The sequence below is a fragment of the Bradyrhizobium sp. Ec3.3 genome (assembly GCF_000472925.1).
Lineage (GTDB): Bacteria > Pseudomonadota > Alphaproteobacteria > Rhizobiales > Xanthobacteraceae > Bradyrhizobium.
The window spans coordinates 1-54,781 of the sequence record NZ_AXAS01000048.1 but is presented as its reverse complement, the minus strand read 5'-3'; the positions used below and the strand labels follow the sequence as shown (position 1 = coordinate 54,781).

The window sequence follows — 54,781 nt, the reverse complement described above, 5'->3', positions numbered from 1 at the left end:
ATGAGAGTTGCAATGGCTGCACTTGTTGCTCTCCTCGCCCTTCATTACGTGGATGAGCAACTATTCGGCGCCCGGTATACCCGAGGCGCTACCGCGATGCTGTCTCAGATCATGAGGTCGTTCGGCTAGGGCGCGTTCAGACCGGTTGTCTAGTTCGCGACCCGCTGGTGAACCCTGCGATCTCCGATATCGGCAGTCGTCGCATCGAACCACTTCCCGGCGGGAAGCGGGGTGCCGCATCGTTGCTTGATCAGATCCGCCTTCGTGACCCGCGTCACCAGATGCAGAGTGCTATGGCAACAGGCGCACTCGTAGACCTTCAGTGCATATCCTCTGGCGACTGGAACGAGAGCTATGAGTGCTCTTGCCCTGCTGCATATGATGCAATTGGCTTCCCCGCGCATCGATCGAGCCCCCGCCTGATCAATCGAAATCGGATCGTCACGATGCTATCTCATTCTGAGTCGCTCATCGGTTGCAACGTCTCAACGGTTGAGCGGGCGCGCTCGCAAAACCTCACCGCGCAGCCCGTCCTCACTCATGAAGTGAGCGACGAAGAGCCGCATCGCGTTGCAGATGCAATCAGATGGCGCTTCACGTTCTGAACGTGCGATGAGTTGACGCGCGCAAAATGTGAGATGGACGACAGTCGCGCAGCGCAGACTGGGACTAAGCTAGGGCCGTTCGCAAATCAGTGGCGCGGAGAGAGCGATGAACTACTGCTCATCCATAGCGGAACGCGCAATTGAGGCCATCAATCGTTTACTGATCGTGGCGATGACGTCCGCCTGGACATCGACCTTGGATCATCAGCACGCATTGCCGTCCTCTGAGGAAGACGACAGTGACGGTGACGTTTGTTCCCGGCAGCAGAGCTCCTCGGCGCCGGATTGGATCGGCAGGCCACATTGAAGGAGCCTCGCGGCATAGCCGCAGGTTGCGCTTAACACGCGACGTTGTGAGGCGTTGAACGATGCAGTGCCCGGCCTGATTGGGTCAGCGATTTCCGATCCGGGCGCGCCAACGTGCTTCGAAAGTGTCGTAGTCCACGGCCCACGCTTGCGAGTTCAAGGGATTGGCCGGGCTTGCTGCCGCCGCGCCTCTCACGTCCGCTTCCAAAACTGGTCGTGCCGAATTCTGCTTCGACCACTCCAGCTCCGATTTGGGGAGCATAGGCTTACCCTCGTACCAGCATTTCCTTCCATCGATGATGCGATAGGACCACCAGCGGCCCTGCGTCGACGAGGGCATCGCGCTGCTGCATTGTTGCTTCGCCACTGCATCGGGTATCCCGGCTGGCAAAAGCCAGGCCGCGCACGCGGCAAGGGCGATCGATCGGAGCCGGTTCCTCATTGGTCCGCAAAGGAACTGCTTCGCTGCTGTAAACGACTTACAGCGACGACCAGCTCGGGACGTTCGAGAACTTCGATCAGCTTGTCGAGAACACGCTCTGTGCTCTGAGGTCGCGGCTGGAGGTATTCTTCGAGGATCGATTGCGCTTCGCTAATCGCATCAAGTGCCAATTGTTGATCGGTCATCACTTCTTACCCATCCACAAATTCGCCAAGAATAGAGGTGAAAAAGATCAAGTCACTTTTGGGGAATATTCACGTTTTCCTTAGGCCTATGATCAAATTTTGTTTCGATCGGAACCTGAGCCATAGAGCCTACCGGTCGAAATTCTTCACACCATCAGCTCGTGGTGGAAGGCGGTCTGAGCGCTTGCCTCATGAACGGCCGGATTCAGCAGGTCAGCGGAGTCGTGCACGGGTGCAAGCGGTTCAACTGCTTGCACTCTGAGAAGTCCCGTGGGTGCGGTGTTTGCATCGACCGACGAAGGGGTAGGGAGCAGCTCCGTGAGCGCAACAGCGCCCGAGCCTTTGGCATCGGCAATTTCGTCCCTGAAGCGAAAGACCACTTCGGCGCTGAGCGCCGTGAGAAGATGTGAGTCCACGAGCGAGGGGGCAGGATCGGACAATTCGGAATGATCCGCGGCGGACTGAATGGGTGCGATGCCTTGCTCGCTTCTTGCGCCGGAGACCGGATTGGCCACGAACTCAAAAACAAAATGGTCGCTGTTGGCGAGATCGTTGGCATCGAGCACGCTGATCGTCTCAGGCTTCGATTCAGCCTGACCGGTGTCGTCCGCACTCTTGGCGGCCGTCGTCGGGCTGCTGGAACCGGCCGCGACCACGTCGGTTTGGCTGGCGTCGTGCGTTGAGTCTGGACTGGCTGCCGAGTGGAGTGCCTGGCTGGCGTCGCTTGCGCTCGCCGTGCCGTCTTGTTTCGATGCGCCATCGGTTGGTGGCGGATCCGCTTGCGTTGCGGTGGCCGAGCTGTCGAGGTTCCGGAAGCCTGCGCCGTGGATGGTAATCGTCACCACCTGCGGGGTCCCGTCGATCGTGGTCACCGTGAAAGTATCGGTCAGCGTGTCGCACGCCTTGAGCGCCCGGACCGCGCAGTTGTCCTCGTCGAGCGTGTAGGTCCAAACGCCCGCCGCCGTCATCGTGAAGGTGCCATAGCCGTGCGTGGTGCACTTTGGCGCGCAAACCGCGGTGAACATGTTGGACGGATTGTCGACATCGGTGTCGGTGAGCGTGCCGGTGGCCTTCGGTGCCTCCGGCGTCTTGCAGACGGGTTCGGTTACCGAGCCCGTCGTGGTACCGGAGATGATGGCGGGGTCGTTGGCGCCCTGGATGGTGATCGTCACCACCTGCGGCGTGCCGTCGATCGTGGTCACTGTGAAGGTGTCGGTGAGCTTGTCGCAGACATTGAGCGCCTGCACCGCACTGTTGCTGTTGTCGAGCGTGTAGGTCCAGACGCCCGCTGCCGTCATTGTGAAAGTGCCGTAGCCGCCTGAGCTGGCCTTGGGTGAGCACACTGCGGTGAACGTGTTGGGCGGATTGTCGACGTCAGTATCGGTCAGCGTGCCGGTCGCAGTCGGCATACCCGGCTTGCAGCCGGCGGCCTCGACCACGCATCCGGTTGTCTTGCCGCAGATGATGGCGGGATCGTTGGCGCCATGGATGGTGACCGTCACCACCTGTGGCGTGCCGTCGATCGTGGTCACGGTGAACTTGTCGGTCAAGGTGTCGCCGACATTGAGCGCCTGCACTGCGCACTTGCTGTTGTCGAGCGTGTAGGTCCAGACGCCGGCCGCCGTCATCGTGAAGGTGCCGTAGCTGCCCGCTTCGGGACAGCCGATCGCCACGAAGGTGTTGGGCGTATTGTCGACGTCGGTGTCGGTCAGCGTACCGGTCGCGGTCGGAATTCCCGGCTTGCAGCCGGCTGCCTCGGTCACTGAGCCGGTCGTGTCGCCCGAGATGATCGCGGCATCGTTGGCGCCGTGGATGGTGATCGTCACCATCTGCGGCGTACCGTCGATGGTCGTCACGGTGAAGGTGTCGGTCAATGTGTCGCCGACATTGAGCGCCTGGACCTTGCTGTTGGCGTTGTCGACTGTGTAGGTCCAGAGGCCCGCCGCGGTCACGCTAAACGTGCCGTAGCCCCCCGTGCTGGCCTTCGAACTCACGACCGTGAAGGTGTTGGGCGTATTGTCGACGTCTTTATCGGTCATCGTGCCGGTTGCGGATATGCCAGGCGCCGTATTGGCGACGCCGCCCGCTTCGGTTGACGAGCCGGTCGTGACGCCGGAAATGACGGCGGCGTCATTGACGCCATCGATGTTGATTGTGAAGGTCTGAGCAGTGGTAAGGTTGCCGTCCGACACTGTAATGACGAAATCGTCGGTCGTTGGCGCCGTCAGCGCGTTGATGGCGTCACTGTTCGGTACGAAGGTATAGGCGCCGCTGGCGCTGTTCACATAGAGCGTGCCATAGGGGCTGCCTTTCGACACATCATACGTCACTCCACCCACGACCGTATCGCCGGCGGTCCCGCCGCTGATGCCGAAAAACAGTGGCGCGTCACTGGTGCTGCTGGCGCTGAACGTTCCGCTGGTCGCAGTGAAGGTGTCAAACACAACCGTATCGAGTTCGACCGGTCCCGACTGAATATTGAACGTCGGCGGCGAATGAAGGATGATGGGATTGTCGGGAACGACGACGGTGCTGGGCAGCACGATCGGAAGCGAATGTAGCTGCGCAGGGCCATCAGACTCGATGAAATTGATTGGCTCCAGCGGCAGCGTCTCCGGGAAGGGAGTCGTGCCGGAGCCCTTTGCCTCGATCTCCTTCGAGAGATTGGCCCAAACGTCATGCTCCGCCGCCTGGAGCTCCTCCATGCGAGCCAAACTATTGACGACCTGGTTGACGCTGACCGATGACCCGATCTTGTTGAGCACGACCGTCTCGCCAGGATCCTCCACGATGATGTGTCGTGGGATCGCCTCCTTTGTCACAAGCTCGAACGCGCCGTGCTCGACGTCCTTGTACGTGATGCTGTCGTTGTCCAGGAACGTGATGTTCGCGTCTGCGGCCTCGGCGCTCTTCAACATCGAGAATATCAATGTTCCGAGCGTCAGCATTCCGAGCCCGCCCGTATGGATCCGACCGCGAATGCTCCCAACTGGGGTGTCGACCGTCAGGGCACCGTTCTTTGCCGACTGGCCGGCAACGAAAGCAAAGGTGCCCTTGGATATCGTGAGGAGGGCCGAACAGGAGGTGCCGTCGAGATCGTAGACGAATTCGCTCAGCTCCATGCGGGCTTCGCTGGAGAGGTTGAAAAAGGTGTCGTCAATGAAGCGGATGCCGATCCGACCGTCCGCGGCAGTCTCGATCACGTCACCGAGGCAGAGTGGATCGCCAACCATGACTTCGGTGGCGACACCGCTCGCGCGCCTGAGGATGCCGCAACCGATTGCCGTGTGAACGGTGCCGATTATCTTCGGAGGCGGGACCACGGAGGTCACGTCTCCGGCCTCAACGCCGGACGCAACTAACATAGCCTTCGACCTCGTCAGTCGAGGAATTCAGGCTCAGCGCGGCGCCGTTTTTCTTTCGCTCTGGTCTGCCCTCGCCACGAGGTCAACAAATCATGGCGCCGGCAGCCCGAGGCTCGCCCGCCGAAATCCTGATCGAGATGACCCAAGTCGATTCAAGAAAGAGGCGCGTTCAGCGCGAGGCCGCCGTGAACTACTTTCGTCTCGCTGAGTATCCGGCCCCTTCCATCGAAGCGATCTGCTCTTCCAAATAAGAGGTATTGCAATTTCGCGGTATTCCGGACCTGCGGAACAAAAATATGCCGCCGGGGTGGATTTAACAACAATTAAATTATACTATTTGCCGTCCTACTTGCGAATTTTGAAAGATCGTAGAGGACTGGGGCGAAGATCTTCTCGACGAAGGGGGAGGTCATGCGTGCATATTCGATATTCGGATTGGTGGCCGCCTTTGTTCTGACGCTCGCCGGTTTCTTGCCCGATGCTGCGCGCGCGCAAGTCGATTCCGCCAAGCCCGTCCTTCAAAACTTTTCATCGAAGCCAATTGGCAAGGTCGTAACCGCCGCGGGCTCGGTCACGATCGAGCACGCGAACGCGGTCGTCGTTCAGGCCAACGTGCCCCCCCAAGCCAATCAGACGAAAGCCGGCGATCTCGTCTATCTGGGGGACGTGGTACAGACGGGGGATGACGGTCGGGTTGGCATCAACTTTACCGATGGCAGCTCGTTCAATCTGTCGAGCAACGCGCATATGACCTTGGACGAGTACGTCTACGACCCGAACGGAAAGTCCAATTCGACTTTCTTCAGCCTCGCCAAAGGGACGTTCACCTTCGTTGCCGGCAAAGTCGCGAAAACTGGTGACATGAAGGTCGACACCCCGGCCGCAACAATGGGCATCCGAGGCACCACGCCGCATGTCGAGATATCCGACAACGGGTCGGTGAAATTCTCTACCCTCATCGAAGAGGGCAAGAGCAAGAGCAAGGTGACAAAGAAATCCGCCGCGTCCACCGGGCCATCCGAACAGAAAGCCGACCGCAAGCTCAACTTGAACATCTGCCGACGGTGCTAGAAGCCTTTCACCAGGGATGGAAGTTTCCTCAGTCCGTGATCGGGATTCCCGATATGAAGCCGAGTGCGACAGGAACCATCACCGGCGGCGTGGCGTCCGGTCTCATCCTGCTATTGCTCGAGCTGCCGGCGGTGGCGCAGGCGCCGAAGCAGGAAGGGGGTTATCTCAAGACGATCGAGCTGTGCAACAGCGTCGGGCGCGCCTCGCTCGAAGCGCGAATTGATGGTTGCACCGCGTTCATCGACGCGCACCCAGGCGCGACGAAGGCCTTGGCCATCGCCTACAACAATCGCGGCAACGCCTATGCTGAAACGAGAGACTATGACCGCGCCATCCACGATTTCAATCAATCGATCGAACTCAATCCGGGCTATACCAAGGCCTTCAACAACCGCGGTGTGGCCCAACTGATGAAAGGCGAATACGACCTCGCGATCGCGTCATTGGATGAGGCCATCAAGCTCAATCCCAACTACGGCGAGGCCTTCGCGAACCGTGCAGAGGCCAACCTGCGAAAGAACGCGTACGATCGTGCGGCGCAAGATTACGACGAGGCCATTCGCTTGCGACCAGATATGGCTGGCGCGTGGAGCGGACGCTGTTGGGCCCGCACAATGCAGGGCGCTCTACAGGCTGCGCTCGAAGACTGTAACAAGGCGCTGCAATCGGGCTCAGGCAATGCGGCAACGTACGATTCACGTGCTCTGGTCCTTCTGAAGATGGGCCAGCTCGCCGCCTCCATCGATGACTACAACTCGGTGCTGCGGCTCGAGCCGAAGCTTGCGAGCGCGCTTTATGGGCGCGGGCTCGCCCGGCTCAAACAAGGCGACAAGGCTGGCGGTGACGCCGATATCGTGGCGGCACAGACAATTCAGCCCAGGATCGGCGACGATTTCGTGCGCTACGGGCTGCGGTAGTTGCTGAGGCCTGCATTCGCAAACATGGACTGCGACTGTCGAGGTATCAAAATCCGGTATTCAGGCGGGTTCGGTGGTGCTTAGATTTCACCTACGTCATGACGTGACGGGCGCTGGCTTACGGACTCCGCCCGCCGCTTTGGAATAGCAATGCCCTTGAGGCCCGCCTCCAACTCTTGAAGCCTTCCGTTCTTCCCCACACTCGGGGGCGGGCCTTTGTCTTTCAGCAGGCCGTGGGTCGCGAACCATGACCCGAACATACGGAAGTCATCGTCCGGTTCAGTTCAGGCGAATGGCGGACTTCACTGGGCCTGGTCCTCACGGACCGCCCGGTTGCCGGCGGATGTCTTCCAGCAGGCGGCGCATCGCCTCGATCTGTTTGCCGAAGCCTGCCCAATCGCCGGATTTCAACCGCTCCATTGCTTGATCGTAGTGCGCGAGCGCCTCCTGCGCTCGTGCCGCCGTTGCTCCTTCACTGGGCAACTCCGCGGTCCCACCCGGCGCTGTCGTTGCGGGCCCGCCGTTCGCGAAGAGCGCCGACAAAGCTTCCTCAAGCGTTTCCTTCATGACGACGTGCTCGCCATAGGCGGCAATCACCCGTTTCAGTTCCGGCAAATGCCCTTGCTCGGCCCGCAGATAGAGTGGCGACACGTAGAGGATTGAATTCTCGATTGGGATCACGAGCAGGTTTCCCCTGATTACCCGCGATCCCATCTGGTTCCATAGCGAGATCTGCTGGGAGATCTCCGTGTTCTGATGAATGCGCGCCTCGATCTGGAACGGTCCGTAGACCAGCTTCTCCTTGGGAAATTCGTACACGATCAGCTTGCCATAGCCGGGCTCGTCGCAGCGCGCAGCCAGCCATGCGATCATGTTGTCGCGGCGGCTCGGTACCATCGGGATCATCAGAAAGAACTCGGCTTGCGCTTCGCCGGGCAGGCGCATGATGATGTAGTAGGGCGCCATCGCCGTCGTGCCGTCCATCGAAGAGATGCCGTCGCCGGCCGGCTGGCGCGGGAATTGCCAGAGGTCCTCGCGGTTGTAGAAAACATCGGCAGATTCCATGTGATAGGTTTGGAAAAGCCGAGCCTGGATGAGGAAGAGGTCCTCGGGATAGCGAATGTGCCTTTGCAGATCGGGAGGCATCGCCGTGAACGGCTTGAAGAGAGCCGGGAAAATTCGACGATAGGTCGCGGCGATCGGATCCGCCTGGTCCATCAGATAGAAGTCGACAGTGCCGTTATAGGCATCGATGATTACCTTCACTGAATTTCTGATGTAGTTGAGATTGAGGCCGGACGCGCGCTGCGCATAGGGAAAATATTCGCTGGTCGTGTAGGCGTCCTGAATCCAGAACATCCGGCCCTCGCTGACGACGAGGTAGGGATCGCGATCCAGAACCAGGAACGGGGCGATCGTGCCGACTCGCTCCTGGATCTTGCGCCGGATCATGATCCGGCTGCCGTTGCCGATGTAGTCAGAAAGAAACAGGTTCACGTCATTGAAATAGTGAGCGAAGATCAGTCGCCGCACCATGCTCGACAGCGGGACGCCGCCGGCGCCGTCATAGGACGCGTAGACGTTGTCCTTTCCCTTGGGATAATCGAACTCCGGCACGGTCGCCTTGACGATGACGTAGTCCTCGGTCTGCTGCCCGTAGTAGATGCGCGGCTCGCGAATGTCGGGACCTCCGTGAGCAACCGGAGGAACATCGTGCAGGTAGAGGAGCGGAAGCCCTTCGCTGCTCTTCTGGGTGACCGGGCTCAGCACCGCACCATTGCCATGGGTGAACAGGATGTGGCGGTTGACCCAGGTCTGCGCGTTGGGCGGCAGCAACTCGGAATTCAGCTCGCGGGCCGAGAGGATCACGCTCTGGTAGGTGCCGCCGAGCCAGTAGCGGTCGACATCGAGGTTGCGCAGCTTGTAGTAGGTGCGGATCTCCTGCAATTGCGCGTAAGTGTCGGCCAATGGTTGCCAGTCCCACAGCCTTATATTCTCGATCGTGGCCTTGTTGGCCTCGAGCGTGCTGAAGGTCAGCGTCTGTTCCGCAGGGAACGGCTTCGGTGAGATCCGATTGAGATTGTAGGCCTCCCGGGTCAGCGTGATGTTGCGTTCGATATAGGGACGCTCCCAGTCCAGCTCGTTTGGCCTGACGTAGAAGCGCTGAAAGACTGCCGGGATGATGCCCGATAGCAGGAATGCGGCGCTGAAGAGCAGCGCAATCGCGGCGGTGGGGAGGCGGTAGGTGCGCACCCACAGGTTCGCCCATGCGGCCAAGGCGGCGACGATCGACAGCGCGATCAGGATCCAAAGCACCGGCAATTCGACGTTGACGTCGGTATAGCCTGCGCCGACCACCACGCCGTTGTCGCCGAACAGCAGGTGGTAGCGGTCGAGCCCGTAGGACCACGCCTTCACGGCGAAGAAAAGCCCAAGCAGTGCCGAACCGTGGGAGATCGCCGCCGGCGACATTCGCTGAGCCCGGTCCTCGATGTCGCCATGCACCCAATAGACAAACCCGGCAAACAGCGCGCTCATGACGAGCGTCAGCATTGCCCAGTTCTTGACGGCGACAAAGGCGGGCAGGGAGAAGAGGTAGAAACCGATGTCCTTGCCGTACAAGGGATCGTTGCTGCCGTACGGCACTTGATAGATGAACCGGAGCAGCGTGCTCCAGTTGCCGACCTCGCCCCAGGCGACAAGCAAGGCGACGAGGCAGCTACTGGCGGCGATCACGCCACGCCACGGCAGTCGCTCGCGCAGGAATTCAAGCGGATCGGGCTGAGCCGCAGCGGCTCCAACTGTTGGGACAAAGGCCGCTGGCAACCGGGTTCGCCGTCCGGCGAGACCAAGAGCAATCCGCGCGTTCACCCACAATACGGTGGCAGTCGCTGCGAAAACGACGAGGAAGCCAGCAGTTTTGGCGCCGATCGTGATCCAGAAGACCTGCCTGTAGCCGATCGAGGCGAACCACATCCAGTCGACCAGGACGTCGCTTACGAGAGCGAGCAGGATCAGACCAATGACGATGGCGATGGCCGCGATAATGAACCCTGCCGCAGCACTGCGCCGCGGCGCCTTCTGGCCGGGTCCGGCGATCCCGATCGTCATGTCCGCACTATAGCAGAACGGCAGCCGGGGCGGCGCTCCGTGGACGTGCGACCGATGGCGCTACTTCCCACCGCCGGGGGCCCTCGACTGGCCGTTTCGGGAACGCTGGTGCGGCGCAGCGAGCGCCGGTCAAATCAATCCGACAGCATTAACAAGTCCTTAATTGGCGAAACCTTACAGTCGAGGGCACAGGCCGGCCCCATTGCCGGCATGAATCGTCGGACCGGATGAAATGCCGCCAATGGCGCGACAGGCTGCCGCTGGATTTTGGTCGCGAGCCCGCGCCTTGGTGTTGACCTCGGCGCCGGGCGTGCAGCGTCATGTCCGCGTGCTGTCCGTACTGGCCGCCTGCCTATTGGTGGGCCTGGCCTTGCCCGCGCGCGCCGAGCCGGTGCGGGGCGAGGCGACCTTCTCGGCCGGCGGCGGTTTTGCGCGCCTCGTCATCAAGCTCGGCGAGGACGTTTCGTCCGAGGTGACGACCGCGGGATCGATCCTGATCATCCGCTTCGAGCGACCGGTCGATGTACCGGTCGACCGCATCCCGGAGGGTGCCCCCGACTACGTCAACTCCGCTCGCCGCGATCCCGACGGCGGGGCGATCCGGCTGTCGCTCGCGCGCCGCGTCACCGTCAACACCATGAATGCCGGCGAGCGGACCTTCGTCGACCTTCTGCCCGAGGGCTGGAAGGGCGCGCCGCCGAGCCTGCCGATGGACGTGGTGAAGGAACTCTCCGATCGTGCGCGCGCCGCGGAGCGCGCGCTGCGCGCCCAGCGCGTGGCCGCCGAGACCAAGAAGCGCCCGCCGATCCGCGTCCGCGCCTCGGTGCAGCCGACCTTCGTGCGCTTCGTCTTCGAGATGCCCGACGGCGTCGGCGTCTCCTCGGTGCTCAACGAGCAGAAGCTGACGCTCGCCTTCAACGCCAATCTCAACTTCGATCTCGCCGACGCGGTCGTGGCGGCGCCCCCGAACGTGGCCTCGATCAAGCAGAAGGCGGACATCGACCAGACCAATGTCGAGATCGCGCTGATCGGCGAGGCCGACGTGCACTCTTTCCGCGACGACAAGAACTATGTCGTCGACGTCGCCTTCCAGCCGGACAAGAACAAGGCCGCGACGACGGCCGAGCAGGTCCTGGCGCCAGCAAAGCCGGCCGCGACGCAGGGACCGCACGCGGCGGTGGAGAAGAAGGAGATGCCGCGCGAGATCGCGCCGCCGACCTCCGAGACCATCGCGCGCGAGGCCAAGATCGAGGTGAAGCCTGAGGTCGCGGGCGCGGCGCCGGCTGCCGAGGCGCCGAAGCCCGCGCCGGTGCTGGCCGCGCCCGAGCCTGTCACGGCTCAAGCTGCGCATTCGGCCGAGGCGCCGAAACCTGCGCCGGCGGCTGCAGAGGCCGCAGCGCCGGCTGCTGCGCCAAAACCGTTAGCACCGATGGCCGCCGAAGCGCCGAAGGAGCCGGTCAAGGACGCGCCGAAGGACATGGCGAAAGCCGCACCAGTCGAGGCGCCGGCTCCGGCCGTCGCGCAAGACACCGCGCCGAGCGTCGATGCCCGCCGCGACAGCGACGGCCTGCGCGTGACGTTCCCGCTCTCGGTCGCAACGCCCGCCGCCGCATTCCGGCGCGGCGACACCGTCTGGCTGGTGTTCGACACCCAGAAAGCCATCGACGTCGAGCCGATCCGCGCCAAGGGCGGCGCGATGATCGGCGAGGTCAGCCGCACGCCGCTCGACAAGGGCCAGGCCATCCGCATCCGCCTCAATCGGCCGCTGGTCTATTCGCTGTCGAGTGAGGAGAACGGCAAGGAGACCAACTGGCTCCTGACGCTCGCCGACAAGATCCAGGCAACGCCGCTGCCGCTAATGATGATGCGCAACATCACTGACCCGGCGCTCGCCAATATCGCTATCCCCTTCGCCAATCCGGGCATGCTGCACAAGCTGACCGATCCCGACGCCGGCGACACGCTCTACGTCGTCACCGCGCCGCGGCCGGTCCGCGGCTTCATCAAGCGGCAGGACCTGGTCGATCTCTCGCTGCTCGAATCCGCGCACGGCATCGCCATTCGTCCGAACTCCGACGAGGTCGGCGTCGAGGTCGGCTCCGACAAGGTGATCCTGGGCAAGAAGGGCGGGCTGACGCTGTCGCCGGTCGACGTCTCCGCCGAGCGCGCGCCGACCGCGGTGCGGCCGGTCTTCAACATCGAGGAATGGCGCAAGGGACAGTCCGAGCTGTTCATGAACCGCCAGAGCGCGCTGGTCGCCGCGATCGCGGCGGTCGAGCCGGCGCAGCGCTCGATCCCGCGGCTTGACCTCGCGCATTTCTACATGTCGCGCGGCATGTATCACGAAGCCAAGGCGATGACCGACGTCATGCTGGCCGATCCCCTCAACAAGGAGGAGTCCTCGGCGCTGATCATGCACGCGATCGCGAGCATCCTCATTGGCCGGCCTGGGCAGGGGCTGAAGGATCTCGCCAATCCCGTGATCGGCAACAGTCACGACTCGCAGCTCTGGAAGGCGCTCGCCTATGCGCGGCAAGGGAAGTGGGCCGATGCGCGCGAAAAGTTCAAGAACGTCGAGTTCGCCATCGCCTCGCTGCCGCTCGACGTCCAGCGCATCGTGACGATGGATGCGATGCGGGCCTCGCTCGAGGTGAAGGATTATGCCGGCGCCTCCAAGCGGCGCAGCGAGCTCGAGGTCGTCGGCGTGCCGCCGGACATGGCGCCGTCCTTCGCGGTGCTGCGCGGCAGGCTCGCCGAAGCGCTCGGCCACGACAAGGACGCGCTCGACGACTACAAGTTCGCTGTCGGCTCGGACGACCGGCCGGCCGCCGCCGAAGCCAAGCAGCTCGAGGTCGCGCTGCGGCAGAAGCGCGACGAGATCACCAAGGATGACGCGCTGCGTGAGCTCGAGACGCTGGCGATGACCTGGCGCGGCGACGCCATCGAGGTGAAGACGCTGCAGTTGCTGGCGCGGATGTATGCCGACATGGGCCGCTACCGGGATGCGCTCGCCGCGGCCCGTACCGCGACGATACTCCAACCGAATGCGGACGCCTCGCGCCAGGCGCAGGACCTTGCGCAGGAGCTGTTCTCGCAGATCTTCTTGAGCTCCAAGGGCGACGATCTTCCGCCGATCGAGGCGCTCGGGATGTTCTACGAGTTCCGCGAGCTGACGCCGATCGGCCGGCGCGGCGACGAGCTGATCCGCAAGCTCGCCGATCGCCTGGCGTCCATCGACCTGCTCGACCAGGCCGCCGAGCTCCTGCAATACCAGGTCGACCACCGCCTCGAAGGGGCGGCGCGCGCGCAGGTCGCGGCCCGCCTCGCCATGGTCTATCTCGCCAACCGCAAGCCCGACATGGCCATCTCGGCGCTGCGGGCGAGCCGCATCAGCGATCTGTCCGGCGAATTGCGCCAGCAGCGCCTGCTGCTGGAGGCGCGCGCGCAGAGCGACGTCGGCCGCCACGACCTCGCGCTCGACATCGTCTCCAACGTCGCGGGCCGCGAGGCGATCCGCCTGCGCTCCGACATCTTCTGGGCGGCGCGGCGCTGGCGCGAATCCGCCGAGCAGATCGAGCTCTACTACGGCGAGCGTTTTCGCGACTTCAAGCCGCTCAACGCGGTCGAGAAGAGCGACGTGATCCGCGCCGCCGTCGGCTACGCGCTCGCCGACGATGCGATCGGGCTGTCGCGCTTCCGCGAGAAATACGCGCCGTTGATGAGCGAGAGCTCCGACCGGCTCGCCTTCGACATCGCAAGCAAGCCGGCGGCCGCCTCCAGCGCCGAATTCGCGGAGATTGCCAAGCTCGCGGCCAGCGTCGACACGCTCGACGGCTTCCTGCGCGAGATGAAGCAGCGCTTCCCCGACGCCACCGCCCGCGCGCCCATGCCGCCGCAGGCCAAGGACGAGACCGAGCACACCGGCTCGCTGCCCGCGATCCCGCCCGTGAGGCAGATCAAGATGACCCGCTAGGTCCTCCTACCTTCGGCCTCTCGACAGCCGCCCTCTGACGCGGCAATTTCCCGTTCAAGGCGCGGTCTCGACACGCGCCGATGCCGGGAGAAGCGTGGACATGAGCAAGCCCGTCAAGACCGAAGCCGAACTGATCGCCATGGCGAAAGCCGAATTGAAGGTCCATGCCGATTGTTCGGACGGCATGAAGATCATCGTTCTCCGCGATGGCGACAGCTGGGAGTTCCGCGACGAGTCCGACCAGGCCACCATCGACAAGCCCGGCTACCCCGAATGCGTCGCCATGCTCGTGCAGATCGGCGATCACCTCAGCAAGCAATATGACGTGAAGGGGTAGGGTGGGCAGCCGCAGCGCCGGCCGGCAATTGTTGTCGCAAGCTGCCGCCACATCCTCCGCAATGACGGGGAGGGGCCTGAGGTTCTCGACGAAAGCAGGAGACGTTTGCCCCGTGGCCGTCCGCCCGCTACCCCCCGTAACTCTGCACCAGGCTTCCCGCCACCAGCGACCAGCCGTCGACCAGCACGAAGAAGATCAACTTGAACGGCAGCGACACCACCGCTGGCGGCAGCATCATCATGCCCATCGACATCAGGACGGAGGCGACGACGAGATCGATAATCAGGAAGGGGAGGAACAGGAGGAAGCCGATCTCGAAGGCGCGCTTCAGCTCGGAGATCATGAACGAGGGGATGAGGATGCGGAGCGCGAGCTCGTCGGGGGTTGCCGGCGGCGGCTCGCCGGAGAGGTCCATGAAGAGTTTCAGATCCTTCTCGCGCACGTTCTTCTGCATGAAGCCACGCAGGGGGACTGAGGCAAGCTGGAGCGCGTCCTCGACGCCGATCTGGTTGGCGACCAGCGGCTTGATGCCCTCGTCATAGGATTTCTGCAGGACCGGTCCCATCACGAAGAAGGTGAGGAACATCGCGAGCGCGATGATCACGGAGTTCGGCGGCGCGGTCGCGGTGCCCATGGCGGTGCGAAGCAGCGACAGCACGACCACGATGCGCGTGAACGACGTCATCATGACCAGGATCGACGGCGCGATCGACAGCACCGTGAGCAGCGCGATGAGCTGGATCGCGCGCTCGGTGACGCCGCCGCCCCCCTGGCCGCCGAGATTGATGCTGATGTCCTGCGCATGCGCAGGCGCCGCCAGGAGAGCGGCGCCGATCAGGACAGGAAGGAAAAAAACTCTACGCGGGAAAGCCGAGTGCCTCACGAAGATGGCTTCGGGCGGCCGAGCAGGGAGGCCATCTCGTCTTCGAGATTTTCAAAGCTCGTCTTTGCGGGTGCGGCCGGGGCAGGCGCCTCGTTGCGTGACGGGCGCACCGCGGGTGCGGGCGGCTCGGGCGCAACGGGAGGCGCGACCGTCTCGCCGGCGGGCCGGCGCAGGGCGGCCTCGAGCCGCTGCGCCATCTCGGCGAGATTCTGCTCGGCGCTCGAGGGCACGGCCGGCGAGGGAGGCGCCGGCGGGGCGGGAGGCGCCGGGGGAGGCGGTGGCGGCGCGGCGGCGCGCACCGGCGGGACCTTGGGCGGCTCGCTCTGGCGCGGCGGGCGCGGCATCATCGGCTCGCCGCGCGGGACACGCGGCGGCATCGGCTCGGGCCTGACCTGTGGCTCGCGCTCGGGGCGCGGCGTGACCGGCTCGGCGGTGAAGCCGGCGAACGGATCACTGCGACGCTCGGCGAGCGCAGGCGCAGGCGCAGGCCGGCGCACTTCGTCGGCGAAGGAGGGACGCGCAGGCCGCGGCGACGGCTCGGGCATCTGCGGCTCGGGTTGGTCGAGAAGCTCGGGGCGCGGCGAAGGCTCATCCCAAGCGGCGGGTTCCGGCAATGGAGCGAGGCGCGGCGGCGGCTCGGCGTTCCCGGCCCGTTGCGGCAACTGATCGCGGCTCGGGGCTGCACGCACGATGTTGGGCTCGACGACGATGTCGGTCGGGCCGCCGATCATCAGGAGATGTTCGACATTGTCGCGCCGGACCAGCACCAGGCGGCGACGGCCATCGACGGCGGCGGCATCGATCACGGCAAGCCGGGGCATCCGGCCGCGCTGGGTGTTGGCGCCCAGCCGGTTCGTCGCGAATCGGCGAACCAGCCACGCGGCCAGGCCGATCAGCGCCAGAACGACGATGAACGCTAAGATAAAGGTCAAAGGGCCTTGCATGCTTGTCCCCGGCAAATGGCGCTTGTCTCATGCGGCCAATGGTCGAAATCCATCCCGACCACAAGCCCGCGACGCCCCAGAAGTTCGATCCCTTAACACCTCACGGCAAGTTCTGCCGTCCCCAGTTCTTAATAACCCATGAATCGCCCGATCCAAAACGACTTCTTGGGGATTGTTCCGGAGCCAAGCGATTGGGTTAACGAGCGTTTTGGAAGCGTAGAATCACGGGGCGAAACCTTGGCGTCTCAAGGAGGGATATCTGCCGCCAACCTCTTAACCAGCCATTAACCATACACGCGGCAAATTCTGCCTAGCTCCGGGCCTGATCCGGGGCAAGGAGCCGCAAGCCATGTCCATCAACGACCTTCCGGTGCTCTCGGCGCTTCGCACCAAGATGCAGTGGCACCAGGAACGCCAGCGCGTCCTGTCCGAGAACGTCTCCAATTCCGACACGCCCAACTTCCGGCCGCGCGACCTGGTCGAGCCCAAGTTCGACAAGGCCGGCGCGGTCACCGGCTCCATGGGGCCGCTCGCGATGGCCCGCACCAGCGCCTCGCACATGACGCCGTCGGGCGCGCCGTCGAGCTTCGACCAGAACAAGAATGCGGGCTTCGAGACACGTCCTGCGGGCAATGCCGTCAATCTCGAGGAGGAAATGATGAAGTCCGCCTCGAACCAGATGGATTACGCGGCCGCGACCTCGCTCTACTCCAAAAGCCTGCACCTTCTGAAGACCGCGATCGGTAAAGGTTAGAGCTAGCGGAAGCGCATCATGGCGAATGACAGCAGCGACTTTGCCCGCTCGATGGCGATTGCGACCTCCGGCCTGCGCGCGCAGGCCGGGCGCATGCGGGTGATCTCGGAGAACATCGCGAACGCGGACTCCACTGCTCAGACCGCCGGCGGCGATCCCTACCGGCGCAAGGTGCCGACCTTCTCCTCCGCGCTCGACCGCACGCTGGACGCGCAAGTCGTCACCCTCGGCAAGATCAAGCCCGACCAGTCCAACTTCCGCGTCAAATACGAGCCGAACAATCCAGCCGCCGACGCGAGCGGCAACGTCAAATATCCGAACGTGAACTCGGTGGTCGAAATGACCGACATGCGCGACGCGCAGCGGTCCTATGAAGCCAATCTCAACATCATCAGTGCAACGCGCCGGATGATCCAGCGCACGCTCGACATCCTCAAGGCCTGAACAGGAGGCTCAAAGCCATGGCTTCACCGACGATTGCCGCGAACGCCTACGCCAACCTCGCGCGCGTGCTGGAGAACAGCGCCGCAGGCAAGGGATCGGAGACGAATGGCCCGTCCTTCGCCGCGCTGCTCAAGGACTCCATCGGCAGCGTCATGGACTCCGGCCGCAAGTCCGATGCGCAGACCGTGGCCATGGCGAGCGGCAAGGCCAACGTCATGGATGTGGTGACGGCGGTGGCCGAAACCGATGTCGCCGTCTCGACCCTGGTGTCGGTTCGCGACCGGGTGATCCAGTCCTATGAAGACATCATGAAGATGGCGATCTGAGTTTCTCACACTCGTCATTGCGAGCGCAGCCAAGCAATCCAGAATCTTTCCGCGGATGCCTCTCTGGATTGCTTCGCTGCGCTCGCAATGACGGGAGAGGGCGTGGCTCCCTCGCGACAGCGGTGGGAAGGCGAGTGTTGAATAGAGGATTTTGCAATGACCGGACCTGAAACGCTTGACGTGGCGCGGGATGCGATCTGGACGATCGTGATCGTGTCGTCGCCGCTGATGGTGGTGGGGCTCGTGGTTGGTGTCGTGGTGTCGCTATTCCAGGCGCTCACGCAGATCCAGGAGCAGACCCTGATCTACGTGCCGAAAATCCTCGCGATCTTCGCGACCATGCTGCTGGCGCTGCCGTTCATGGCCGACGCGCTCCACTCCCACATGCTGCGGATATCGTCGCGAATCATCGGCGGCTGAGGCACAATGCGTGTGTCATGCGCATCGACATCTCGCTGCTGCCGGCGCTCGCCGCAGCCTTCATGCTCGCCTTCGCCCGGGTCGGCGCGATGGTGATGCTGCTGCCGGGGCTGGGCGAGACCAACATTCCAACGCGCATCAAGCTGTCGATCGCGCTGCTGCTCACCCTGATCATCCTGCCGCTGCATCGCAACGCCTATCATGTCGACATGGGCTCGATCTCCTCGCTCCTGGTGCTGATGCTGCATGAGATCGCGATCGGCATCGTGCTGGGCGCGACCGCGCGCGTGACGCTTGCCGCCCTCCAGGTCGCCGGCGCCGTGATCGCGCAGCAGATGGGACTCGGCTTCGTCACCTCGGTCGATCCGACGCAGGGCCAGCAGGGCGTGCTGGTCGGCAACTTCCTGACCATGCTGGGCGTGACGCTGCTGTTCGCGACCGACAGCCATCATCTCGTGATCGCCGCGCTCAACGACAGCTATGCGATCTTCGCGCCGGGCGAGACGATGGCAAGCGGCGATGTCGCTTCGCTGGCGACGCGCGCCTTCGCCGCCGCCTTCCGCCTGGGCTTGCAGCTCTCCGGACCGTTCCTGGTGTTCGGCCTCGTCTTCAATATCGGGCTTGGCGTGCTGGCGCGGCTGATGCCGCAGATGCAGGTCTATTTCGTCGGCGTGCCGCTCTCGATCTTCGCCGGCTTTTTGGTGCTCGCCGTGGTGCTCGCGGCGATGATGGGTACCTTCCTCGACTATTTCATCGGTGTGATGCACCAGATGATGCCACTCAAGTAATGGGTGATCGATGGCTGAAGACAACGATCCCGAGAGTCAAACAGAAGATCCGACGCAAAAACGTCTCGAGGAGGCGCTCGAGCGCGGCGACGTCGCCAAGAGCCAGGAGATCAACACCTGGTTCATGATCGCGGGCGGCACGCTCGTGGTCTCGACCTTCTCGGGCTCGGTCGGCAGCGGGCTGGTGACGCCGATGCGCAACCTGCTCGCCAATTCCTGGATGATCAAGACCGACGGCGGGAACCTGCTCGCGCTGATGCAGCAGATCGAAGTCGCGGTGGTCGCCGCGGTCGGCGTGCCATTGCTGATGCTGGTGCTGGCGGCCATCGCCGGCAACATGCTCCAGCACCGCCTGGTGTGGTCTGCCGAATCCCTGAAGCCCAAATTCAGCAAGCTCTCGCCCGCCGCCGGCATGAAGCGCATTTTCGGCAAGCAGGCGGCGGCGAACTTCCTCAAAGGCATCGGCAAGCTGATCGTGCTCGGCGCGGTCATGACCATGATCCTGTGGCCGGAGCGGCACCGCATGGAGGCGATGGTCAAGCTCGACCCGGTCGCCATGCTGGGCGCCACCACCAACATGACCATCCATCTGCTCGGCGCAGTGGTCGCGGCGCTCGCGATCATCGCGATCGCCGACTATTTCTTCCAGTATCGCAGCTGGTTCCAGCGCCAAAAGATGTCGCTCCAGGAGATCAAGGAGGAGTTCAAGCAGTCCGAAGGCGACCCGCACATCAAGGGCAAGATCAGGCAGCTCCGGCAGCAGCGTGCCAAGAAGCGCATGATGGCGGCGGTTCCGAAGGCCTCCGTGATCATCACCAACCCGACCCACTATTCGGTGGCGCTCTCCTACGAACGCGGCATGCAGGCGCCGATCTGCGTCGCCAAGGGCGTCGACAATCTCGCCTTCAAGATCAGGGAGGTCGCCCGCAAGCACGACATTCCGATCGTCGAGAACGTGCCGCTGGCGCGCGCGCTCTATGCCACAGTCGAGATCGACCAGGAAATCCCGGTCGAGCACTACCATGCTGTTGCCGAGGTCATCGGCTACGTCATGCGGCTGAAGCGCGGATTCGGCGCCGGACGGCAATAAGGCACCCGAAAAGTACCGGAAATGGCCGTAAACTGGGAATCAGCGTACGTTTCGCCCTTGCCGCCCTTGCGCCTGCGGGTCCGATTCAGGCAGGGAGGGCCCGTTGCGCGCGGTTCGCGCATTCTTTTCCTGCCGACAGGCTGCGCTGACCTGGGATGACCGCCGAAACCGACCACAACGTGTCACGCGAGCCTGTTGCGGTGCATGAGCCGCCGCAGCGCTCGGGCAGCATCGCGCTGGTGTTCCTGGTGGCGGCGACGCTCGTGGCAGTCGCCGTCGGGCTGATGACGCTCGGCCGGACGCAGGCGCAGCCCTATATCCTCGGCATCCTCGCCGTGCTGGCGATGGTCGGTCTGTTCAACCTGTTCGCCTTTGCGGCCGGCATCGTTCGTTTCGCCGACCGCAATCTCGACGATCCCATCATTGCTCGCATTTCCGATCATGCCTTCGACGGGCTCGCGGTAACCGATCCGCGCGGCCATGTCGTCTATTCCAATGCGGCCTATCTGACCATGACCGGCGCTTCCGGCCCGCAGGACGTGCGGCCCGTCGAGCGCGTCTTCATCGGCAACCCTGATGTGTCGGAGGCCGTGTTCCGCCTGCTGAAGGCCGCGCGCGAAGGCAAGCGGCAGCAGGAAGAGGTGCGGATCTCCGGCCATGACGGCAGCCAGGGGCGCTGGCTGCGCATGCGGGTGCGTCCGCTCGGCACGGGCAAGCGCGAGGCCAGATATGCGGTATGGTCGATCGCCGATATTACCCGCGACCGCGAGCGCCAGGAGGACGTGTTCCAGGAGCTCCAGCACGCGATCGAATATCTCGATCACGCGCCGTGCGGCTTCTTCTCCGTCAATCCGGCCGGCGAGCTCGCTTACGTCAACGCGACGCTCGCCAACTGGCTCGACTATGATCTCGCCGAGATCGGCTCGGGCGGCCTCAAGCTCACCGACATCGTCTCCGGTGATGGCGCCTCGCTGCTGACCTCGATCGTGGCGGTGCCGGGTGAGGTGAAGACGGAAGTCTTCGACATCGACCTGCGCATGCGAACCGGCAAGACCATGCCGGTGCGGCTCTACCACAAGCTGGCCTTCGGAGCCGACGGCACGCCGGGCCCGTCGCGTACCCTCGTGATCAGCCGCGCCCGCGACGAGCGCAGCGATCCCGACCGCGCCGCCGAGGTGCGCTTCATGCGCTTCTTCGACCACACGCCGATGGCGATCGCCACCGTCGATCGCGGCGGCAACGTCGTGCGGGCGAACGCGCGTTACGCCAAGCTGGCGCAGGGCCTTGGCCTCGACAGCGCCGGCAGGTCGATCTTCCGCGCGATCAATTCGCGCGATCGGAACCTGCTGATCGCGGCGATCAACCAGGCCGCCGAAGGGAAGGGCGACATCGCGCCGGTCGAGGTTGCGCTGGAGGGAACGAAGGAGCGCTGGGGACAGTTCTTCGTCACGCCGGTCGACGAGGGCGAGAACGACGCCGAGGCCGCGATTGTGCACATGCTCGAGACCACCGAGCGGCGTGCGCTGGAGAACCAGATCAACCAGTCGCAGAAGATGGAGACGGTCGGCCAACTCGCCGGCGGCATCGCCCACGACTTCAACAACGTGCTGTCCGCCATCATGATGGCGAACGACTTCCTGCTCAACGCGCACAAGCCGACCGATCCGTCGTTCCAGGACATCATGCAGATCAAGCAGAACGCGACGCGGGCTGCGACCCTGGTGCGGCAGCTGCTGGCGTTCTCGCGCCGGCAGACGCTGCGGCCGCAGGTGCTCGATCTCGGCGATGCGCTCTCCGATCTCACCATGCTGCTCCGCCGGCTGATCGGCGAGAAGGTGAAGCTCGATCTCGTCCACGGCCGCGACCTCTGGCCGGTCAAGGTCGACGTCTCCCAGTTCGAGCAGGTCATCGTCAATCTCGCCGTCAACGCGCGCGATGCGATGCCCGACGGCGGCAAGCTGATCATCCGCACCGCCAACGTCGCCACGGACGAAGCGGGCAAGCTCGCCTATAAGGGCATGCCGGCGGCGGACTATGTGCGGATCGAGGTCGCCGACACCGGCACCGGCATCCCCGCCGACATCCGCGACAAGATCTTTGAGCCGTTCTTCTCGACCAAGGAGGTCGGCAAGGGCACGGGCCTCGGGCTGTCCACCGTCTACGGCATCGTCAAGCAGACCGGCGGCTTCATCTACGTCGATTCCGAGCCGGGCAAAGGTACCTCGTTCCACATCTTCCTGCCGCGGCACCATGCCGAACCCGAAGCGCAGGTCGAGACGCCGGTGACCGGCACGGCCGCGGTCGCCGCGACCGACGGCGCGGCCAAAGAAGCGCCCGCGGCCGAAGCCAAGCCGCGCACCGACCTCACGGGGCAGGGCACCATCCTGCTCGTCGAGGACGAGGAGGGCCTGCGCGCACTCAACGCGCGCGGCCTGCGCTCACGCGGCTACACCGTGGTCGAGGCCGAGAACGGCGTCGAGGCCATGGAGGTGCTGGACGAGCAGAGCGGAGCGATCGATCTCGTCGTCTCCGACGTCGTGATGCCGGAGATGGATGGTCCGACGCTTCTGAAGGCGATGCGGGAGAAGAACCCCGACATCAAGTTCATCTTCGTCTCCGGCTACGCCGAGGACGCCTTCGAGAAGAGCCTGCCCGAAGGCCAGCAGTTCGACTTCCTGCCAAAACCGTTCACGCTGAGCCAGCTCGTCGCCGCCGTGAAGGAGACGATGAAGGCGGGGTGAGGTTCTGTTTACCCAATCTCCCGTCATTGCGAGCCACCGGGTCCGCGCGTAGCGCGGCCCGATGACAGGCTCCGCGAAGCAATCCAGAGGCATTCCGCAGCGGGATTCTGGATTGCTTCGTCGCTTCGCTCCTCGCAATGACGCGCGGAGGGGCGCAGCCGTTATTGCGGGGGGTAATTCCGCACCACCCGCGACTGAGGGCCGCAGCCGCGGTTTCCGAAACCGGCTTCACTTTTGTGTTCCACTGCCCATCTTAGGGGCACTTCCCCATGTCGGGGATTTGGGAAACGCACATGAATTTCTCGTTACGCAGCCGCAGTCTCGTGAAGGCGATGGCCGTCGCGCTGGCGCTGGCGCTGCCGACCGCGCTCGCGATCACATCCGCCGATGCACGCGTCGGTGGCGGCTTCTCGTCAGGCTCGCGCGGTTCGCGAACCTTCTCCGCGCCGCCGTCGACCTCGACGGCGCCGGGCACGGCCACACCCTTCAACCGCACCTATAGCCAGCCGGGCGCGAACTCGACCGCCCCGATGGGCGGCGGCATGTTCAACCGTCCGGGCGGCAGCATGCTGCGCGGGCTCGCGGCGGGCTTCATCGGCGCCGGCCTGTTCGGCCTGTTGTTCGGCGGCGGCCTGTTCGGTGGGCTGGGCGGCCTGTCGTCGATCCTCGGGCTGATTCTCCAGATCGTGCTGGTGGTGTTCCTGGTGCGGATGGCGATGTCCTGGTGGCAGCGCCGTCACACGCCGCAGACGGCCTATGCTGGCGCGGGCGCAGGCAGCGGACCGCAGCCGAGCTATCGCAGCGGACTTGGTTTCGGGCTCGGCGCCAACAACGCGCCGCTGGAGATCCAGCCGGCCGATTATGAGGCCTTCGAGCGCCTGCTCGGGGATATCCAGGCCGCCTGGTCGAACGAGGATGTCGCAAAACTGCATACGCTCGCGACGCCGGAAATGGTTGCCTATTTCGAGAAGGATCTGGCCGAGAACCGCGCCCGCAACGTCGTCAACAAGACTTCCAACGTAAAACTGTTGCAGGGCGACCTGGCGGAAGCCTGGCGCGAGGACGTGACCGACTATGCCACCGTCGCGATGCGCTTCGCGCTGACCGACAAGACGGTCGACCGCAACACCGGCGCGATCGTCGCCGGCAGCGAGCAGCCGAGCGAAGTCACCGAGGTCTGGACCTTCGCGCGCCGGCCCGGCAGCAACTGGGAACTTTCGGCGATCCAGCAGACCAACTGATCGCTCGCAAATCAACGAACAAGGGCGTCGTGCTCCGGCACGGCGCCTTTTTTGTTGTGCCCGCTTGGCGCCGCGGCGGCGGAATAATCTCGCGCGCGGCGGGTTCGACTAGGGCGGCGGCCAAAGAAACACAACTGGAGGAAGAGATGACCCGTTTGATGAAACGTGCGAACCCGTTACGCCCCGCACTCGCTGTGGCCGCGCTTGCCTTGGTCGCGGCGCCGCCGGCACTCGCGCAATCGGCCGGCATAACCTTCTTCGTTACCTCCAGCGGGCCCGGCAAGGGCGCCGATCTCGGCGGTCTCGATGGTGCCGACGCGCAATGCCAGAAGCTCGCGCAATCCGCCGGCGCCGGCACCAAGACCTGGCATGCGTACCTTTCGACACAAGCCGCAGACGGCAAGCCGGCCGTCAACGCGCGCGACCGCATCGGCAAGGGACCGTGGCAGAATGCGAAGGGGGTCGTGATCGCCAAGGACGTTGCCGATCTGCACAGCCCGGCCAATAACCTCACCAAGCAGACCGCGCTGAGCGAGAAGGGCGAGGGGATCAATGGTGTTGGCGACCAGCCGAACCGGCACGACGTCCTCACGGGCTCGCAATCCGACGGCACTGCGTTTGCCGGTCCGGATGATCGCACCTGCAAGAACTGGACGTCGAGCACGCAAGGCGCCGCGATGGTCGGCCATCTCGATCGCCGGGGCCTGCGCGACGACGAGCCCTCGAAATCCTGGAACAGCTCGCATCCCTCGCGCGGACCGGAAGGCGGCTGCTCGCAGGCCGACCTGAAGAGCACCGGCGGCGACGGGCTGCTCTACTGCTTCGCGGCGAATTGACCGAAGGTCATTCCGGGGCGATGCGAAGCATCGAACCCGGAATCTCGAGATTCCGGGTTCGGTCCTTTCGGACCGCCCCGGAATGACGGTGTTTGGGTCGCGTGCTACGCTCGCATCGGCCCAATCACAGGACTGCCCCTCATGAAATACGAGCTTTATTACTGGCCCGAGATCCAGGGCCGCGGCGAATATGTGCGGCTGGCGCTGGAGGAGGCGGGGGCGGCCTATGTCGACGTGGCGCGCGGGCCGCGCGGCACGGCTGCGATGATGAAGATGATGGATGCGCAAGGAGGGACGCCGCCCTTTGCGCCGCCGTTCCTGAAAGCCGGCAAGCTCGTCATCGGCCAGACCGCCAACGTCCTGCTTTATTTGGGCAGCCGCCATGGCCTCGCGCCAAAGACCGAGGCCGGCAAATTGTGGCTGCATCAGCTCCAGCTCACGATCGCCGATTTCGTGCTGGAGATCCACGACACCCATCATCCGCTCGGGCCGTCGCTCTACTACGAGGACGCGCGGCCGGCTGCGAAGAAGCGCACGGCCGAATTCTGGAAGGAGCGCGTGCCAAAGTATCTCGGCTATTTCGAGGGAGCTTCTCGATACCAATGGCGGTGTCTACGTCACCGGCCGCAAGCTCACCTACGCCGATCTCTCGCTGTTTCAGATCGTCGACGGCCTGCGCTACGCGTTTCCAAAACGCATGCGCGCCTTCGAGAAGGAGATCCCCGGCCTCGTCGCGCTGCGCGAGCGCGTCGCAGCTCGGCCGAACATCAAGGCCTATCTCGCATGCGAGCGCCGCATTCCCTTCAACGAGCAGGGCATCTTCCGCCGCTACAAGGAGCTCGACGCGTAAGCGGATCATCATCGTGCTAGGTTTATTGTATTGAGCATGATCTCCGCGCAAACGCGTTCCGCGTTTGTCGCGAGGGAAAACCGCTGCACACTTTTTCCGGATCATGCTCACCAGACGCCCGGCAGCAGCCGATGGCGCACGCGCAGCGCATAGTCGGCATAGCCGGGCAGGCCCTGGATCAGGGTGCGCTCCTCGATGCGGATGCGGATCGCAAACAAGACGAGGAACAGCGGCAGCATCGCGACGCCCCACCATGAGCCGACCAGCAGCGGCACGCCGAGGAAGAACAGCACCATGCCGCTGTACATGGGATGCCGCACATAGGCATAGGGTCCGCTCGAGACCACGTGCTGCGCGCGCTCGGTTTGCAGCTTCACCACGGGTGCGGCGAACGAGTTCTCGCGAAACACCCAAAGAATGCAGGCCGTCGAGAGCAGGCTCAGCACGAAGCCCAGCACCTGCAACGCGACCGGCATGTCGGAGGCGCGATAGCGCCGCTCCAGCCCCATCGTGACAAGCCAGGCCACCATCGCCAGGATGAACACGGCCATGAAGACCTTGTCGGCGGCCGGCTGGTCTTTCTGGATGACCGGGCGGAGGCGTTCGGCGAGGAGTGCCGGATCGAGCCGGTACAGCCACCAGCCGCAGACCGGGCCGAGCAGTGCAGAGGTGATCAGCCACACCCACAGGGAGGGCCAGTCCAGCGTGCCGGCGGACGCGAACAGTAGCGCGCCCATTGCGACAACGACGATCGAGTTCTGCAAGAGCAGTCTTGCGATCATGCGCGGTTCCCTGCAATTCGCACATGATGCTAGCGCCGCTATCTGGCAAAGATGCGGCTTGAAGGCGGGCGAGAGCCGAGGTTAGGCGTACTGATCGATCCGCGTGCCCTGGCCCGGCGGCAGCGGCGGCGCCGGCGGCGGCTGATAGCTGGAATCGGAATCGTTGGCCTTGGTCTGGTCGTCCTGCTGCTGGGTCGTGTCGTAGTTCGGCGCCACGATCGCGATCGGCGGCGGCGTAACGCTGGAAACACTCATCACGCAAATCCTCACAGATAGAAACACGCGAACATGACCTGCGGGAGCCGAACCTTCCGTGAAGCAGATCGTTAAAATGCGAGGGATTTTTCTGCGTCAGCCGCAGGACGGCAGCCTTTATCACCGCAATCAAGAGCGCCTCAGCAAGAGCACCGCTCTTTCCCCGTCATTGCGCAATGACGGAGTTTGTGGACCCGACGTCGCGACGGTGCCCGATCGTGAGGAGAGGGACTCCGTCTACTCGTCCTTCGGCCGCGTGATCGCGATCGAGGCTTCGGTCTTGGTGCGTGTGCACTCCATGTTCAGCCGCTTGTAGCGCATCGACACCTTGTCGCCGCGCAAGATGCCCATGCGCTTCAGGCAGCGCGTCGCACCGGTCGTGGTGTCGTCCTTCGGCAGCGTGAAGATGATTGCCGCCGCCGAGGCGACCAGATCATAGAACTGCGACGTCGGCCGCCGGTCGCCCTTGGCATAGAGCTCGTTGGAGTAGGTCTGCCCTTGCGCGCGACAGCCGAGCGACAATTCCTTCGCCGCAGGGTGAGTGAGGTAGATGATGTTGGCGGCCTTGAAGTTGACCTTCAGCCCGTCGATGGCATTGCCGAGCTGCTTTGCGATGTCATCGCACTGGTCCGCGCGCGCAGGCGAGGCGAGGGTGACAAGGCCGGTGATTGCAGCGGCGGCCAGAATCGCGCCGCGAACGTCGAATTTGAAAATCATGATGAAAAGCCCCTTCGGCGCTATAAAAGCGTTGGAGCGCCCGAAGCGCAAGTGTCGCGTTGTCGGTTATGCGGGCCCAATGCGCCGGTTTTTCAGAACCCATAGATCGCCACGCCCACCGCAAAGGCAACCAACATCATCATGTTGAACAGCGTCGGTACGCTGACGAGCAGCGTGGCGAGAGCGAGGCGCTGATTGCGGAGCGCGCAGGCTATGGCGCAGGCGGCCATCAGCGGGAAGGCGATGATTTCGGCCGGGGTCTGGAAGGCGCCGATGCCGGCGACGTCGAAGCCGTGCAGAACCACCGAAGGCATGTGGTTCAGCCAGGTCATCATGATGATGGCGGCAAGTGCGAGGATTGCGCCACGCAGGTGTCCCATGGCCGCGCAGGCGAGCGCCGCCAGCGCCAGCACGGGATGCGTGGCGATATGTGCCTTGATCAGGAATCCACCGAGACCGGGGCCAGGGATCTCCGACATGTCGCCAAACAGCGTCGAAACGCTGGACAAGCCGTCAAAAGCCTCCAGCGCCGCGACGGCGAAGAGGACCATCAAGAGGCCGAACGGGCGGCGTATCGGCAGGGCCGGGACCGGGATGGTGTCAGGTGTAATCGCAGGGGCAGGCATTCGTCATTTCGATTGCTGGAGGGCGTCCGAAAACCTTCCCTTTGTGGGAAAAGTGCTTAGAAGGGTTCAAACGTTGGCGCCTTTTGTCGCGCCCAGCCGACCTAACCCCGAGACCAGACCATGAACGCTCCCACCGCCTTTCCCGACCAGTCCCAGCCCGTTCCGCCCTACAAGCACACCCCGCTGTTTCCGCTCGGCAAGGACGAGACGCCCTACAAGAAGATTTCGACCGAGGGCGTGCGGGTCGAGAAAGTGCTGGGCAAGGACATGCTGGTGGTGTCGCGCGAGGCGCTGCGGGCGCTGTCGGAGGCGGCCTTTGGCGAGATCAACCACTATTTGCGCCCAGGGCATCTGAAGCAGCTCCGCGCGATCCTGGAGGACGGCGAAGCCAGCCCGAACGACAAGTTCGTCGCGCTCGACTTCCTGAAGAACGCCAACATCGCCGCCGGCGGCGTCCTGCCGATGTGCCAGGACACCGGCACCGCGATCATCATGGGCAAGAAGGGCTGCAACGTCATCACCGACGGCGAGGACGAGGCGGCGCTGTCGGAAGGCGCGCGCGACGCTTACTTGCGCCGCAACCTGCGCTACTCGCAGGTCGCTCCGCTGTCGATGTATGAGGAGAAGAACACCGCAAACAACATGCCGGCGCAGTGCGAGATCTACGCCGAGGGCGATGACGCCTACAAGTTCATGTTCATGGCCAAGGGCGGCGGCTCGGCCAACAAGAGTTTCCTGTTCCAGGCAACGCCCTCGGTGCTGACCAGAGACCGGCTGCTCGCCTTCCTCAAGGAGAAGGTGCTGACGCTCGGCACAGCGGCGTGCCCGCCCTATCACCTCGCGATCGTGATCGGCGGCACCTCGGCCGAGCTCTGCATGAAGACGGTGAAGCTCGCCTCCGCACGCTATCTCGATGCGCTGCCGACCCACGGCTCGCCTGATGGCAACGCCTTCCGCGACGTCGAGATGGAGCAGGAAATCCACAAGATGACGCAGTCGCTCGGCGTCGGCGCGCAGTTCGGCGGCAAGTATTTCTGCCACGACGTGCGCGTGATCCGCATGCCGCGCCATGGCGCCTCGCTGCCGATCGGGCTCGGCGTGTCCTGCTCGGCCGATCGCCAGGTGCTCGGCAAGATCACGAAGGACGGCATCTATATCGAGGAGCTCGAGCACAATCCGGCGCAGTATCTGCCGCAGGTCGAAGAAACGCTCGGCGGCGAGGTCGTCAAGATCGACCTCAACCAGCCGATGAAGGACATTCTGGCGACGTTCGCGAAATATCCGATCAAGACGCGGGTCTCGATGACCGGCACCATGATCGTCGCGCGCGACTCCGCACACGCGAAGCTGCGCGAGCGGCTGGAAAAGGGCGAGCCGCTGCCGGATTACTTCAAGAACCATCCGGTCTACTACGCGGGTCCTGCGAAAACGCCCGAGGGCTACGCTTCCGGCGCGTTCGGTCCGACCACGGCGGGCCGCATGGATTCCTTCGTCGACCAGTTCCAGGCCGCCGGCGGTTCGATGGTGATGGTGGCGAAGGGCAACCGTGCGCCGGCCGTGCGCGAGGCCTGCAAGAAGTACGGCGGCTTCTATCTCGGCTCGATCGGCGGCGCCGCGGCGAACCTGGCCGAGCACTGCATCAAGAAGGTCGAGGTGCTCGAATATCCCGAGCTCGGGATGGAAGCGATCTGGCGCATCGAAGTGGTCGATTTCCCGGCGTTCATCATCATCGACGACAAGGGCAACGACTTCTTCAAGGAGTTGAACCTGGGCTAGCACGCGTCCTCGCAGGAGTTCGCAAAGCATCCTGATCAAGTCGCCACGCGTGCGGCCGCGCGCGTGGCTTCCATTCGTTCGGCCGGACCATCTCTGCCTGAACCAACCAAGCTCCGCCTGAACCAAACAAGGCTATTCATCTCGTGTCATTCCCGACCACAAGTCCGCCGCTCGCTCGCGCTCTCGCCGACCGCAACTACGACCGGCCGACCCCTGTTCAGATCGCCGTACTTGCGGACGAAGCCGTTGACCGCGACCTGCTCGTTTCGGCCCAGACCGGCTCGGGCAAGACCATCGCCTACGGGCTCGCCATTGCGAAGAATCTGCTCGGCAGCCTGGAGCGCTTCGAGCGGGCTGCCGCACCGCTTGCCTTGATCGTCGCGCCCACCCGTGAGCTCGCCTTGCAGGTCCATCGCGAGCTCGCATGGCTCTATCAACATGCGGAAGGGCGCGTCGTCTCCTGCGTCGGCGGCATGGATCCGCGCCGCGAACAGCGCGAGCTTGCCGCGGGCGCTCACATCGTGGTCGGGACGCCCGGCCGATTGAGCGATCACTTGCGGCGCGGCCATCTCGACATCTCGGAATTGAGGACCGTCGTTCTCGACGAGGCCGACGAGATGCTCAATCTTGGTTTTCGCGAGGATATGGAATTCATCCTCGAGACCACGCCGGACACGCGCCGCACGTTGTTGTTCTCGGCGACCTTTCCGCGCGGCATCGTCGCGCTGGCCAAGCAATATCAGCAACAGGCGTTCCGGATCGAGGTCGCCGGCGACGAAGGCGGTCATGCCGATATCGAGTACCGTGCCATCCGGATCGCTCCCGGTGACGTCGAGCACGCGGTGGTCAACGTCCTGCGTTTCTTCGAGTCGCCGAGCGCGCTGGTGTTTTGCAACACGAGAGATGCTGTCAGGCATTTGCAGGCGGCACTGCTCGAGCGCGGTTTTTCCGTGGTCGCGCTCTCCGGCGAGTTGACGCAGAACGAACGAACCCAGGCGCTGCAGGCGTTGCGGGATGGACGTTCTCGCGTCTGCGTGGCGACCGACGTGGCGGCGCGCGGCATCGATCTGCCGAGCCTCGACCTCGTCGTTCAAGCGGATCTGCCGAACGATGCGGAGGTCATGCAGCATCGCTCGGGCCGCACCGGCCGTGCAGGCCGGAAGGGTGTCAGCGTCCTGCTGGTGCCGCCCGCACGACGACGGCGTGCGGAACTGCTGCTGAACCTGTCCGGCACCGACGCCGTCTGGGGCACCGCTCCACAGGCGGATGAAATCCGCAAGCTCGATCACGAACGCATGCTGAAGGATGCGGTGTTCACCGAGGAGACGACCTCCGACGATCTGGCAATGGCGCAAGCCTTGCTCGCCGAGCGGTCGCCAGAGGATATCGCCGCCGCGCTCGCGCGTCTCTATCGCGCGCGGCTTCCTTCGCCCGAAGACATTCTCGATCCCGGTGAGGGGAGCGGTCGGCCGCGCGACGGGCGAGGTCGAGAGAATGCTCGCACATCGCGCGGCGATGACCGTCCTGCCACGCCCCGATCGAAGACGGGAAAATCATCGTCGCGTCACGGCATGGCGGAGGCCAGCGTATGGTTCCGCGCCGCCATTGGACGAAGAAAGAATGCGGAGGCGCGCTGGCTCTTGCCGATGATTTGCCGCCGCGGCGGCATCGACAAGCGCGACATCGGCGCCATCCGGATTATGGACACCACCACCGAGTTCGAGATTTCCGAGCGGGTCGCGGAATCCTTCGCCATCAAGATCCGGCGTCCGGACAAGGAAGACAGCATACGCATCGAGCCGATGGCAGATGCTCCCCGAGGCGAGGCGTCTTCGGAAAAGCGCCCACACGCGCCGCGGCGCGACGCCGGCGACACCGATCACCATGCTCGTCGCAACGACAAGTCTCGTGACGCGACAGGACCGAAGCAACGCGGCAAGCCGCACGGCGACAGCGGGTCGAAATTCGCCAGCGAGCCGGAATTCGGGAAGAAAAAGAAACACCGGGACAAGCCCGGCCACACCGGTCAATCGCGGCCAGTAAGCGCTTGGCCCGCAAAAGGTGCCCCTGGAAAGAAGGCAAAGAAAAATCGTCGCGGCTAATCCGTCGCCGCACAGAGCAACCGCTCGAGGTCTATCGGGTGCTGCGAGACGCTCAATCCTTCAAGTGTGAGCGGCGTTCCTGGGCACCACGGTGAGTCTTCGGTGATCAACGTCGGACGGTCGCCACAATTCCACAAAACCACCCGATAAGCCATCGCCCCTTGTGGATATCGAACTTCACCAAGCCCTCGTCTCGCATCTTCAACAGGAGGGTCGTGTACAGGGCTGCGCCGGTCGACCGCGTTCTTACGCAGCCAAGATCCAAAGCGGACATCGGCAAGCCGGATGCCGCAGACCTTGACGTCGTTCCAATTCATGTTCTATATCGGGCCCAATCGACAGATGGCCGACGACCTGGGTCGCTTCGCCTCGTTGCTGACGGCGCGCACGTTTCAGACCCCTTCTCCAAAAAATAGATCAACCGACGAAGGGTGCCGATCCCTCGGCGCCTGGGTCTTACGTGTACGGTGTCAAGGATATTCTCTGCGAGCTGCGAGGCTGAAAAGTCAGTCCACCCAGGGCGCGATAGGTAGGCCTCGGATATCATCGTGAGCATTAAACATAACTCAGGTCTGGCGACTCCCGACACCCGGCGTTGGACGCGCATTCTGGGCGGCTATCGGACGCCAAATCACGTGCGCAGCATTGCTGAGTTGGCGATCACGGCTTTGCCGCTCGTGACGTTATGGACGGCAGCTTGGTTCACATTCTCCCTTGGCCACGCCTGGGCTTCATTGCTTATCGCGATTCCTGCTGCTGGCTTTCTCTTGCGCCTGTTCATGATCCAGCACGACTGCGGCCATGGCACCTTTTTCGCCAATCGTCTGGTGAACGACTGGGTCGGCCGCGTCATTGGGGTGCTCACGCTGACGCCTTACGACTGGTGGCGCCGCGCCCACGCGATCCATCACGCCACCACCGGCAACCTCGACCGGCGCGGTATCGGCGATATCGATACCCTGACAGTGCGCGAATACCAGGCCCGTTCGCGGTGGGGCCGTCTGAAATACCGACTCTACCGCCACCCGCTGGTCATGTTCGTGCTCGGACCAGCCTATCTGTTTCTCCTGCAACACCGTCTCCCGGTCGGCCTCATGCGTGACGGTTGGCAGCCTTGGGCCAGCACAATGGCAACCAATCTCGGTGTTGCCCTGATCGCCGCCGCCCTCACATGGTTCATCGGTATCAAGGCGTTCCTGCTCGTACATCTCCCGATCATGCTGCTCGCCGCCACGGCCGGCGTATGGCTGTTCTATGTTCAGCATCAGTTTGAGCAAACCGCGTGGGAGCGCGACGAGCGCTGGAATCTGCATCAGGCCGCCCTGTACGGCAGCTCATATTACGATCTTCCGATATTGTTGCGCTGGTTCACAGCCAACATCGGCATCCACCACGTGCACCATCTCTGCAGTCGTATCCCTTTTTACCGGCTGCCACACGTGCTACGCGACCACCCGGAACTGCGCGAGGTCGGTCATATAACGCTCCTGCAGAGCTTTCGGTGCGTAAGGCTTGTGCTGTGGGACGAGGCGCAACGCCGCTTGGTGTCGTTCCGTGAAATCAGAGCTCGAGAGTTTCAGGACACGGCGCCAAAGCTCGCTGTACCATAGCCGATCTTGATAGTGCCACGGTTGGCACATTGCCTAGGTCAGGGGCTCGAGGCATCAACGTCGCCTGTTGGCCCTCAGTGACATGACCCTGCTGTCGGATCGATTGCGACTGAAATCTTGAGTTGTGCGCGCGATGTTGCTCCCGGTACTGGCCGGGGTCAACGGCGGGAGTGCATCGGCCCCGTGGCCGATGACCGCAGACGCGTCCGCGATCAGCTACAATTCGTAACTTGGTTGGAGCAAAGTGAGCGCCACCAGCCGCGTACGCCGTCGTGACTCTCGACGAGGCCCCAATGCCCGCTACAGGCGAGAATGCGCTTGGGGCCACCATCGGTATCCAGCGCACCGCCGAGCGCGCGCTTCGCCGGCGTCCATTTGGCGTCGACGAACGGGGCCTGGAATAATCCGCCCATGCGCGTGCTGCCGTTCGCGAAGGCCGCCCCAACCTTGTTGGCCGCGACCCAGCCGCGCCCGGCATAGGGTTTTGGCGCGTTGCGCGGATATTTCCTGTCGTCTTCATAGTCCCTGCCGGGCGGCTTCGCGCCCTCGATCAGAAACCAGCCGTCCTTGAAGCCGATGATGCGGAATTCGGTGAGCCAGCCGCCGTCAGGCGTGTTCTCGCTGCCGCCCATCTTGAGCCGATAGGGCGCGGGCAGCGTGCCGAGCACGCGCGCCTTTACCGTCGGCTCGGCGCGCACGTTGAGGCCTTTCGGGTCCTTGTCCTCGGACCATCCGCCGAGATCGCAAGGCTCGGTGCCATCGGGAAGCGCGTCACGTTTCGTTGCAAGCTCGGCCTGGAGCTTGTCGTACTCGCTCTCTTCGCTGTCGGGGTCGCTCATCGTGGTGTCGCGGTTGCTGCGTGCCGGATCGGTGCGCGGCTTCAACTCCGCCGACACCGCGCGCGTCGCATCTGGCGTGAGCTTGACGACAAGCACCTGGCGCGGTGCGAACACGCTCGCCGGTGTCTTCGGATCGTTTGAATTGGCACGATCGACCGCGAGGTAGCCGGTGAGGCCTGCAGGATCGGTGCGATAAGCCTCGCCCGCGACATATCCCGCAGGCACATGGACGAGCGCGCTTGCGCGCCACGCCGGTTCGTTGTCGTCCGCGCGAGCTGCCGCCGCTGTTGCGACGGACAGGACCGTCGCAGCGATGAGGCGGAGAGCACGCATGGGTGAAGAGGGCTAGGCCCGTGTGCCCGTGAACGGGAAGCTGCCCATCGGGCCGATGCCCATCTCACCGCTCATGCTGTCGCCGGAGACCGTTCCGACGAATTCGAGCGTCAGCGGCATCGGATTGGTGATCGAGACCTTCCAGTTGACGGCATCGCCGCTGACCGCACCGTCGAAGATCTCGGCGGTGTTGCCTTCCGCGCCCTGCGTGCCGGTGAGCGTGCCGCCCGAGCTCGTCAGGCTCAGCGTCGCCTGGCGCTCACCCATCGGCGTCGTCATGGTCAGATTCCAGTTGCCGTCCACAGCCATTCCCGTCTCCCTAAACTGTCGTGGTGAGCCCGCGTTACGCGGTCCGTCCAGAGTTGAGCGTATAGCGCAACTCAAAGCCGCTGCCTAACGCTCTCTTCGCCGCAGTCAGGCGCGGGCGGCGGCGCGCAGGCGGCTGGTGATGATGATGCGGAAGATCACGTATTGGATGGCGAAGGCCGCGATCTTCGCGCTGACGAGAACGACCGAGACGTAGAACGCCCACAATTTGAGATCGCCGGTCCAGGCGACCGCGATGGTGCCGGCGCCGAGTACGAACATCAGCACGGCCCAGGCATAGCCTGCGGCGGTGACATGTTCCGGAATGACGTCGGTCACCCGCGCCGGCATGTAGCGCAGCATCCAGCCGGGCTTGAGCATGATCGCGCCGATCGCGAAATGTGCGATCGAGGGCTTTGCCAGCACGAAGCGCGGATCCTGCGTGAGGATGGTGACGGTGCCGAGCACAATGACCAGCGCGAGCGAGGCATAGGTCATGTAGCCGAGCGAGATGCCCTTGACGCGGGCATAGATCACCTGCGCGATCGCTCCCGCAATCGCCACCGACGTTGCCAGGATGATGTTGTCGGTGGCGAGATAGATGACGAGGAAGACGATGGTCGAGAGGAAGTCGGAGGCGAGGCGGGCGAATACGTCCTTCATCGTCGGTCCTGTCAGTTAGGAGGAGGGCAGCGCGCTCGCGGGCGTACCGTACTTGATCTTACGGTACTCCGGATACCATTTCGTGAAATACATCGCGCTGTTGCGGGCGGCGAAGGCCACCGCGAGGCCCGACCAGATCGGCAGGCCGGGCACGTAGAGCAGCACGGCGTTGGAGGCCATCATCAACAGCGCTGCCGCGGTCCATGCGGCGGTAATGATGTAGTTGGCACGCAGGAAGCCGGGCATTGCCGCCGTCTCGGCGGGGACCTCTTCGAGGGCGTATTGCAGCGTGAACGGGTGTCGGGCCAGCATCGAGCCGAGCGAGATCACGAAGATGCCCGCATCGAGCGAGAATTTCACCGCGAGCGCGCTCAGCATGGGATTGAGCAGCGAGAGATAGATACCGATGCCGGCGAACAGAACCGCCGATCCGGCGGCGAGGATCTTCACCGAGCGGCCGCGCGCAACGTCGATCGCGATGGTGACGAGGCAGATCGCGGAGGCCGTGAACACGCTGGCGGTGGCCGATGTCATGAACATCAGGAAGCCAAAGGCGCCATAGGGGGCAAGGATCAGGAAGATGGTCATGAGCCGCCTCGATCAGGCCAATCTTTACAACGTAAAGATCAATAGTTCAGACCAGGGCAAGGGTCAAGCGAAATCTTTACAGTGTCAAAATGATGTGAATGACCTGTAAAAAGTGAATTGCTGCAATGGCTTGCGTCGACACTTCGTCGGCGAAATCGCTCCAGGGCAGCCGCGACAGGATCGTCAAGGCACACGTGATCAACAGGCTGATGGTGATGAAAATGCCGCCGACGCGGCCGATCTGAAACCGCAGCGAGTTCGGCGCGGCGGACAGGCCGAAGGGATGGATCAGCCGCGACACCAACAGGGCGCCCATCAGGAGGTGAACGCGCAGTGTGGAGGCGCCGGACATTTCGATCATGGCGACCATCAGCGTGATGATCGGCACGTACTCCATGAAATTGGCGTGGGCGCGGATCGCATTGCGCAAGCTCGTGTTGCCGCCGTCGCTGAAGGCGGCCTTGTTGCTCCGTCGCAGCCGGATCACCTGAAGCGCGAGGACGGCATAGAGCAGGGCGAGGATCGCGAGATAGAACGCAGTGATGGCTGGCATGTGCATGTGGGGCTCCCTTGAGCTGCGGCATGCTTTTTCCACGGTGTCATTCCGGGGCGCGCCACTTGGCGCGAGCCCGGAATCCATCGTGCCTCATCATGCGCGGCGAAATGGAGTCCGGGCTCGTCGCTTCGCTCCGCTCCGGAATGACGGATGAGCGACTACGCCGCTCCCACCCAGTTGCCGTGAAAACCGTCGGGCACGCGATGGCCGAGCTGCACGAGCGCGACGGGGCCGGCCTCGACATCGGTGGCGTTGAACACGGCGAGATCGCTGCGGTTCTCGCGGGCGCGCCAGATTACCGCGAGCAGCCAGCCATCGCCTTCCGCAGCGTCCTTGCTCCGCTCGACGAACACCGGCTCCGAAATGCTGTCACCGGCCGGCAGCAGATAATGGCCGAGGCGTTTTCCCGCACCATCGACATGCACGATGCCGGACAACGCGGCGAACATCGGCAGCCTTGGATTGGCGCAGGCGTACCAGCCGTGGTTGGTCTTCAATCCTGCGCGACGATCATCGACGCGCGGGAATTCGCCGGTGAGATCGTCGAGATAGGTCTGCTGGAAGCGGTCGGTATTCCCGGTGAGATCGAAGGTCCAGCGGCAATGGCGCGCGAATGATTTGTCGGGATTGGTCGGCCTGCCGTCGGGATGCGGAAACAGCGGCGCCTCCTCGAACTGCATGACATCGGCGATGATGCGGTTGCCGTCCTCCCAGGCGTTTATGACGTGGAAGACGTAGCAGGCTTCGGCGCGGAACCAGACGATGTCCTCAGGCTTGCCGTTGCGCTTCATCACGCCGACATAGGCGCCTTTCTCCGGCTCCCAGGCATAAGGCGGCCGGCCCTTCATCGCGCGCTCCATGCTGCCGGTGATGGGCAGGATCGGAAACAGCACGTGGTTCTCCGTCACGATGAAGTCGTGCACCATGCTGGCATAGGGCGCCTCGAAACGCGCAAAACGCGTCGCCTTGCCGCTGGCGTCGATCGCGCCGTAGGAGAGGGTGGGCGTGAGCGGGCCGCTCGCATTGTAGCCGAAGAACACCATCTCGCCGGTTAGGGGATCGATCTTCGGATGTGCGGTGAAGGGGCCGGCGACGCGGCCCTGGTAGTTGCAATAGCCGCGCGTGGCGAGCGTGCCGGGCTCGATTTCGGTCGGCAGATGACCTTCCTCGAGCGCGAGCAGCTTGCCAGCGTGGAAGATGATGTTGGTGTTGGCGACGCCGCCGTCGGTCAGGTGCGCAGGCGCATTCGGCAATTTGCTGCCGAAGCCCCTGCCGAAGAATGCGCGGCCGGCATCATGCTCAGCCTTCCATTTGGGCGTGCGGACCCAGCGATTGCGATAGCTCGCGCGGCCGTTTTCGAGATGGAATGCGTGCAGCATGCCGTCGCCGACGAACCAGTGCGCGCCCGCCACCTCGAACTGCGGATTGGGGCCGTTGCGATAGAGCGTGCCGTTCAATTCGCGCGGCAACTCGCCGACGACCTTCAGGAACGGCGCGTCGGCCTCGAACGGGATCGGCGCGCGATTGGCCGGCACCTGGCTGAACACATCCTGCTGCATGGCGGATCCTCCCGTATCTTTACACCGTAAAGATACGCTAGTGCCGCTTCAAGCTTCGGTCAAGCGAAATCTTTACACTGTCAAAATGACGTCATATAACGCTGGTCATGGCCAAGACCGAAATTATCCGTCGCGCTCGCCCCAGAAAATCGCCGTCATCCGCGGCCAAGGAGCGGCCGCGCCGCGCCGCGAGCGCGAAGGCCGAGACGCCCTATCATCACGGTGCGCTGCGCGAGGCTCTGCTCAAGGCGGCAGAACGCGTGCTGGAGCGCGACGGGCTCGCCGGCCTGACGCTGCGTGCCGTGGCGCGCGAGGCGGGGGTGTCGCATGCCGCGCCGACCCATCATTTCGGCGATCTCACAGGCCTCGTCAGCGAGCTCGCCGCGGTCGGCTTCCGCAGGTTCAATGCCGCCATGATTGCCGCCCGCGCCAGCGAGACGCATCCGCTGATGCGGGGGATGGCGAATGCAAAGGCTTATGTTGCCTATGCGCAGATGCATCCCGGCATGTACAGCCTGATGTTCCGCAGCGAGCGGCTCGACTATTCCCGGCCGTCGTTGCACGAGGCCGCCACGGCGTCGTTCCAGGGATTGGCAAGCTCCGTCGGCATTTTCAGCCCGGAGCAGCTCACTGAGTCCGCGCTGGACGCTTTGTCGCTCGACCATGCCGCGGTCATCGCGCGCAACTGGTCGCTGGTGCACGGCTTCACCATGCTGATGCTCGACGGGCGGCTCAAGGACATCCTGCACCGGTTGCCGGAAGGCACCACGCCCGAGCAGCTTCTGGTCGCGATCCTGAAATCGACGGTGGCGAGGCCGCCGGGCTGCTGACCGGTAGCTAGCGCGCCACGAGCTCGACTGCGCGGCCGCTCGCGCCCATGATCTTCACCTCGTCCTTGCCGCAACCGAAGCTGCGGGCGAGATCGTCGGCGGCCTGGCGCGCCAGCTCGTTGGCGTTCGCGTTCGCCTTCACGTCGACATAGGCGACATGGCAGACCGCGCCCGGCGGCAGCCGCGTCACGACCAGCATCGCCTTGGTCTTCGGCCGTCCCTGTTTGTCGAGGTCGTTGCCATCGGCGATGTGCCAGCGCTGGATGATGGCGAACGGTTTTCCGTTCGCCGCCCGCCACTCGACCGTGTGCTCGGACGAGTTGAACGGGCCGAACCAGTCCTCGGCCGCGGGCTCCTTGGCGGCAGTCGCGCGGTTCTTTCCGACTGAGACGACCTCGCGCAGGTCATCCTCGGAAATGAGGACGACGAGGCCCGCCTTGCCGGGGCAGACGCGGATTGTGCTGTCGTCGACACCATTGCCGGCGCTCCTCACGCGGCAGTCCTTCGGCGCGGTCGAGGTGTAGCTGCTGGCGAAAGATTGGGCGCTGGCCTGGTCATAACAGCCGCAGGCGAGCAGCGCGATCAGGCAGCCAAATGTGGCATGCTTCATGATGAGCCCTTTTTGGGCGCGGAACTCTCTCCATCAGACGTGTTCATTGTGGGGAAGGTTCAAACGGGGCCTTGAGACACCTGACATGGCCGCGGAATCGTTCTAGAAGAGCGCCTTCGCCTCGTCCCGCGTTGTCACTTATCTCGATCATGCCAGCCATCTCGTCGAACAAACCCTATCGCGTCGGCCGCTCCAAGACCGGACTTGGCCTCTTCGCCACCAAACCGATCAAGAAGGGTACCCGGATCATCCGCTATTTCGGGCCGATCCTGGACTGTCGGATCCCGGAACAGGACGACATCGAGAACAAATACCTGTTCGAGCTCAACGGCCGCTGGACCATCGACGGCTCGGTCCGCAAGAACGTCGCGCGCTACATCAACCATTCCTGCCGGCCCAATGCGGAATCCGACGTGCGGCCGCGCGAGCGCAAGGTCTTCATCCGCGCCATCAAGAACATCGAGGCGGGCGACGAGATCAACTACGACTACGGCGCCGACTATTTCAAAGCCTATCTCAAGCCGATCGGCTGCAAGTGCGCCTCCTGCGAAAAGAAGCGCAATAAGCTCCGCGCCGAGGCGCGGGCCGAGCGGGCCAAGGTGAAGGTGCGCGCCGAGCGCAAGGCACAGAAGGCGAGCGCGGCTCCGAAAAAGAAGAAGCTCAACGGCAAGTACGCCAACGGCAAGACCAACGGCCGCGCGCGGGCGTAATCATTTATTTCTGCTGTCATGCCCGGCTTGATGGATAGACCGGGGCATCCAGTACGCCGCGTCTTATCCACATACGTTTGTCGTCTCTGGAATTCTGGGTCGCCCGGTCGAACCGGGCGACGACTTCTTTGCGTGGTAACGGCGTTGGTCAAGCCGTCACAGCGCTTCCGCTCCTTCGCAACCCAACATACTGCAATTCCGCGAACACGCCGGTCGCGATCGCCTGCGCGACGATCATGAGCTCGCCGGCAAGGTTTGGCGACACGGCGCCGGAGAACAGCAGCGCGATGCTTGCGACTGTCCAGGCGGCGTTGCCGACCACGACGAGGATGACGAGCGCCCTCGGCACCGAGCTGCGCGAAGCCAGCCAGCCGACGAGTGCGGCATAGGCGATCAGGAACAGGCCGGTCTCGCGCAGCAGCGCCTCGGGCAGATTGAAGAGCGAGGCGAAGGCGCTCGCGGCGAAGGTCAGGTCGATGGCCGAGACGCCGCTGAAGATTGCGTCGGCGAAGAGGGCGCGGCGCAGGAAAGTCGATGCAAAGATCATGGTCGTTCTCCTTGTGTGGGCTTGGGGGTGAAGATCAGTGCAGGCCGCGCCAGAAGGCGCGAATGACGCGTGCGAGGCGGAACGGGCAGAGGCTTTTTCCCACGCTGTGCTCGAAGGCCAGCACCTGTGCGACGACGAAGTCGCCGGTCGAATGCACCAGCGGTTCCGGCATGTTGAGGCTGCGCGCGAGCATGCGGGTCGCAAACTTCACCGCCCAGGGCAGCAGGGTGTCGGCGACGGTCCGATAGAGAAGCAGCGCGATCATGGTCATCTCCTGTTGCCCGAGAAGATGCGCCATGGCCCTGCGCAATTCGATTACCTCAGGAGTAATGGAAGGGCCGAAATCCACATGCTAGGTTTTTGACCATGAACGCACATGCATCCGCGGCGCAGGCCGAGCGCGCCCAGTCCATCCATATCGGCGATTACCTGCGCGAATGGCGGCAGCGCCGTCGCATGAGCCAGCTCGATCTCGCGGGCGAAGCGGAGATCTCGGCGCGGCATTTGAGCTTCGTCGAGACCGGCCGCGCGACGCCCTCGCGCGAGATGGTGTTGAAGCTCGCCGAGCGGCTCGATGTTCCCTTGCGCGAACGCAACGTGCTGCTGGTCTCGGCCGGCTACGCGCCGGCGTTTCCGCAGCGCCCGCTGGAGGATCCCGCCTTGAAGTCAGCCCGCCAGGCGATCGACCTCGTGCTCAGGGCGCATGAGCCAAATCCGGCGCTGGCCTATGACCGGCACTGGAATCTGGTCTCCGCCAACCGCATGGTGGCGCCGCTTCTGGAGGGCGTCCCGCAGCGGCTGCTCGGCCAGCCCCTCAACGTGCTGCGGCTCGCCTTCCATCCCGAGGCGCTCGCCCCGCGCACCGTCAATCTCGCCGAATGGTGCGGGCATCTGCTGGAGCGGCTGCACCGGCAATGCGAAGCAACCGCCGACCCTGAATTGATCAAGCTCTACAATGATCTGAAGACCTATCCGATTCCGGCGCGCTCCGCGCCGCTCTCGCACGACAATGTCGCGATTCCGTTCAAGCTGCGGCACGAGGGCGAGATACTAAGTTTCTTCTCCACCACCATGGTGTTCGGCACGCCCGTCGACATCACGCTGTCGGAATTGGCGCTGGAGACGTTTTTCCCGGCGGATGAGCTCACGGCAGAGCGGCTGAAGCAGATGGCAGCAAATATTGGCTAGCCCTTGCCTCGGGGCGCGTTCGGCTTATCTTCCGACGGAACCGATGGTCCGCCCGAAGGAGCCTCAGATGAGCACGCTCAAACCGCTTCAGATCGACGTCGTCTCCGACGTGGTGTGCCCCTGGTGCTATATCGGCAAGCGCCGGATCGAGAATGCGCTCGCGCTGGTGCCGGACGTGCCGGTCGAGCTCAACTTCCGCCCGTTCTTCCTCAATCCCTGGGTGCCGCGCGAGGGTATCAGTCGCGAGGATTATCTGACCAAGAAGTTCGGCTCGGTCGAGGCCTATAAGGGCATCGCCGGTCGCGTGGTCGCAGCCGCGGGCGAGGAGGGGCTGACCTATCGGCCCGATCTCGTGCAGCGCCAGCCCAACACCATCGACTGCCACCGTCTGATCCACTGGGCCGAGGCAGCCGGCAAGGCGCCCGAGATGAAGCAGCGGCTGATGGAGCTCTATTTCCGCGACGGCGGCGATCTCACCGACGTCAACGTGCTGGTGCAGGCGGCGGCAGATGTCGGGCTCGATGCCGACGACGTACGCCGGCGGCTTGCCACCGACGAGGACGTCGCTCTGATCTCGGCGCAGGCGCAGGACGCCGCCGAGAAGGGCATCTCGGGCGTGCCGACCTACGTGTTCGCGCAGAAATACGCCGTCTCCGGCGCGCAGGATCCGAACCTGCTCGCCCGCGCCATCCGTCAGGTGTCGGAGGAGATCAACGCGCAGGCGGCGGAGTAGGCGCTCTACCTGCGGAGCAGGCGAACGGCTTGCCGCGCGGTGTCCAGCGCAGCATTGCGCGCAACCAGCGCCGCATGGATCAGCGTCACCGTCGGATCGTTCCGCCGCAGCGGAATCAGCACGTCGCCGATTGCGAAGCGGCCGCGCCAGATCGGGTTGATCATGGGGTGATCGGCGCTTGCGGTGGAATCGGCGCTGGCGATCGCCGGATCGGCGCAGAGGTGGCGCGTCAGCTCGAGCGTGAGCTGCACGCCCGGTGAATATTTTGCAAAGCGCTCGTCGATGCCGAGCTTGAAGAAGAAGGCGCGGTCTAGATGCCGCAGCACGATGCCGGCGGCGACCGGCGTTGGCCCAGTGCGCAGGCTGATGAGCTCGCACTGGCCGGCTTCGGCGAGCGCGGGCACGGCGCGGCGAATGAAGGTGGCATCGCCCGCGTGCTGGATCAGCGCGGTGCCGCGCTTGCCTTTCCAGCCGCTCGCCTCGAGCTGCAAGAAGGTTTCGAGCGCCGTTTTGACCTCGTTAGGCGCACGTGCGACGTCGAACGCGATCGGGCCATGCTCTTCGAGCCGGTGCCGTTGGCGCCGAAGCTCCTTGAGCTTTTTCGCCCCAACTGCCTCGCGCAGCAGCACTTCGCCATCCTGCGTCGCATCAAGGCTGGCGCGGATGTACGAGCCCAGCACGCGCGGCTTCAGAGCGCCGCTGGTCAAGGTTGCAGTCAGCGACTTCATCGCTGCGCCTTCGAGCGCGACGTCTCGCAGGATCAGCGCGTGGGCGCCGGCATCGCGTGCCTGATCGAGCAGGCGCGCGGCGGCTGAGCTCGCGGTGTCACGATCGAGCAGCGGGCTGCACAGCGTGCCGTAGGGATGCGCGCTCACCAGCGCGGGCAGGGGGATTTTCCAGGCGCGCCATAGCGAGACGACCGGCATCAGCCCGATCAGTTGCGTCGACGCATCCACCGCGCACAGCGCCATTGCGCCGGTGCGGCCGCGGGCCGTCGCGCTGGCGGCGAGCGCCCAGGGCGGCAGGTAGTAGCCGTTCGGCTCGATCGCCTGCGCGCCGAGCGCCTGCCATTGCCCCAAATCGACTGACGCCAGCGGAACGAGCGGTGCGGCATCGGAGAGATTGCGGGCGCGCGGAGCCGTGGCATCACTTGCCGATGCGCCGTTGATCGCAGCTCGATGTGCGATATCGACCACGTCCCGTCGTTCCCTGCTCACGCCGGCCGGGCCTACGCCCGAACCGCGTCACGGGCTCATGCTTAGCGCAAAGATTGGAAGATACCGTTGGCGCGAGCCGTCAATTCGAACGGTAGTGTTAACGTCCCGTTGACCATCCGGCGGCGATCCGCCAGATGCCGCGCTGTTATTGGTCGGCCGGCACGAAATGGTCGCGCGTGCTAGCGCTTTCACCGCTGGCGCGATCCGTGATCCTGATCTCGATGTCCACCGGCGCCTGCGGAACGTGGGCGGGATCGACCTGCACCGACATCCTGACTTCGCGGGTCTGGTCCTGCCCGACCTGCACAGTCAGCTTGCCATCCGGCTTGGGCTCGACGCCGGCAATCCGGATCGTTGACCCCGGCAGCCCAAGGACTTCCAGACCAAACGATCGCTCCGGGCCCTTGTTGAGCAGGCGGACCGTGTAGTCGTTGCGGATGCCGCCATCCGAGAGCTGCACGAACAGGGGATTGCGTTCGTGCAGCACGTTGACGTCCATCGTGCTGCGGGTTGCGAGCGTGTAGAGCATGATGCTGCCGACCAGCCCGATCGCCGCCGCATAGATCAGCGTGCGCGGCCGGACGATGCGATAGATCGGCGCCTTGCCCTCGCGCCGCCGCTGCATGTTGATGTCGGTATCGTAGCCGATCAGCCCGGGCGGCCGGCCGATCTCCTTCATGATGTTGTCGCAGGCGTCGATGCACAGGCCGCACTGGATGCAGCCGAGCTGGATGCCGTGGCGGATGTCGACGCCGGTCGGACAGACATTGATGCATTGGTGGCAGTCGACGCAGTCGCCGGCGACGTCGCCGAGCGCGCGTGCGGCTTCCGCCTTCTTCACCGACATGCGCGGCTCGCCGCGGTCGCGGCGGTAGGTGACGTTGAGCGCCCATTCGTCGGTCAGCGCCGCCTGGATGCGCGGCCATGGGCACATGTAGATGCAGGTCTGCTCGCGGGCGTGTCCTGCGAACAGGTACGTGGTGGCGGTGAGAATGCCGATCCAGAGATAGGCGATGAAGGGCGCCTGGAAGGTGGCGAGATCCTTCACCAGCGTCGGCGCATCGGCGAAATAGAGCACCCAGGCGCCGCCGGTCCACCAGGCGATCATGATCCAGAGAAAATGCTTGAGCGCCACTTTGCGGACGTGACCGAACGTCCAGTAGCGCTTGTCGCCCTGCATGCGCTCGCGCCGGTCGCCCTCGACCCAGCGCTCGACGGCGTAGAACAAGTCGGTCCATACCGTCTGCGGGCACAGGTAGCCGCACCAGAGGCGCCCCGCTACCGCATTCATCAGGAACAGCGCCATCGCCGCGATGATCAACAGGCCCGTGAAGTAGTAGACCTCCTGTGGCCACAGCTCGATGAAGAAGAAGTAGAAGCGGCGATGCGGCAAGTCGACGAGCACGGCCTGGCTGGGCAGGCCGGGCCCGCGGTGCCAGCGCACGAACGGCAGCAGGTAGTAGATGCCGAGCGTGATGCAGAGGATCGCCCATTTGATGCGGCGGAATCTCCCGTGGACCGACTGCGGGTAGACCTTTCTGCGCCTCTCGTAGAGCGGTCCTTCGATGAAGGTGTCGTCGGTCATCATGCGCTCCTCGTCGTCGCGCGGACAGCGATCCCTGTGCCGGAGCGCAGAACGGGCGGTACAGCGCCTCCAGCACAGAGCGGACCTCAGGGCTCGCGAGGCTGCAGTATATCGTCTGGCCGTCGCGCCAGTTCTTGACCAGGCTCAATGCGCGCATCTTGCCGAGGTGCTGGGATCAGGCGGGCGGTTGAAGACGAGGCCAGCGATCTCGGCCAGTTCCCCAACGGACACGTCTGGAATGACGCTGGCAGGCGGCAGATCGGCTTGAAACCTGAACAATATGCCGCATCGCAACCGTAGGGAGTAAGTCATGGACAAGAACTATCCCGAGATCGTCAGGCAAATTTCCGCAAACATGCGCAAGCTGCGCAACGACATTCCCGACACTATGAAGGGCTTCGCCGCGCTCGCGCAGGCCGCGACGCGGGATGGGGCGCTCGACAAGAAGACCAAGGAGCTGATCGCGCTCGCGCTTGGCGTTGCCGCGCATTGCGACGGCTGCATCGGCTTTCACACCGAGGCGCTCGTCAGGCTCGGCGCCTCGCGCCAGGAAATCGAGGAGACCCTCGGTATGGCCGTCTATATGGGCGGCGGTCCTTCGCTGATGTATGCGGCGGACGCAATCGCCGCCTACGAGCAGTTCCAGCAGCAATCGGTGGCCGCCTGACCGGCGCGACCATCAGCCAATGAATCGAAAAACGACCGGGCGGCAGCGCCGTCCGGTCGTTTCCGATTCCACGCGATGGAACTAGTAGCGATCCTCGCCGATACCCACGCTGACGCCGGGCGCGTAAATGCCGACGCCCGCGCGCGGTCTGTCGTAGTCGCGATAGGTGCGGCGCTCGTAATAGCGCTCGCGCGGCATGTAGTTGTAGGAATCGCGATCGCGGATGATCACCCGCCCGCCGTCGTGGGTACGATAGCAGCGACCGGTGTCATCGCAGACGAGTCGCACCTGCTGCACCAGGTCGGGGTTGGTGTATTCGCTGGTCGTGTAGATGTCGGCAGCCTTCGCGACTCCTGTCGCGGCCAGGGCCCCGACGCCTGCCAGCAACGCAATCATCGTTGTCCTCATCAGTCTTCTCCGTGGCAACTGCCCTCGGGGTGACAAGAATGGCCGCGCGCATTCGTTCCGGATGCTTTTGCGGGTTTTTCCCGGAACACGTGTGACGTTCCGGGGAACAAGACGAGCGGAAGAGGATGCTGTTCCCTAGATCGGCTCGTAGGTTTCGGATCCGCAGATGTCGTCAACCTCTGCGCGCCGCCGGTCGACGACCTTGCCGCCGCTGATGGTCACGACGTAGGTCTGGGTGCCGAGCCCGGTGCCGGTCGCCGACGTGAGTTGCGCGCGGACGCAGGACGTCCAGCCCAGCCCGCGGACCTCGTGACGAGGCGGGGCGACCTGCACCTCGCGCGGATATGACGCCGCCATGAAGACGACGTCGAGCTGCTCGCGAACGATTTTCTTGACGTCGGGTGGCGGTTCGGGAGGCGGCTGCTCGGCGTCTTTCATGCGCATGAACTCCGGCACCGGCGCGCGGCTGTCGGCAAAACCGCACGCGCCGAGCGCCAGCGCGCCGGCAAGCAGTGCCGCATGAGCAACGATTCGTAACATCCGTGAAGATCCCCTGCGTCCCGACAAATGGGTACGAAGACGGCCGATCGAAGTCTCCCTCGATCAACAATTGCTGAGCGGGACTAAAGGGCCAGCGGGATTTGCCAATAGGGCAATGCAGGCTAGGCTGATACGCCAGATGGGAGGGATTGACGCATGAGGTTTCTTGTCGTCGCGGTGACCGTGCTCGCATTCGTTGCCGCGCCCGCGCAGGCCCAGATGGGCGGCCGGCGCCACGGCAGTGACGGTCCCAAGACCGAGAAGAAGACTCCCGAGGTCGATGAGAAGGCGTACAAGGCAGCCCTCGAGCGCATTCCCGATCCCAAGGAGAAATACGACCCATGGGGCGGGGCGCGCCAGACCGAGCCCGCCAAGAAGCCGAAATAGCGCCGGGCGAGCCCCATGATCCACCTGCGCCATCTGGCAGGTCTGTTCGCGGTCCTGATGCTTGGGCTGGGTCCGGCCTCCGGCTGGGAGTTTTGGGGCGGCGATGCCGGCGGTCAAAAATATTCAGCGCTGAAGGAGATCACGCCCGACAATGTCGGCAATCTCGTTCGCGCCTTCGAATATCACACCGGCGATCTCGTGACGCGTCCGAGCGAGGTGATGAAGCGGACGAAGTTCGAGGCGACGCCGCTGTTCGTCGAGGACAGCCTGATCTTCTGCTCGCCTTTCAACGAGGTGATCGCGCTCGATCCCGGCACGGGCGCCGAGAAGTGGCGCTACGATCCGAAGATCAGCACCGATTATCGCCCCGCAAACCGCTTCGTCTGTCGCGGCGTCACCTATTGGGTCGATGACCAGGCGCCGGCGGATGCCGCGTGTCGCGCCCGCATCTTCATGGGCACCAACGACGTCCGCCTGATCGCACTCGATGCGAAGAGCGGAATTCCCTGTGCCGGTTTCGGCAACAACGGCGAGGTCAGGATCGACGTCGGCATGAAGCTGGAATGGCCCGGCGAATTCCAGATCACCTCGCCGCCCGCGGTCGGGCGCGGCGTCGTCGTGGTTGGCTCTGCGATCGGCGACAACCGGCGCGTCAACGCGCCGGCGGGCACGGTGCGCGCGTTCGACGCGCGCAGCGGCCAGCCGCGCTGGAGCTTTGAGCCTCTGAATCGCGACGGCATCGAGGCCGGTCACGCCAATGTCTGGGCGCCGATGTCGGTGGACGAGGCGCGCGGACTGGTTGTCCTGCCGACCTCCTCGCCGTCGCCGGATTTCTGGGGCGGCAGGCGCCCCGGCAACAATGAGCACGCCAATTCGGTCGTCGCCCTGCGCATCGAGACCGGCGAGCTCGCGTGGTCGTTCCAGATCGTGCATCACGATCTCTGGGATTACGATCTGCCGGCGCAGCCGACGCTCGCGCGTATCGATACCGGCGCGGGTCAGCGCGACGTCGTGATCCAGCCGACCAAGCATGGCTTCGTCTTCGTGCTCGACCGCGACAGCGGCAAGCCGGTGTGGCCGGTCGAGGAACGCAACGTTCCGCAAAACGCGGCCGAGGGCGAAAAACTGTCGCCGACGCAGCCGTTCCCGACCCATGTGCCGGCGCTGACGCAGCAGACGATCTCGGCGGACGATATTTTCTCGCTGATCCCCGGCATGGGCTCCGCCTGCAAACAACAGTTCGCGGCGGCACGCAACGAGGGCCTGTTCACGCCGCCCTCGACGCAGGGCACGCTGGAGTTTCCCTTCACGGGCGGCGGCGTGAACTGGGGCAGCGCGGCGTTCGACCCCGTCAACCAGATCCTCTATGCCAACACCAGCCGGGTTGCGCATCTCATCAAGCTGATCCCGCGTGCGGACGCGGCCGGCTTCAATCCGCCGCCGGGCCACGATTTCGGTCAGCAGCAGGGCGCGCCGTTTGCGATGTCGCGTTCGGTGGTGATGTCGCCAATGGGGCTGATCTGCGTCAAGCCGCCATGGGGCGAGATGGTCGCGGTCGACCTCAAGGCCGGCAAGATCCTCTGGCGCTCCACGGTTGGCACCACCGAGGATCTCGCTCCGCTCGACCTGCCGTTTGCGTGGGGAATGCCGCTCGTCAGCGGAGTCGCGATCACGGCGGGCGGTCTCGTCTTTACCGGCGCGATGGACGCATACTTGCGCGCCTTCGATGCACACAGCGGACGCGAGCTGTGGCAGGGCCGGCTGCCCGTACCCGGCGTTGCCAATCCCATGACCTATGTCTGGAAGGGCGAGCAATATGTCGCGATCGGCGCCGGCGGCCATTCGGAAGGCGGCACGTCGATCGGCGACAGCGTGGTCGCGTTTCGCCTGGCGCGGGAAGGGGAGTCGCCCTCGCTATTGTCGCGCACGCTCGATCGTCCCGGCGGCCGGTTCTGGGCAGCGGTCGCCGTGCTGGTGCTCGTGGTGATCGCGCTCGTCATCGCCGGCTTTCGCCGGCGCGTGAGTCGCCGCAGGACGGTCTAGTCCCAGGCGCGAAGACGCGTTTTGCGAACCGCGGTTCACAGCCTCGCGCGTTACTGTTCGAAGGCGAGACCGAGACGTTTGTCGTTGCGCCACACGGTGCGGCACTTGCGCACGAACTGATCGCTGGAGATCGACAGAGTAAACGACGGCGGCAGCAAAATGCGGCCGTCGAGGTCGATTGCAGCGCCTCCGCTCGATAAATTCCGCACCGTGCACGCAACGCCGCGGCTTTCGAAGGTGATCGTCGCGCCTTTGAAAACCCGATGTCGCTGCGCTGCACGCTTCTCGAACATGTCGGTTAATCCAAACTGAGAGAGTGTAAATTACGGCATGAAAATTACATCGAACTAAATTCAATGTACGTCGTACTTGCCCGGCGCTTCATACTTCGTTTACGACAATGCGCGGCGGGCGCGGGCGTTGTGCTCGCGTCCCGCAGCCTCGCAAAAGAGGCTGATCAATTGCGGCGTCCCTCGCCAATGGAGATATTGATGAAGACCACGATTTCGATTTTGTTCGCTGCCGCCGTCGCGCTGTCATCGGCTCCCGCCAACGCCACCAAGCTCGATCTGTCGACCATGAGCTGCAAGCAGTTTCTCGAGAGCGGCGACGACACCATCAAGCTGGTGCTGACCTGGATGGACGGCTGGTACAAGGGTGACGAGGACAACGCGATCATCGACACCGACGTGTTCGTGGAGAACGCCAAGAAGTTCGGCACCTATTGCGGACAGAATCCGACGGTCAGCATCGTCACCGCCGCCGACGAAGTGCTGGGCAAGTAAATTAGCCTAGCCCGGCAGCATCGCAAACGCGCTCGAGACCATCGCCACCGGCTTGTTGTCGGTGGCGGACAACAGCGTGACGCGACCGAAGCTCATGGTGCGTCCGAGCCGCACCACCTTCGCATCCGCCAGGACGTCCGACGACGAGACCGCGCGCATGAAGTGCGTGGTCTGGTCGACGGTCGTCATCGGCCGGTAGCCGCGGTTGGCGGCGAGGATCGCGATCACCATGGAGGTATCGGCGAGCGCCATCAGGGCCTGGCCGCAGACCACGCCGCCGCTGCGGCACAGCCGCTCCGAGAACGCCATGCGCAGCACCGCACCTGGCTGCCAGTCCGTGTCGTTCGGCGGCGGTTCGTGGTCGATGCGCTCGACCGACAGGCCGAGATCCTGAACCCATGGCGCGAACACGTCGGCCAGCACGCGTCTAGCCTCCTCGATGCCGAATTCGGTTGTTGGCTGCACTGGCATGAATTCCGTTTCCCCCTGTTGCCCGATGTTTCGGCCATTCTGCCCGGTATGGCACGGCAAAGTCACCTCGTTCCGGGCTTTTGCCTTGGCTTGAAAATGCCCGACTTCGCCCCCTATGATGCCGGGCCTGGGAACAGGGTGGATGATGTTGCGGCGATTTGTCCTGGTGTTTTGCTTGGGCCTGGTCGGCCTTGCGCTGGGCGGGTGCACCAAATGCGGCCCGATCTGGGACGATTGGCTGCAATCGCCGAAATCCTGCAAATCGGACCGTTTCTAGCGGATCGCAGGGCATGCGGCGTCACGGCTGACGACGCGCCCGATCGACCATCGATAATCAAGGAGTGACGTGATGAAGGTTTTCCGTATGGCGGCGCTGATGGCTGTGATCGCCGGGCCGGCCTACGCGCAGAATGCGATGCCCCACATCAACATGATGCAGGACGCGCCAAGCAAGACCGACGAGGAGAAGGCGGCCGATGCCGAGCGCGACCAGCGCTACAAGGAGACGATGAAGAAGATTCCGGACGCCAAGGCCTCCAGCGATCCCTGGGGCGGGATGCGTTCCGATCCCCCCAAGGCTGCTGCGCCGAAGGCCTCTGCCGCGGCCAAGAAGACCAAGACCGCTCCGACCGCGAACTGACCGCCACAGCCAGCCGGACTCCTCTTCGCGCTCCGGTCTCCCTATATTCGGAGGGGGGCAGGGTGAAGGAGGCGCGGCATGGTGTTTCGCCCGCGGGATCTTGCCGACCGGATGGCGCGCCGGCGCAAGGCGGGCGACGGCTATTTGCGCGAGACCTTCACATTGCCGCGCGAGGCGGCGAGGGCGAAGGCGCAGGCCTTCTTCGCCCGCTATCCCAAGGCCGGCTATATGAGTGAGGTCGAAAGTTGGCGTGAGCTGCCTGGCGGCGACATCGAGTTCACGATGCGTCGCCTGCCGAGTGCCGACTAGTTGTGAGTGTGAGGCGGTTTTGCTTCGCGATAAACGCGGAATGCGTTCGCGCGGAGATCCTTTAGGGTCGTCTTGAACCTGCCTGCAGTTTGCAGCCACTTTTAGTCTTTTCTGGAAACCCGTTCAAAGACTTTGCGGTTTAGGGTCTCTTCTTCCAGGGGAGACCGATGGTCCGGCACCGCAAAGATCTAGGCGCCCGCCGACATGTGCGGGTCGATCTCTATAGGCCCGGATTTCTGATTCCGGCGCCCGATGCGCCATGGATCGAATGCACGATCGTCGATGTCTCCGATGACGGCGTGTCTATCGACGTCGGTGCGCTGCCGGTGCCGAAAGTGTTCGGCCTGTCGTTCACGACCGGCGGCGAGGTGATCCGGATCTGCATCCTGACCTGGCGCAATGGCGAGCGCGTCGGTGCGCGCTTCGTTCGTGCCAGGGATTTGCGGCGGAAGCGTCAGCGCGAGGCGGCCAGGGAGCCGGAGGGCAGGGCGGCCGGGCGTGGCTATCCGTGATCAAAGGATTCCGCGACGATTCGAATCCGGAAGACCGGTTGCTTGGCCTCGTCCAGGAGCTCCATGTGCCATTCGGAGTTCTCCTGCAATTTGCGGGCGATGCCGGCGGCCATGTCAGCGCAGACATGGGTCATTTCCTTCCAGGCAGCATCGCGGTCGGGAAATTCACTGGCCTGCTCCGATGAGCCTGAATAGCGCCCGTTCCGGATCCGGAAGAAATAGAGCGGCATGGCTGGCACCGATCGCATGATGGCCGCGCCCCGAGGCCATGAGGCGCGCAGTGCAATCCCAAACCGCAGGCAGATCAACTCCGGAACTCTACGGGATTCATGAGCAGCAAAGCTGTGCGGGCAATGCACATCAATGCGCACCCAAGGGTGCACGGCACGGTTTTGCCGACGATGTCCTCGCGACCCGCTCAGGCCATCTTGCGATCGATGGCCTTCAGTTCGCGGTCGATACGCAGTTGCACGCGACGGATGGCAAGGAGATCGATTTTGGTCTCGGTCTTGCCGGTTTTGACCGTTTCACCGATGCGGAATTGCCACTGCCAGACGCCTTGTATCGCTGTCTTGGCCACGGTGAACTCGATGCCCCTGTGATTCATGGCCTACCTCCACGATTCACCCATGGTTAACGTAACATGTTGGACGTCATAATATTCCCGCCGTCCATTAAATCTGCCGCTAAGCCGTGGATAATGCAAGGAAATCCTTGGTCCGCGCGTGGCACGAAACAAACAAGGGCGCCCGCGAAAGATGCTTTCCGTAAATGGTGCGGCGCAAATATCGGCGGGGCCAAAGGGAACCAGTCGGCTTGGCCGCGCATTGGCTCGGCAAGGATTCATCCAGGGCCATTCGACTCAAACCCGGCGCGTTCGGATTCCATGAAGCTGATCGTCGACCTCTTCAAGCGGGTCTGGCAGCGCGGCCGGGTCGAGACAGACGGCTACAACTTGCGCGCAAGCGAGGGTGACGACCGTTCGAGCATGGCAGATTTCGTCCGCATCCTTCAGATGCACGACCGGGAGGGCGAGCGAACCAACTATCCGAATTGATCGGGTGCTGCCACTGGTCGCGGCGGGGCAGGAACTTTGTTCATGGCCGGAGAACCACGGGTTCCAGAAGCGACATCTCCGCGGACAATCGCGACATGCAGCGTGAAGCGCGCTGCGGCTGTCTTGCGAAAGGCCGCGCAGTTGGGATGGAACCGACTCGATTCAGATTGGCCTTGTGTTGCAATGTTTGATCGCACATGACAACGAGAGGTTTCATTCTATGGTACTTGCTAACTTGACCTCGTAAGAAACTCGACCTCGTAAAAGAGGATGGCGTGGGCTGGCTTCGTAATCTCGTGTTGCGCTGGGGTGCGCGAAACTTTTCGCTGGTCTGTCCGCATTGCAGGCAGCCGGCATCGCCTGCGGTCTTCAGGCGCGGACGCTACAGCCTCGGTGAGGAGATGCTCGCCTGCGAGCGATGCGGCGAGACGAGCGTGATCACCTTCTGGCGCTTCGAGGGACTGTCGAAACAGCCGCCTAGCTGCGGCGGCGACCCATCTGCCGGGAAGCCGCTAACGCCCGGGTCGCATCGTGCGATGAGATGAGGCCGCGGCACATGCCTTGCTTCGCCCGTGGCGGGTCGAACGACAAAGGCGTCTCATGCTCGGCATTCCCCGTCGCTACAGCCATTTCGTGTTCGGCGCGATCCAGTCCGGCCTGACCTGCCTGGTCGCCGCCGCCATTGCGAGCCTGCCCGCGACCGCAGCACCCGACTTCCTAGAACACTGGCTCGCGTCCTGGCTGATCTCCTGGGCCGCGATGCTGCCGGTCGTTCTCCTCGCCGCGCCTGCGATCAGAAGCTTCTCGCTGCGGCTCACGCGCGAACCGTAGAGCATGATCCGGAAAAGTGTGAAGCGGTTTTCCCTCGCGACAAACGCGGTACGCGTTTGCGCGGAGATCATGCTCAAACAACAACCTAACTGTGGCCTGTCAGGAGGTTGTCCATCTGGTCTGAACCGAGGAAGCTGAGGTTGCGAAGCTTCAGTGTTCCAAGGAGAGACCAGATGAACGTCCACAAGAATGCGCCTTTGACGCCCAAAGGTCGAGAGGCGATGGTCCGAAGCGTGGCGCAAGGCGGGCTCAGCCAGGCTGGCGCGGCCGATCTGTTCAATACGACACCGAAGACGGTGGCCAAATGGGTCAAGCGGTTCCGCGCAGAAGGTGTGGAGGGATTGCGTGATCGCTCCTCAAGGCCTCTTTC

Annotated in this window: 57 protein-coding genes and 1 pseudogene; 31 read left to right on the top strand and 27 right to left on the bottom strand. The window is 63.9% G+C overall.

Annotation, left to right across the window (positions count from 1 at the left end; genetic code table 11):
- Nucleotides 1-1,349: 1,349 nt before the first annotated feature.
- Together YUU_RS0133780 and YUU_RS52600 are read right to left on the bottom strand one after the other, a co-directional pair.
- Nucleotides 1,350-1,538, bottom strand: a complete 189-nt coding sequence (locus YUU_RS0133780) for a hypothetical protein (RefSeq protein ID WP_027526317.1) — start codon at nt 1,536-1,538, stop codon at nt 1,350-1,352.
- Between the two features lie 146 nt (nt 1,539-1,684).
- Nucleotides 1,685-4,870: a VCBS domain-containing protein gene (locus YUU_RS52600; RefSeq protein ID WP_245288174.1), complete on the bottom strand. Its 3,186-nt coding sequence runs from the start codon at nt 4,868-4,870 to the stop codon at nt 1,685-1,687.
- 444 nt (nt 4,871-5,314) lie between these two features.
- Here YUU_RS52600 and YUU_RS0133765 point away from each other — a divergent pair, with 444 nt between their 5' ends.
- Complete coding sequence (locus YUU_RS0133765; protein ID WP_027526316.1) at nt 5,315-5,974, top strand: FecR domain-containing protein; 660 nt, start codon at nt 5,315-5,317, stop codon at nt 5,972-5,974.
- Between the two features lie 131 nt (nt 5,975-6,105).
- A complete protein-coding gene (locus YUU_RS0133760; protein WP_245288173.1) occupies nt 6,106-6,891 on the top strand; it encodes a tetratricopeptide repeat protein in 786 nt (261 codons plus the stop codon).
- Nucleotides 6,892-7,209: 318 nt separating this feature from the next.
- Here the strand turns inward: YUU_RS0133760 and YUU_RS0133755 are convergent, their stop codons facing one another.
- Nucleotides 7,210-10,002 carry a UPF0182 family protein gene (locus YUU_RS0133755; protein WP_027526314.1) on the bottom strand — a complete coding sequence of 931 codons (2,793 nt, stop codon included), beginning with the start codon at nt 10,000-10,002 and terminating at the stop codon, nt 7,210-7,212.
- A 241-nt stretch (nt 10,003-10,243) separates the two neighbouring features.
- On the opposite strand from YUU_RS0133755, the gene YUU_RS0133750 reads away from it, so the two are divergent.
- Complete coding sequence (locus YUU_RS0133750; RefSeq protein WP_035664127.1) at nt 10,244-13,975, top strand: lipopolysaccharide assembly protein LapB; 3,732 nt, start codon at nt 10,244-10,246, stop codon at nt 13,973-13,975.
- 100 nt (nt 13,976-14,075) lie between these two features.
- A complete protein-coding gene (locus YUU_RS0133745; protein ID WP_027526312.1) occupies nt 14,076-14,312 on the top strand; it encodes a hypothetical protein in 237 nt (78 codons plus the stop codon).
- A gap of 127 nt (nt 14,313-14,439) precedes the next feature.
- Here YUU_RS0133745 and fliP read toward each other — a convergent pair whose 3' ends face one another.
- Both fliP and YUU_RS0133735 read right to left on the bottom strand, forming a co-directional pair.
- Nucleotides 14,440-15,195: a flagellar type III secretion system pore protein FliP gene (fliP, locus tag YUU_RS0133740; protein WP_027526311.1), complete on the bottom strand. Its 756-nt coding sequence runs from the start codon at nt 15,193-15,195 to the stop codon at nt 14,440-14,442.
- Nucleotides 15,192-16,139: a flagellar biosynthetic protein FliO gene (locus YUU_RS0133735; protein ID WP_027526310.1), complete on the bottom strand. Its 948-nt coding sequence runs from the start codon at nt 16,137-16,139 to the stop codon at nt 15,192-15,194. Before YUU_RS0133735 ends, fliP begins: the two co-directional genes overlap by 4 nt.
- Nucleotides 16,140-16,488: 349 nt before the next feature.
- Between YUU_RS0133735 and flgB the strand changes: the two genes are divergently transcribed.
- From flgB to YUU_RS52595, 10 genes and pseudogenes are all read left to right on the top strand, one after another.
- Entirely contained in the window at nt 16,489-16,893 is a 405-nt protein-coding gene (flgB, locus tag YUU_RS0133730) for a flagellar basal body rod protein FlgB (protein ID WP_027526309.1), read from the top strand.
- Nucleotides 16,894-16,911: 18 nt separating this feature from the next.
- Nucleotides 16,912-17,337, top strand: a complete 426-nt coding sequence (gene flgC / locus YUU_RS0133725; RefSeq protein WP_027526308.1) for a flagellar basal body rod protein FlgC — start codon at nt 16,912-16,914, stop codon at nt 17,335-17,337.
- A gap of 17 nt (nt 17,338-17,354) precedes the next feature.
- Nucleotides 17,355-17,663 (top strand): flagellar hook-basal body complex protein FliE, encoded by a 309-nt coding sequence (gene fliE, locus YUU_RS0133720; RefSeq protein ID WP_027526307.1) that lies wholly within the window; start codon nt 17,355-17,357, stop codon nt 17,661-17,663.
- Nucleotides 17,664-17,819: 156 nt separating this feature from the next.
- Nucleotides 17,820-18,083 (top strand): flagellar biosynthesis protein FliQ, encoded by a 264-nt coding sequence (gene fliQ, locus YUU_RS0133715; RefSeq protein WP_007612284.1) that lies wholly within the window; start codon nt 17,820-17,822, stop codon nt 18,081-18,083.
- Between the two features lie 17 nt (nt 18,084-18,100).
- A complete protein-coding gene (fliR, locus tag YUU_RS0133710; protein WP_027526306.1) occupies nt 18,101-18,871 on the top strand; it encodes a flagellar biosynthetic protein FliR in 771 nt (256 codons plus the stop codon).
- A gap of 10 nt (nt 18,872-18,881) precedes the next feature.
- On the top strand, nt 18,882-19,961 hold the full coding sequence (flhB, locus tag YUU_RS0133705; protein ID WP_027526305.1) for a flagellar biosynthesis protein FlhB: 1,080 nt from the start codon (nt 18,882-18,884) through the stop codon (nt 19,959-19,961).
- A 155-nt stretch (nt 19,962-20,116) separates the two neighbouring features.
- Nucleotides 20,117-22,702, top strand: coding sequence for a cell cycle histidine kinase CckA (cckA, locus tag YUU_RS0133700; RefSeq protein ID WP_027526304.1), 2,586 nt, complete (start codon nt 20,117-20,119; stop codon nt 22,700-22,702).
- A 269-nt stretch (nt 22,703-22,971) separates the two neighbouring features.
- Nucleotides 22,972-23,943, top strand: a complete 972-nt coding sequence (locus tag YUU_RS0133695) for a TIM44-like domain-containing protein (RefSeq protein ID WP_027526303.1) — start codon at nt 22,972-22,974, stop codon at nt 23,941-23,943.
- 146 nt (nt 23,944-24,089) lie between these two features.
- Complete coding sequence (locus YUU_RS0133690) at nt 24,090-24,779, top strand: lectin (RefSeq protein WP_027526302.1); 690 nt, start codon at nt 24,090-24,092, stop codon at nt 24,777-24,779.
- A 141-nt stretch (nt 24,780-24,920) separates the two neighbouring features.
- Nucleotides 24,921-25,629, top strand: a pseudogene (locus YUU_RS52595) (glutathione S-transferase).
- Between the two features lie 107 nt (nt 25,630-25,736).
- On the opposite strand, the gene YUU_RS0133680 reads toward YUU_RS52595, so the two are convergent.
- The 4 genes from YUU_RS0133680 to YUU_RS0133665 form a co-directional block, all read right to left on the bottom strand.
- The gene (locus YUU_RS0133680) at nt 25,737-26,411 is read right to left on the bottom strand and encodes an isoprenylcysteine carboxylmethyltransferase family protein (RefSeq protein WP_027526301.1); all 675 of its coding nucleotides are present in this window, start codon (nt 26,409-26,411) and stop codon (nt 25,737-25,739) included.
- Nucleotides 26,412-26,492: 81 nt separating this feature from the next.
- Nucleotides 26,493-26,666 carry a hypothetical protein gene (locus YUU_RS60460; protein WP_198031875.1) on the bottom strand — a complete coding sequence of 58 codons (174 nt, stop codon included), beginning with the start codon at nt 26,664-26,666 and terminating at the stop codon, nt 26,493-26,495.
- A 237-nt stretch (nt 26,667-26,903) separates the two neighbouring features.
- Nucleotides 26,904-27,383 carry a hypothetical protein gene (locus YUU_RS0133670; RefSeq protein ID WP_027526300.1) on the bottom strand — a complete coding sequence of 160 codons (480 nt, stop codon included), beginning with the start codon at nt 27,381-27,383 and terminating at the stop codon, nt 26,904-26,906.
- Nucleotides 27,384-27,475: 92 nt separating this feature from the next.
- On the bottom strand, nt 27,476-28,009 hold the full coding sequence (locus tag YUU_RS0133665; RefSeq protein ID WP_027526299.1) for a hypothetical protein: 534 nt from the start codon (nt 28,007-28,009) through the stop codon (nt 27,476-27,478).
- 120 nt (nt 28,010-28,129) lie between these two features.
- Here YUU_RS0133665 and YUU_RS0133660 point away from each other — a divergent pair, with 120 nt between their 5' ends.
- Together YUU_RS0133660 and YUU_RS0133655 are read left to right on the top strand one after the other, a co-directional pair.
- Nucleotides 28,130-29,785, top strand: a complete 1,656-nt coding sequence (locus tag YUU_RS0133660; RefSeq protein ID WP_027526298.1) for a fumarate hydratase — start codon at nt 28,130-28,132, stop codon at nt 29,783-29,785.
- 143 nt (nt 29,786-29,928) lie between these two features.
- Nucleotides 29,929-31,887 carry a DEAD/DEAH box helicase gene (locus YUU_RS0133655; RefSeq protein WP_027526297.1) on the top strand — a complete coding sequence of 653 codons (1,959 nt, stop codon included), beginning with the start codon at nt 29,929-29,931 and terminating at the stop codon, nt 31,885-31,887.
- Here YUU_RS0133655 and YUU_RS59145 read toward each other — a convergent pair.
- On the bottom strand, nt 31,884-32,204 hold the full coding sequence (locus tag YUU_RS59145; RefSeq protein WP_156944648.1) for a hypothetical protein: 321 nt from the start codon (nt 32,202-32,204) through the stop codon (nt 31,884-31,886). The two genes, YUU_RS0133655 and YUU_RS59145, sit on opposite strands and share 4 nt — an antisense overlap.
- 231 nt (nt 32,205-32,435) lie before the next feature.
- On the opposite strand from YUU_RS59145, the gene YUU_RS0133645 reads away from it, so the two are divergent.
- A complete protein-coding gene (locus tag YUU_RS0133645) occupies nt 32,436-33,497 on the top strand; it encodes a fatty acid desaturase (RefSeq protein WP_027526296.1) in 1,062 nt (353 codons plus the stop codon).
- A gap of 212 nt (nt 33,498-33,709) precedes the next feature.
- Here YUU_RS0133645 and YUU_RS0133640 read toward each other — a convergent pair whose 3' ends face one another.
- From YUU_RS0133640 to YUU_RS0133615, 6 genes are all read right to left on the bottom strand, one after another.
- Nucleotides 33,710-34,669 carry a hypothetical protein gene (locus tag YUU_RS0133640; RefSeq protein WP_027526295.1) on the bottom strand — a complete coding sequence of 320 codons (960 nt, stop codon included), beginning with the start codon at nt 34,667-34,669 and terminating at the stop codon, nt 33,710-33,712.
- Between the two features lie 12 nt (nt 34,670-34,681).
- Nucleotides 34,682-34,978: a hypothetical protein gene (locus YUU_RS0133635; protein ID WP_027526294.1), complete on the bottom strand. Its 297-nt coding sequence runs from the start codon at nt 34,976-34,978 to the stop codon at nt 34,682-34,684.
- Nucleotides 34,979-35,083: 105 nt separating this feature from the next.
- Nucleotides 35,084-35,638, bottom strand: coding sequence for an inner membrane-spanning protein YciB (locus tag YUU_RS0133630; protein ID WP_027526293.1), 555 nt, complete (start codon nt 35,636-35,638; stop codon nt 35,084-35,086).
- A gap of 15 nt (nt 35,639-35,653) precedes the next feature.
- Nucleotides 35,654-36,226, bottom strand: a complete 573-nt coding sequence (locus YUU_RS0133625) for a hypothetical protein (protein ID WP_027526292.1) — start codon at nt 36,224-36,226, stop codon at nt 35,654-35,656.
- 76 nt (nt 36,227-36,302) lie between these two features.
- Nucleotides 36,303-36,785 (bottom strand): MAPEG family protein, encoded by a 483-nt coding sequence (locus tag YUU_RS52590; protein WP_051390024.1) that lies wholly within the window; start codon nt 36,783-36,785, stop codon nt 36,303-36,305.
- A 155-nt stretch (nt 36,786-36,940) separates the two neighbouring features.
- Nucleotides 36,941-38,341 (bottom strand): carotenoid oxygenase family protein, encoded by a 1,401-nt coding sequence (locus tag YUU_RS0133615; protein ID WP_027526291.1) that lies wholly within the window; start codon nt 38,339-38,341, stop codon nt 36,941-36,943.
- Between the two features lie 107 nt (nt 38,342-38,448).
- Between YUU_RS0133615 and YUU_RS0133610 the strand changes: the two genes are divergently transcribed.
- Nucleotides 38,449-39,171, top strand: a complete 723-nt coding sequence (locus tag YUU_RS0133610; protein ID WP_027526290.1) for a TetR/AcrR family transcriptional regulator — start codon at nt 38,449-38,451, stop codon at nt 39,169-39,171.
- Between the two features lie 7 nt (nt 39,172-39,178).
- Here YUU_RS0133610 and YUU_RS0133605 read toward each other — a convergent pair whose 3' ends face one another.
- Nucleotides 39,179-39,781 (bottom strand): hypothetical protein, encoded by a 603-nt coding sequence (locus tag YUU_RS0133605; protein ID WP_027526289.1) that lies wholly within the window; start codon nt 39,779-39,781, stop codon nt 39,179-39,181.
- A 149-nt stretch (nt 39,782-39,930) separates the two neighbouring features.
- On the opposite strand from YUU_RS0133605, the gene YUU_RS0133600 reads away from it, so the two are divergent.
- On the top strand, nt 39,931-40,491 hold the full coding sequence (locus YUU_RS0133600) for an SET domain-containing protein (protein ID WP_027526288.1): 561 nt from the start codon (nt 39,931-39,933) through the stop codon (nt 40,489-40,491).
- A 148-nt stretch (nt 40,492-40,639) separates the two neighbouring features.
- Here YUU_RS0133600 and YUU_RS0133595 read toward each other — a convergent pair whose 3' ends face one another.
- Together YUU_RS0133595 and YUU_RS0133590 are read right to left on the bottom strand one after the other, a co-directional pair.
- Nucleotides 40,640-41,038 carry a hypothetical protein gene (locus tag YUU_RS0133595; RefSeq protein WP_027526287.1) on the bottom strand — a complete coding sequence of 133 codons (399 nt, stop codon included), beginning with the start codon at nt 41,036-41,038 and terminating at the stop codon, nt 40,640-40,642.
- 34 nt (nt 41,039-41,072) lie between these two features.
- Nucleotides 41,073-41,303, bottom strand: a complete 231-nt coding sequence (locus tag YUU_RS0133590) for a hypothetical protein (protein WP_198031874.1) — start codon at nt 41,301-41,303, stop codon at nt 41,073-41,075.
- Between the two features lie 101 nt (nt 41,304-41,404).
- Here YUU_RS0133590 and YUU_RS0133585 point away from each other — a divergent pair, with 101 nt between their 5' ends.
- Both YUU_RS0133585 and YUU_RS0133580 read left to right on the top strand, forming a co-directional pair.
- Nucleotides 41,405-42,226: a helix-turn-helix domain-containing protein gene (locus YUU_RS0133585; RefSeq protein ID WP_027526285.1), complete on the top strand. Its 822-nt coding sequence runs from the start codon at nt 41,405-41,407 to the stop codon at nt 42,224-42,226.
- 67 nt (nt 42,227-42,293) lie between these two features.
- Nucleotides 42,294-42,959 (top strand): DsbA family oxidoreductase, encoded by a 666-nt coding sequence (locus YUU_RS0133580; RefSeq protein WP_027526284.1) that lies wholly within the window; start codon nt 42,294-42,296, stop codon nt 42,957-42,959.
- Nucleotides 42,960-42,964: 5 nt separating this feature from the next.
- Here the strand turns inward: YUU_RS0133580 and YUU_RS0133575 are convergent, their stop codons facing one another.
- Both YUU_RS0133575 and ccoG read right to left on the bottom strand, forming a co-directional pair.
- A complete protein-coding gene (locus YUU_RS0133575; protein ID WP_027526283.1) occupies nt 42,965-44,155 on the bottom strand; it encodes a GNAT family N-acetyltransferase in 1,191 nt (396 codons plus the stop codon).
- A gap of 166 nt (nt 44,156-44,321) precedes the next feature.
- Nucleotides 44,322-45,761: a cytochrome c oxidase accessory protein CcoG gene (ccoG, locus tag YUU_RS0133570; protein WP_027526282.1), complete on the bottom strand. Its 1,440-nt coding sequence runs from the start codon at nt 45,759-45,761 to the stop codon at nt 44,322-44,324.
- 310 nt (nt 45,762-46,071) lie between these two features.
- On the opposite strand from ccoG, the gene YUU_RS0133565 reads away from it, so the two are divergent.
- Entirely contained in the window at nt 46,072-46,428 is a 357-nt protein-coding gene (locus YUU_RS0133565) for a carboxymuconolactone decarboxylase family protein (RefSeq protein ID WP_027526281.1), read from the top strand.
- A gap of 81 nt (nt 46,429-46,509) precedes the next feature.
- Here the strand turns inward: YUU_RS0133565 and YUU_RS0133560 are convergent, their stop codons facing one another.
- On the bottom strand, nt 46,510-46,836 hold the full coding sequence (locus YUU_RS0133560; RefSeq protein ID WP_027526280.1) for a hypothetical protein: 327 nt from the start codon (nt 46,834-46,836) through the stop codon (nt 46,510-46,512).
- A gap of 135 nt (nt 46,837-46,971) precedes the next feature.
- The gene (locus tag YUU_RS0133555) at nt 46,972-47,376 is read right to left on the bottom strand and encodes a hypothetical protein (protein ID WP_027526279.1); all 405 of its coding nucleotides are present in this window, start codon (nt 47,374-47,376) and stop codon (nt 46,972-46,974) included.
- Nucleotides 47,377-47,532: 156 nt separating this feature from the next.
- Between YUU_RS0133555 and YUU_RS0133550 the strand changes: the two genes are divergently transcribed.
- Together YUU_RS0133550 and YUU_RS0133545 are read left to right on the top strand one after the other, a co-directional pair.
- Nucleotides 47,533-47,763, top strand: coding sequence for a hypothetical protein (locus tag YUU_RS0133550; protein WP_027526278.1), 231 nt, complete (start codon nt 47,533-47,535; stop codon nt 47,761-47,763).
- Between the two features lie 57 nt (nt 47,764-47,820).
- Nucleotides 47,821-49,806: a pyrroloquinoline quinone-dependent dehydrogenase gene (locus YUU_RS0133545; protein WP_051390027.1), complete on the top strand. Its 1,986-nt coding sequence runs from the start codon at nt 47,821-47,823 to the stop codon at nt 49,804-49,806.
- 50 nt (nt 49,807-49,856) lie between these two features.
- Here YUU_RS0133545 and YUU_RS0133540 read toward each other — a convergent pair whose 3' ends face one another.
- Nucleotides 49,857-50,099 (bottom strand): PilZ domain-containing protein, encoded by a 243-nt coding sequence (locus YUU_RS0133540; protein ID WP_027526276.1) that lies wholly within the window; start codon nt 50,097-50,099, stop codon nt 49,857-49,859.
- Nucleotides 50,100-50,297: 198 nt separating this feature from the next.
- Here YUU_RS0133540 and YUU_RS0133535 point away from each other — a divergent pair, with 198 nt between their 5' ends.
- The gene (locus YUU_RS0133535; RefSeq protein ID WP_027526275.1) at nt 50,298-50,591 is read left to right on the top strand and encodes an HdeA/HdeB family chaperone; all 294 of its coding nucleotides are present in this window, start codon (nt 50,298-50,300) and stop codon (nt 50,589-50,591) included.
- Between the two features lie 6 nt (nt 50,592-50,597).
- Here YUU_RS0133535 and YUU_RS0133530 read toward each other — a convergent pair whose 3' ends face one another.
- Nucleotides 50,598-51,062: a PaaI family thioesterase gene (locus YUU_RS0133530; protein WP_027526274.1), complete on the bottom strand. Its 465-nt coding sequence runs from the start codon at nt 51,060-51,062 to the stop codon at nt 50,598-50,600.
- Between the two features lie 349 nt (nt 51,063-51,411).
- Between YUU_RS0133530 and YUU_RS0133520 the strand changes: the two genes are divergently transcribed.
- The 3 genes from YUU_RS0133520 to YUU_RS0133510 all read left to right on the top strand — a co-directional run bounded on the left by YUU_RS0133520 (nt 51,412) and on the right by YUU_RS0133510 (nt 52,523).
- Nucleotides 51,412-51,702: a hypothetical protein gene (locus YUU_RS0133520; protein WP_027526272.1), complete on the top strand. Its 291-nt coding sequence runs from the start codon at nt 51,412-51,414 to the stop codon at nt 51,700-51,702.
- A gap of 78 nt (nt 51,703-51,780) precedes the next feature.
- A complete protein-coding gene (locus YUU_RS0133515) occupies nt 51,781-52,011 on the top strand; it encodes a hypothetical protein (protein ID WP_027526271.1) in 231 nt (76 codons plus the stop codon).
- Nucleotides 52,012-52,178: 167 nt separating this feature from the next.
- Nucleotides 52,179-52,523, top strand: a complete 345-nt coding sequence (locus YUU_RS0133510; RefSeq protein ID WP_156944646.1) for a hypothetical protein — start codon at nt 52,179-52,181, stop codon at nt 52,521-52,523.
- Here the strand turns inward: YUU_RS0133510 and YUU_RS0133505 are convergent.
- Nucleotides 52,514-52,753, bottom strand: coding sequence for a hypothetical protein (locus tag YUU_RS0133505; RefSeq protein ID WP_027526269.1), 240 nt, complete (start codon nt 52,751-52,753; stop codon nt 52,514-52,516). The two genes, YUU_RS0133510 and YUU_RS0133505, sit on opposite strands and share 10 nt — an antisense overlap.
- Nucleotides 52,754-52,941: 188 nt before the next feature.
- Nucleotides 52,942-53,130, bottom strand: coding sequence for a hypothetical protein (locus YUU_RS0133500; RefSeq protein ID WP_027526268.1), 189 nt, complete (start codon nt 53,128-53,130; stop codon nt 52,942-52,944).
- A 279-nt stretch (nt 53,131-53,409) separates the two neighbouring features.
- Between YUU_RS0133500 and YUU_RS59140 the strand changes: the two genes are divergently transcribed.
- The 3 genes from YUU_RS59140 to YUU_RS52585 form a co-directional block, all read left to right on the top strand.
- Nucleotides 53,410-53,580 carry a hypothetical protein gene (locus YUU_RS59140; RefSeq protein ID WP_156944645.1) on the top strand — a complete coding sequence of 57 codons (171 nt, stop codon included), beginning with the start codon at nt 53,410-53,412 and terminating at the stop codon, nt 53,578-53,580.
- Between the two features lie 600 nt (nt 53,581-54,180).
- Nucleotides 54,181-54,411 (top strand): DUF2798 domain-containing protein, encoded by a 231-nt coding sequence (locus YUU_RS0133490; RefSeq protein WP_027526267.1) that lies wholly within the window; start codon nt 54,181-54,183, stop codon nt 54,409-54,411.
- Nucleotides 54,412-54,584: 173 nt separating this feature from the next.
- Nucleotides 54,585-54,781, top strand: a 197-nt coding sequence (locus YUU_RS52585; RefSeq protein WP_156944644.1) for a helix-turn-helix domain-containing protein, incomplete at its 3' end; no start/stop codon positions are given.

What these genes read in the sequence shown, in the direction of transcription:
- flhB (WP_027526305.1), top strand. Translation starts at nt 18,882, where the DNA reads ATGGCTGAAGACAACGATCCCGAGAGTCAAACAGAAGATCCGACGCAA.
- YUU_RS0133535 (WP_027526275.1), top strand. Translation starts at nt 50,298, where the DNA reads ATGAAGACCACGATTTCGATTTTGTTCGCTGCCGCCGTCGCGCTGTCA.
- cckA (WP_027526304.1), top strand. Translation starts at nt 20,117, where the DNA reads ATGACCGCCGAAACCGACCACAACGTGTCACGCGAGCCTGTTGCGGTG.
- YUU_RS0133690 (WP_027526302.1), top strand. Translation starts at nt 24,090, where the DNA reads ATGACCCGTTTGATGAAACGTGCGAACCCGTTACGCCCCGCACTCGCT.
- YUU_RS0133630 (WP_027526293.1), bottom strand. Translation starts at nt 35,638, where the DNA reads ATGAAGGACGTATTCGCCCGCCTCGCCTCCGACTTCCTCTCGACCATC.
- YUU_RS0133610 (WP_027526290.1), top strand. Translation starts at nt 38,449, where the DNA reads ATGGCCAAGACCGAAATTATCCGTCGCGCTCGCCCCAGAAAATCGCCG.
- YUU_RS0133605 (WP_027526289.1), bottom strand. Translation starts at nt 39,781, where the DNA reads ATGAAGCATGCCACATTTGGCTGCCTGATCGCGCTGCTCGCCTGCGGC.
- YUU_RS59140 (WP_156944645.1), top strand. Translation starts at nt 53,410, where the DNA reads ATGAAGCTGATCGTCGACCTCTTCAAGCGGGTCTGGCAGCGCGGCCGG.
- fliR (WP_027526306.1), top strand. Translation starts at nt 18,101, where the DNA reads ATGCGCATCGACATCTCGCTGCTGCCGGCGCTCGCCGCAGCCTTCATG.
- YUU_RS0133680 (WP_027526301.1), bottom strand. Translation starts at nt 26,411, where the DNA reads ATGATCGCAAGACTGCTCTTGCAGAACTCGATCGTCGTTGTCGCAATG.
- YUU_RS0133515 (WP_027526271.1), top strand. Translation starts at nt 51,781, where the DNA reads ATGGTGTTTCGCCCGCGGGATCTTGCCGACCGGATGGCGCGCCGGCGC.
- YUU_RS0133640 (WP_027526295.1), bottom strand. Translation starts at nt 34,669, where the DNA reads ATGCGTGCTCTCCGCCTCATCGCTGCGACGGTCCTGTCCGTCGCAACA.
- YUU_RS0133565 (WP_027526281.1), top strand. Translation starts at nt 46,072, where the DNA reads ATGGACAAGAACTATCCCGAGATCGTCAGGCAAATTTCCGCAAACATG.
- YUU_RS0133695 (WP_027526303.1), top strand. Translation starts at nt 22,972, where the DNA reads ATGTCGGGGATTTGGGAAACGCACATGAATTTCTCGTTACGCAGCCGC.
- fliE (WP_027526307.1), top strand. Translation starts at nt 17,355, where the DNA reads ATGGCTTCACCGACGATTGCCGCGAACGCCTACGCCAACCTCGCGCGC.
- YUU_RS0133660 (WP_027526298.1), top strand. Translation starts at nt 28,130, where the DNA reads ATGAACGCTCCCACCGCCTTTCCCGACCAGTCCCAGCCCGTTCCGCCC.
- YUU_RS59145 (WP_156944648.1), bottom strand. Translation starts at nt 32,204, where the DNA reads ATGAATTGGAACGACGTCAAGGTCTGCGGCATCCGGCTTGCCGATGTC.
- YUU_RS0133780 (WP_027526317.1), bottom strand. Translation starts at nt 1,538, where the DNA reads ATGACCGATCAACAATTGGCACTTGATGCGATTAGCGAAGCGCAATCG.
- YUU_RS0133735 (WP_027526310.1), bottom strand. Translation starts at nt 16,139, where the DNA reads ATGCAAGGCCCTTTGACCTTTATCTTAGCGTTCATCGTCGTTCTGGCG.
- YUU_RS0133585 (WP_027526285.1), top strand. Translation starts at nt 41,405, where the DNA reads ATGAACGCACATGCATCCGCGGCGCAGGCCGAGCGCGCCCAGTCCATC.
- YUU_RS0133670 (WP_027526300.1), bottom strand. Translation starts at nt 27,383, where the DNA reads ATGATTTTCAAATTCGACGTTCGCGGCGCGATTCTGGCCGCCGCTGCA.
- YUU_RS60460 (WP_198031875.1), bottom strand. Translation starts at nt 26,666, where the DNA reads ATGAGTGTTTCCAGCGTTACGCCGCCGCCGATCGCGATCGTGGCGCCG.
- YUU_RS52590 (WP_051390024.1), bottom strand. Translation starts at nt 36,785, where the DNA reads ATGCACATGCCAGCCATCACTGCGTTCTATCTCGCGATCCTCGCCCTG.
- YUU_RS0133755 (WP_027526314.1), bottom strand. Translation starts at nt 10,002, where the DNA reads ATGACGATCGGGATCGCCGGACCCGGCCAGAAGGCGCCGCGGCGCAGT.
- YUU_RS0133550 (WP_027526278.1), top strand. Translation starts at nt 47,533, where the DNA reads ATGAGGTTTCTTGTCGTCGCGGTGACCGTGCTCGCATTCGTTGCCGCG.
- YUU_RS0133520 (WP_027526272.1), top strand. Translation starts at nt 51,412, where the DNA reads ATGAAGGTTTTCCGTATGGCGGCGCTGATGGCTGTGATCGCCGGGCCG.
- YUU_RS0133530 (WP_027526274.1), bottom strand. Translation starts at nt 51,062, where the DNA reads ATGCCAGTGCAGCCAACAACCGAATTCGGCATCGAGGAGGCTAGACGC.
- YUU_RS0133505 (WP_027526269.1), bottom strand. Translation starts at nt 52,753, where the DNA reads ATGCCGCTCTATTTCTTCCGGATCCGGAACGGGCGCTATTCAGGCTCA.
- YUU_RS0133595 (WP_027526287.1), bottom strand. Translation starts at nt 41,038, where the DNA reads ATGATCTTTGCATCGACTTTCCTGCGCCGCGCCCTCTTCGCCGACGCA.
- YUU_RS0133560 (WP_027526280.1), bottom strand. Translation starts at nt 46,836, where the DNA reads ATGAGGACAACGATGATTGCGTTGCTGGCAGGCGTCGGGGCCCTGGCC.
- YUU_RS0133665 (WP_027526299.1), bottom strand. Translation starts at nt 28,009, where the DNA reads ATGCCTGCCCCTGCGATTACACCTGACACCATCCCGGTCCCGGCCCTG.
- YUU_RS0133580 (WP_027526284.1), top strand. Translation starts at nt 42,294, where the DNA reads ATGAGCACGCTCAAACCGCTTCAGATCGACGTCGTCTCCGACGTGGTG.
- flgC (WP_027526308.1), top strand. Translation starts at nt 16,912, where the DNA reads ATGGCGAATGACAGCAGCGACTTTGCCCGCTCGATGGCGATTGCGACC.
- YUU_RS0133745 (WP_027526312.1), top strand. Translation starts at nt 14,076, where the DNA reads ATGAGCAAGCCCGTCAAGACCGAAGCCGAACTGATCGCCATGGCGAAA.
- YUU_RS0133765 (WP_027526316.1), top strand. Translation starts at nt 5,315, where the DNA reads ATGCGTGCATATTCGATATTCGGATTGGTGGCCGCCTTTGTTCTGACG.
- YUU_RS0133600 (WP_027526288.1), top strand. Translation starts at nt 39,931, where the DNA reads ATGCCAGCCATCTCGTCGAACAAACCCTATCGCGTCGGCCGCTCCAAG.
- YUU_RS0133545 (WP_051390027.1), top strand. Translation starts at nt 47,821, where the DNA reads ATGCTTGGGCTGGGTCCGGCCTCCGGCTGGGAGTTTTGGGGCGGCGAT.
- ccoG (WP_027526282.1), bottom strand. Translation starts at nt 45,761, where the DNA reads ATGACCGACGACACCTTCATCGAAGGACCGCTCTACGAGAGGCGCAGA.
- YUU_RS0133555 (WP_027526279.1), bottom strand. Translation starts at nt 47,376, where the DNA reads ATGTTACGAATCGTTGCTCATGCGGCACTGCTTGCCGGCGCGCTGGCG.
- YUU_RS0133490 (WP_027526267.1), top strand. Translation starts at nt 54,181, where the DNA reads ATGCTCGGCATTCCCCGTCGCTACAGCCATTTCGTGTTCGGCGCGATC.
- fliQ (WP_007612284.1), top strand. Translation starts at nt 17,820, where the DNA reads ATGACCGGACCTGAAACGCTTGACGTGGCGCGGGATGCGATCTGGACG.
- YUU_RS0133635 (WP_027526294.1), bottom strand. Translation starts at nt 34,978, where the DNA reads ATGGCTGTGGACGGCAACTGGAATCTGACCATGACGACGCCGATGGGT.
- YUU_RS0133625 (WP_027526292.1), bottom strand. Translation starts at nt 36,226, where the DNA reads ATGACCATCTTCCTGATCCTTGCCCCCTATGGCGCCTTTGGCTTCCTG.
- YUU_RS0133500 (WP_027526268.1), bottom strand. Translation starts at nt 53,130, where the DNA reads ATGAATCACAGGGGCATCGAGTTCACCGTGGCCAAGACAGCGATACAA.
- YUU_RS0133590 (WP_198031874.1), bottom strand. Translation starts at nt 41,303, where the DNA reads ATGATCGCGCTGCTTCTCTATCGGACCGTCGCCGACACCCTGCTGCCC.
- YUU_RS0133615 (WP_027526291.1), bottom strand. Translation starts at nt 38,341, where the DNA reads ATGCAGCAGGATGTGTTCAGCCAGGTGCCGGCCAATCGCGCGCCGATC.
- YUU_RS0133750 (WP_035664127.1), top strand. Translation starts at nt 10,244, where the DNA reads ATGGCGCGACAGGCTGCCGCTGGATTTTGGTCGCGAGCCCGCGCCTTG.
- flgB (WP_027526309.1), top strand. Translation starts at nt 16,489, where the DNA reads ATGTCCATCAACGACCTTCCGGTGCTCTCGGCGCTTCGCACCAAGATG.
- YUU_RS0133540 (WP_027526276.1), bottom strand. Translation starts at nt 50,099, where the DNA reads ATGTTCGAGAAGCGTGCAGCGCAGCGACATCGGGTTTTCAAAGGCGCG.
- YUU_RS0133510 (WP_156944646.1), top strand. Translation starts at nt 52,179, where the DNA reads ATGGTCCGGCACCGCAAAGATCTAGGCGCCCGCCGACATGTGCGGGTC.